General features: G+C 66.8%; 46 protein-coding genes and 1 riboswitch. Of the genes, 23 read left to right on the top strand and 23 right to left on the bottom strand.

Annotation, left to right across the window (positions count from 1 at the left end; translation table 11 throughout):
• Positions 1-176: 176 nt before the first annotated feature.
• Both ahcY and ASD68_RS13120 read right to left on the bottom strand, forming a co-directional pair.
• Positions 177-1,616 (bottom strand): adenosylhomocysteinase, encoded by a 1,440-nt coding sequence (ahcY, locus tag ASD68_RS13125; protein WP_056085048.1) that lies wholly within the window; start codon positions 1,614-1,616, stop codon positions 177-179.
• Positions 1,617-1,689: 73 nt separating this feature from the next.
• Positions 1,690-1,799, bottom strand: a riboswitch (S-adenosyl-L-homocysteine riboswitch).
• Between the two features lie 62 nt (positions 1,800-1,861).
• Positions 1,862-4,195, bottom strand: coding sequence for a cbb3-type cytochrome c oxidase subunit I (locus ASD68_RS13120; protein WP_235578742.1), 2,334 nt, complete (start codon positions 4,193-4,195; stop codon positions 1,862-1,864).
• Positions 4,196-4,506: 311 nt separating this feature from the next.
• On the opposite strand from ASD68_RS13120, the gene ppc reads away from it, so the two are divergent.
• Positions 4,507-7,218: a phosphoenolpyruvate carboxylase gene (gene ppc / locus ASD68_RS13115; protein ID WP_056607644.1), complete on the top strand. Its 2,712-nt coding sequence runs from the start codon at positions 4,507-4,509 to the stop codon at positions 7,216-7,218.
• 48 nt (positions 7,219-7,266) lie between these two features.
• Here ppc and ASD68_RS13110 read toward each other — a convergent pair whose 3' ends face one another.
• From ASD68_RS13110 to ASD68_RS13095, 4 genes are all read right to left on the bottom strand, one after another.
• Positions 7,267-8,028: a TerC family protein gene (locus ASD68_RS13110; protein ID WP_056607642.1), complete on the bottom strand. Its 762-nt coding sequence runs from the start codon at positions 8,026-8,028 to the stop codon at positions 7,267-7,269.
• Between the two features lie 352 nt (positions 8,029-8,380).
• Positions 8,381-8,656, bottom strand: coding sequence for a GIY-YIG nuclease family protein (locus ASD68_RS13105; RefSeq protein ID WP_056607640.1), 276 nt, complete (start codon positions 8,654-8,656; stop codon positions 8,381-8,383).
• A gap of 18 nt (positions 8,657-8,674) precedes the next feature.
• Positions 8,675-9,304, bottom strand: a complete 630-nt coding sequence (locus ASD68_RS13100; RefSeq protein ID WP_056607639.1) for a glutathione S-transferase family protein — start codon at positions 9,302-9,304, stop codon at positions 8,675-8,677.
• 195 nt (positions 9,305-9,499) lie between these two features.
• Positions 9,500-11,362 (bottom strand): ATP-binding cassette domain-containing protein, encoded by a 1,863-nt coding sequence (locus tag ASD68_RS13095; protein WP_056607638.1) that lies wholly within the window; start codon positions 11,360-11,362, stop codon positions 9,500-9,502.
• Positions 11,363-11,556: 194 nt separating this feature from the next.
• Here ASD68_RS13095 and ASD68_RS13090 point away from each other — a divergent pair, with 194 nt between their 5' ends.
• Positions 11,557-14,463: a serine/threonine-protein kinase gene (locus ASD68_RS13090; RefSeq protein WP_056607637.1), complete on the top strand. Its 2,907-nt coding sequence runs from the start codon at positions 11,557-11,559 to the stop codon at positions 14,461-14,463.
• A gap of 159 nt (positions 14,464-14,622) precedes the next feature.
• Here the strand turns inward: ASD68_RS13090 and metK are convergent, their stop codons facing one another.
• Both metK and ASD68_RS13080 read right to left on the bottom strand, forming a co-directional pair.
• Positions 14,623-15,822, bottom strand: coding sequence for a methionine adenosyltransferase (gene metK / locus ASD68_RS13085; RefSeq protein WP_056607636.1), 1,200 nt, complete (start codon positions 15,820-15,822; stop codon positions 14,623-14,625).
• A gap of 181 nt (positions 15,823-16,003) precedes the next feature.
• Positions 16,004-17,896, bottom strand: coding sequence for an LTA synthase family protein (locus ASD68_RS13080; protein ID WP_056607635.1), 1,893 nt, complete (start codon positions 17,894-17,896; stop codon positions 16,004-16,006).
• Between the two features lie 168 nt (positions 17,897-18,064).
• Between ASD68_RS13080 and glnE the strand changes: the two genes are divergently transcribed.
• Both glnE and ASD68_RS13070 read left to right on the top strand, forming a co-directional pair.
• Positions 18,065-20,905: a bifunctional [glutamate--ammonia ligase]-adenylyl-L-tyrosine phosphorylase/[glutamate--ammonia-ligase] adenylyltransferase gene (gene glnE, locus ASD68_RS13075; protein ID WP_056607633.1), complete on the top strand. Its 2,841-nt coding sequence runs from the start codon at positions 18,065-18,067 to the stop codon at positions 20,903-20,905.
• A gap of 60 nt (positions 20,906-20,965) precedes the next feature.
• Complete coding sequence (locus ASD68_RS13070) at positions 20,966-21,673, top strand: MgtC/SapB family protein (protein ID WP_056607630.1); 708 nt, start codon at positions 20,966-20,968, stop codon at positions 21,671-21,673.
• Positions 21,674-21,875: 202 nt separating this feature from the next.
• On the opposite strand, the gene ASD68_RS13065 is transcribed toward ASD68_RS13070, so the two are convergent.
• On the bottom strand, positions 21,876-22,847 hold the full coding sequence (locus ASD68_RS13065) for a mitochondrial fission ELM1 family protein (RefSeq protein WP_056607628.1): 972 nt from the start codon (positions 22,845-22,847) through the stop codon (positions 21,876-21,878).
• A 142-nt stretch (positions 22,848-22,989) separates the two neighbouring features.
• Here ASD68_RS13065 and ASD68_RS13060 point away from each other — a divergent pair, with 142 nt between their 5' ends.
• The 6 genes from ASD68_RS13060 to ASD68_RS13035 all read left to right on the top strand — a co-directional run bounded on the left by ASD68_RS13060 (position 22,990) and on the right by ASD68_RS13035 (position 27,956).
• Positions 22,990-23,583 (top strand): malonic semialdehyde reductase, encoded by a 594-nt coding sequence (locus tag ASD68_RS13060; protein WP_056085073.1) that lies wholly within the window; start codon positions 22,990-22,992, stop codon positions 23,581-23,583.
• Positions 23,584-23,622: 39 nt separating this feature from the next.
• A complete protein-coding gene (locus ASD68_RS13055) occupies positions 23,623-24,207 on the top strand; it encodes a YceI family protein (protein WP_056607627.1) in 585 nt (194 codons plus the stop codon).
• 140 nt (positions 24,208-24,347) lie between these two features.
• Positions 24,348-24,557, top strand: coding sequence for a zinc-finger domain-containing protein (locus ASD68_RS13050; protein ID WP_007081103.1), 210 nt, complete (start codon positions 24,348-24,350; stop codon positions 24,555-24,557).
• A gap of 77 nt (positions 24,558-24,634) precedes the next feature.
• A complete protein-coding gene (locus ASD68_RS13045; RefSeq protein ID WP_056607626.1) occupies positions 24,635-25,759 on the top strand; it encodes a glycosyltransferase in 1,125 nt (374 codons plus the stop codon).
• A gap of 164 nt (positions 25,760-25,923) precedes the next feature.
• Positions 25,924-27,195 carry an O-antigen ligase family protein gene (locus ASD68_RS13040; RefSeq protein ID WP_056607625.1) on the top strand — a complete coding sequence of 424 codons (1,272 nt, stop codon included), beginning with the start codon at positions 25,924-25,926 and terminating at the stop codon, positions 27,193-27,195.
• Positions 27,192-27,956, top strand: a complete 765-nt coding sequence (locus tag ASD68_RS13035; protein WP_056085080.1) for a glycosyltransferase family 2 protein — start codon at positions 27,192-27,194, stop codon at positions 27,954-27,956. The genes ASD68_RS13040 and ASD68_RS13035 overlap by 4 nt, the downstream gene beginning before the upstream one ends.
• Here the strand turns inward: ASD68_RS13035 and lpxL are convergent.
• Positions 27,950-28,876 (bottom strand): LpxL/LpxP family Kdo(2)-lipid IV(A) lauroyl/palmitoleoyl acyltransferase, encoded by a 927-nt coding sequence (gene lpxL, locus ASD68_RS13030; protein WP_056607624.1) that lies wholly within the window; start codon positions 28,874-28,876, stop codon positions 27,950-27,952. The two genes, ASD68_RS13035 and lpxL, sit on opposite strands and share 7 nt — an antisense overlap.
• A gap of 238 nt (positions 28,877-29,114) precedes the next feature.
• Between lpxL and waaA the strand changes: the two genes are divergently transcribed.
• Entirely contained in the window at positions 29,115-30,380 is a 1,266-nt protein-coding gene (gene waaA / locus ASD68_RS13025) for a lipid IV(A) 3-deoxy-D-manno-octulosonic acid transferase (RefSeq protein ID WP_056085083.1), read from the top strand.
• A gap of 65 nt (positions 30,381-30,445) precedes the next feature.
• Here the strand turns inward: waaA and ASD68_RS13020 are convergent, their stop codons facing one another.
• Complete coding sequence (locus ASD68_RS13020; RefSeq protein WP_056085085.1) at positions 30,446-31,798, bottom strand: TolC family outer membrane protein; 1,353 nt, start codon at positions 31,796-31,798, stop codon at positions 30,446-30,448.
• Between the two features lie 34 nt (positions 31,799-31,832).
• Positions 31,833-32,492, bottom strand: a complete 660-nt coding sequence (locus ASD68_RS13015; protein ID WP_056607623.1) for a protein-L-isoaspartate O-methyltransferase — start codon at positions 32,490-32,492, stop codon at positions 31,833-31,835.
• Between the two features lie 282 nt (positions 32,493-32,774).
• Here ASD68_RS13015 and ASD68_RS13010 point away from each other — a divergent pair, with 282 nt between their 5' ends.
• A complete protein-coding gene (locus tag ASD68_RS13010) occupies positions 32,775-33,374 on the top strand; it encodes a TetR/AcrR family transcriptional regulator (RefSeq protein ID WP_200945407.1) in 600 nt (199 codons plus the stop codon).
• A 154-nt stretch (positions 33,375-33,528) separates the two neighbouring features.
• Positions 33,529-34,125 carry a ferritin-like domain-containing protein gene (locus ASD68_RS13005; protein WP_056607621.1) on the top strand — a complete coding sequence of 199 codons (597 nt, stop codon included), beginning with the start codon at positions 33,529-33,531 and terminating at the stop codon, positions 34,123-34,125.
• A 36-nt stretch (positions 34,126-34,161) separates the two neighbouring features.
• On the opposite strand, the gene ASD68_RS13000 is transcribed toward ASD68_RS13005, so the two are convergent.
• From ASD68_RS13000 to ASD68_RS12990, 3 genes are read right to left on the bottom strand one after another with little or no spacing between them, the layout of a single operon-like run.
• Positions 34,162-35,178, bottom strand: coding sequence for a zinc-binding alcohol dehydrogenase family protein (locus ASD68_RS13000; protein ID WP_056608053.1), 1,017 nt, complete (start codon positions 35,176-35,178; stop codon positions 34,162-34,164).
• A 47-nt stretch (positions 35,179-35,225) separates the two neighbouring features.
• A complete protein-coding gene (locus ASD68_RS12995; protein WP_056607619.1) occupies positions 35,226-36,257 on the bottom strand; it encodes an aldo/keto reductase in 1,032 nt (343 codons plus the stop codon).
• Between the two features lie 19 nt (positions 36,258-36,276).
• A complete protein-coding gene (locus ASD68_RS12990) occupies positions 36,277-37,494 on the bottom strand; it encodes an MFS transporter (protein ID WP_056607617.1) in 1,218 nt (405 codons plus the stop codon).
• A gap of 99 nt (positions 37,495-37,593) precedes the next feature.
• Between ASD68_RS12990 and ASD68_RS12985 the strand changes: the two genes are divergently transcribed.
• Both ASD68_RS12985 and ASD68_RS12980 read left to right on the top strand, forming a co-directional pair.
• The gene (locus ASD68_RS12985; RefSeq protein ID WP_056607615.1) at positions 37,594-38,502 is read left to right on the top strand and encodes a LysR family transcriptional regulator; all 909 of its coding nucleotides are present in this window, start codon (positions 37,594-37,596) and stop codon (positions 38,500-38,502) included.
• A 46-nt stretch (positions 38,503-38,548) separates the two neighbouring features.
• Positions 38,549-39,574, top strand: coding sequence for a DUF2333 family protein (locus ASD68_RS12980; RefSeq protein WP_056085097.1), 1,026 nt, complete (start codon positions 38,549-38,551; stop codon positions 39,572-39,574).
• Between the two features lie 424 nt (positions 39,575-39,998).
• Here ASD68_RS12980 and ppa read toward each other — a convergent pair whose 3' ends face one another.
• The 6 genes from ppa to ASD68_RS12950 form a co-directional block, all read right to left on the bottom strand.
• Positions 39,999-40,544: an inorganic diphosphatase gene (gene ppa / locus ASD68_RS12975; RefSeq protein WP_056085099.1), complete on the bottom strand. Its 546-nt coding sequence runs from the start codon at positions 40,542-40,544 to the stop codon at positions 39,999-40,001.
• A gap of 106 nt (positions 40,545-40,650) precedes the next feature.
• Positions 40,651-41,499 carry a 2OG-Fe(II) oxygenase gene (locus ASD68_RS12970; RefSeq protein ID WP_056607611.1) on the bottom strand — a complete coding sequence of 283 codons (849 nt, stop codon included), beginning with the start codon at positions 41,497-41,499 and terminating at the stop codon, positions 40,651-40,653.
• Positions 41,500-41,585: 86 nt separating this feature from the next.
• Positions 41,586-43,658: a prolyl oligopeptidase family serine peptidase gene (locus tag ASD68_RS12965; RefSeq protein WP_235578756.1), complete on the bottom strand. Its 2,073-nt coding sequence runs from the start codon at positions 43,656-43,658 to the stop codon at positions 41,586-41,588.
• 316 nt (positions 43,659-43,974) lie between these two features.
• Positions 43,975-46,026 (bottom strand): sodium-translocating pyrophosphatase, encoded by a 2,052-nt coding sequence (locus ASD68_RS12960; RefSeq protein ID WP_056607607.1) that lies wholly within the window; start codon positions 46,024-46,026, stop codon positions 43,975-43,977.
• Between the two features lie 165 nt (positions 46,027-46,191).
• Entirely contained in the window at positions 46,192-46,620 is a 429-nt protein-coding gene (locus tag ASD68_RS12955) for an RcnB family protein (protein ID WP_056607605.1), read from the bottom strand.
• Between the two features lie 139 nt (positions 46,621-46,759).
• Positions 46,760-48,037, bottom strand: coding sequence for a 6-phosphofructokinase (locus tag ASD68_RS12950; RefSeq protein WP_056085108.1), 1,278 nt, complete (start codon positions 48,035-48,037; stop codon positions 46,760-46,762).
• A 205-nt stretch (positions 48,038-48,242) separates the two neighbouring features.
• Here ASD68_RS12950 and ASD68_RS12945 point away from each other — a divergent pair, with 205 nt between their 5' ends.
• From ASD68_RS12945 to ASD68_RS12915, 7 genes are all read left to right on the top strand, one after another.
• Complete coding sequence (locus ASD68_RS12945; protein ID WP_056085110.1) at positions 48,243-48,827, top strand: adenylate kinase; 585 nt, start codon at positions 48,243-48,245, stop codon at positions 48,825-48,827.
• Between the two features lie 42 nt (positions 48,828-48,869).
• Positions 48,870-50,318, top strand: coding sequence for a UDP-N-acetylmuramate:L-alanyl-gamma-D-glutamyl-meso-diaminopimelate ligase (gene mpl / locus ASD68_RS12940; RefSeq protein ID WP_056607601.1), 1,449 nt, complete (start codon positions 48,870-48,872; stop codon positions 50,316-50,318).
• Positions 50,319-50,386: 68 nt separating this feature from the next.
• Positions 50,387-50,989, top strand: a complete 603-nt coding sequence (locus ASD68_RS12935; protein WP_056607600.1) for an LON peptidase substrate-binding domain-containing protein — start codon at positions 50,387-50,389, stop codon at positions 50,987-50,989.
• A gap of 236 nt (positions 50,990-51,225) precedes the next feature.
• Positions 51,226-52,557: a sigma-54 dependent transcriptional regulator gene (locus ASD68_RS12930; RefSeq protein WP_056607599.1), complete on the top strand. Its 1,332-nt coding sequence runs from the start codon at positions 51,226-51,228 to the stop codon at positions 52,555-52,557.
• Positions 52,558-52,730: 173 nt separating this feature from the next.
• Complete coding sequence (locus ASD68_RS12925; RefSeq protein ID WP_056607598.1) at positions 52,731-53,963, top strand: acetylornithine/succinylornithine family transaminase; 1,233 nt, start codon at positions 52,731-52,733, stop codon at positions 53,961-53,963.
• Entirely contained in the window at positions 53,963-54,391 is a 429-nt protein-coding gene (locus tag ASD68_RS12920) for an HIT family protein (RefSeq protein ID WP_056607597.1), read from the top strand. Before ASD68_RS12925 ends, ASD68_RS12920 begins: the two co-directional genes overlap by 1 nt.
• Before the next feature lie 69 nt (positions 54,392-54,460).
• Positions 54,461-54,880 (top strand): VOC family protein, encoded by a 420-nt coding sequence (locus ASD68_RS12915; protein ID WP_056607596.1) that lies wholly within the window; start codon positions 54,461-54,463, stop codon positions 54,878-54,880.
• Between the two features lie 23 nt (positions 54,881-54,903).
• On the opposite strand, the gene hemL is transcribed toward ASD68_RS12915, so the two are convergent.
• A complete protein-coding gene (gene hemL / locus ASD68_RS12910; RefSeq protein WP_056607595.1) occupies positions 54,904-56,187 on the bottom strand; it encodes a glutamate-1-semialdehyde 2,1-aminomutase in 1,284 nt (427 codons plus the stop codon).
• 242 nt (positions 56,188-56,429) lie between these two features.
• Between hemL and ASD68_RS12905 the strand changes: the two genes are divergently transcribed.
• Entirely contained in the window at positions 56,430-56,627 is a 198-nt protein-coding gene (locus ASD68_RS12905; RefSeq protein ID WP_040670504.1) for a rubredoxin, read from the top strand.
• A gap of 217 nt (positions 56,628-56,844) precedes the next feature.
• On the opposite strand, the gene ASD68_RS12900 is transcribed toward ASD68_RS12905, so the two are convergent.
• Positions 56,845-57,297 (bottom strand): DUF192 domain-containing protein, encoded by a 453-nt coding sequence (locus tag ASD68_RS12900; protein ID WP_056607594.1) that lies wholly within the window; start codon positions 57,295-57,297, stop codon positions 56,845-56,847.
• Positions 57,298-57,671 lie beyond the last annotated feature (374 nt).

The following is a 57,671-nucleotide window of genomic DNA, read 5'->3' as shown; positions in this document are numbered from 1 at the left end:
CGCTGCGCTACGCTCAGGGTGAACGGACTTTTGCGCGTCGACCTTCTCCCCTCACCGTTCACCCTGAGCGTAGGCCCGCAGGGCCGAAGTCGAAGGGCCGCCGCTGGCACAAAAAAACGGAGCGCATTGCTGCGCCCCGTCCTGCTTTTCCGAATCCCGAATCCCGAATCCCGTCCTCAGTACCGGTAATGATCCGGCTTGTACGGGCCTTCCACCGGTACGCCAAGGTATTTGGCCTGCTCGTTGCTGAGCGTGGTCAGCTTCACGCCGATCTTTTCCAGATGCAGGCGGGCGACTTCCTCGTCCAGCTTCTTGGGCAGGATGTAGACCTTGTTCTCGTAGCTGTCCTTGTGTTCCCACAGGTCGATCTGCGCCAGGGTCTGGTTGGCGAACGAGTTGGACATCACGAAGCTCGGGTGGCCGGTGGCGCAGCCCAGGTTGACCAGGCGGCCTTCGGCCAGCAGGAACAGCGCGTGGCCGTCGGCGAACACGTACTTGTCGACCTGCGGCTTGATGTTGATCTTCTCCACGCCGGCCAGCGCGTTCAGCGCGTCGACCTGGATCTCGTTGTCGAAGTGGCCGATGTTGCAGACGATGGCCTGGTCCTTCATGGCCTTCAGGTGATCGATCGTCAGCACGTCCTTGTTGCCGGTGGTGGTGACGTAGATGTCGCCACGGCCCAGGGTCGATTCGACGGTGTTGACCTCGAAACCTTCCATCGCCGCCTGCAGTGCGTTGATCGGGTCGATCTCGGTCACCACCACGCGCGAGCCATACGCACGCAAGCTGTGCGCGCAGCCCTTGCCCACGTCGCCGTAGCCGCAGACCACGGCCACCTTGCCGGCCAGCATCACGTCCATCGCGCGCTTCAGGCCATCGGCCAGCGACTCGCGGCAGCCGTACAGGTTGTCGAACTTGCTCTTGGTCACCGAGTCGTTGACGTTGATCGCGGGGATCAGCAGCGACTTGGCCTCGGCCAGCTGGTACAGGCGGTGCACGCCGGTGGTGGTCTCCTCGGAGACGCCCTTCCAGTCCTTGACCACGGTGTGCCAGTAACCCGGGCGCTCGCTGTGCACGCGCTTGAGCAGGTTCTTGATGACCTGCTCCTCGTGCGAGGAAGCCTTTTCATCGACCCACTTGGAGCCGTTCTCCAGCTCGTAACCCTTGTGGATCAGCAGCGTCACGTCGCCGCCGTCGTCGACCACCAGTTGGGGCCCAAGGAAACCGCCCTTGCCGTCGGGGAAGGAGAGCGCTTCCAGCGTGCAGTCCCAATACTCTTCCAGGGTCTCGCCCTTCCAGGCGAACACCGGCGTGCCGGTGGCGGCAATCGCGGCGGCCGCGTGGTCCTGCGTGCTGAAGATGTTGCACGAGGCCCAGCGGACGTCGGCGCCGATGTCCTTCAGCGTCTCGATCAGCACGGCGGTCTGGATCGTCATGTGCAGCGAGCCGGTCACGCGCACGCCCTTCAGCGGCTGCGCGGTGGCGTGCTTCTTGCGGATCGACATCAGGCCCGGCATCTCGTGCTCGGCGATGTCCAGCTCCTTGCGGCCCCAGTCGGCCAGCGACAGGTCGCGGATCTTGTAGTCCTGGGTGTTTTCTTTGAGTGCGGCGTTCATCGGTATCTCCGGTCAGGGCGAGGCTCTTGTGGGACCGGCCACGGAGGGGCGGTCTGTCGAAGGGCTCGCATGAAACAACCGGGCGCCGTTGTGGAACGTGCCGCGCCGAGCCTGGCCGTTTTCCGTGAGACGCGGAGGCATCCGCATTCGCGCTCACAAACGGTCGCAGCGCCCCTCGGCGGGCAAGCGAAGTCCCCATTGTAACCGGAAGCCCCGCCGGCATGAATCCGTCGGGGTGGGCGTGCCTACTTGGCGCTATCCAGCGCATTGCCCCCGTCGGCCCGCATGAGCAGCCAGCCTTTCACCGCGGCGATGAACAGCGGCACCGAGCCGAACAGGATGAACACCATGTCCCCGGGCATGCGCATCCATTCCAGCGTCTTGGCCACCGTGCCGCCGGTGAACGCCGGTGCACGGGCATGCCAGTAGCCGTTCTCGATCACGTCCCACATCTGCCAGACGCCGCCGGGGAACAGGCTCAGCAGCAGCATCAGCACCAGGCCGCCGTTGGTGCCGAAGAAGGCCACCTTGATGTACTTCTCCACCGCCGGCCAGCGCTTGTCGTCGATGGTCTGGCGCAGCACGAACACCATCAGCGCGATCGCCAGCATGCCGAACACGCCCATCAACGCGGCATGGCCATGGTTGGGCGTGAGGATGGTGCCGGTTTCGTAGTAGCTGACGATCGGCAGGTTGATCAGGAAGCCGAACACGCCGGCGCCCACGAAATTCCAGAAGCCCACCGCCATCAGGAAGTAGAACGTCCACTTGTGCGGGATGTTGATGGCCTTGCCGCATTCGTCGCATTCGCCACGGGTGGTGCGTACGAACGCCCAGGCGTCCAGCGTCAGCAAGGTCAGCGGCACCACTTCCAGCACCGAGAACAGGCCGGCCAGCGCCATGTTGATATGCGTCTGCCCGCTGAAGTACCAGTGGTGCCCGGTGCCGACCAGGCCACCCAGGAAATACAGGATGGCGTCCAGGTAGATCACCCGCAGCGCGGTGTTCCGGCGGGCCAGGCCCAGCTGGTAGAAGGTCAGCGCCACCACCGTGGTGGCGAACAGCTCGAAGAAGCCTTCCAGCCACAGGTGGATGATCCAGAAGCGCCAGGTGTCGACCACGGTGAAGTTGTCGTGCGAGCCGATGAACAGCGCCGGCACGTAGAACACCGGCACTGCCAGCGCGGCAATCAGGAACATCACCGCCAGCGGCCGCGCCTGCGCCGTCACCACGCGCGGGCGCACCAGCGTCCACAGCATCGCGAACCATGCGAACAGGCCGATCACCAGCAGCACCTGCCAGAGCCGCCCCAGTTCCAGGTACTCCCAGCCCTGGTTGCCCAGCCAGTACCACCAGTCGCCAAGCAACTGCGATATGCCCGCCCATTCGCCCAGCAGGCTGCCCACGATCACTACCGCGAACGCGCCGAACAGCAGGTGCACCCACATGGCGAACGAGCGCGGTTCATCGCGTCGCAGGGTGCGCCCCAGGAACAGCGCGGCCGCCACGTAGGCGGTGGCGATCCACAGGATCGCGGTCTGCAGATGCCAGGTGCGCAGCAGGTTGCTGGGGAAGATGTTGTCCAGCGGGAAGCCGTAGAAATCGCCCGGCTCCGCGCGCGAGTGGGCGATGGCGCCGCCCACCAGCGTCTGCATCAGGAACAAGGCGGCCACCACCACGTAGAACTTCACCAGCGCCCGCTGGCCCGGGCTGGCGGCACCGGGCAGGACCTGCGGGTGCACGTGGTGGCCATGGCTGATCCAGCCCAGGTTCTCGAAGCGCCCGAAAATGAGCAGCACCGTGGCGATGCCCGCCAGCAGGATCACCAGGCTCAGCGCGCTCCACAGCACCGCGCCGCCGGTGGGCACGTTGCCCACGCTGGGGTCGTACGGAAAATTGTTGGTGTAGGAGAAGTTCTTGCCCGGCCGGTTGGCCACCGATGCCCACGCTGCCCAGGTCACGAACGCGCTGAACTGGCGGATCTCGGTCGGGTCGGTGATCAGGTTCGGTTTCAGGCCGCCATTCCCGGTGGACAGCTTGAAATAGTCGGCCCAGTGGGGAATCTGCTTGCGGTACGCATCCGCTTCCGCCGCGGTCAGCTGCAAGGTGTCGGTGCCGGCGTCGTAGCGGTTGGTCTTCAGGATCACCGCCGTCTCGGCCTGCAACGCGGCCCGCGAGCCCGCGTCGAGCTGGTCGGCGGGCTTGCCGAAACGCTGAAGCGCCAGCGCCTCGGAAACGTCGACGCCGATCATGTGCAGCGCCAGCGCCGAGTAGTCCGGCCCCAGATACGCGCCATGACCCCAGATGCTGCCGTTGTCCATCAAGCCGTAGCGCAGCATCACCGCCTGGCCGTCGCTGACGTCCGCACCGGTGAACAGCGTGGTGCCCTGCGCGTCGACCACCTTGCCGGGGATCGGCGGCGCATGGCGATAGGCCAGCGTGGTGATCATGACCAGCAGCGCAAAGCCCCCGACCATCACGATCACCAGGGTGCGCACCCACCACGGAGAGACCGGGCCGTCATCGCCCAGCAGTGGTTCCGACACGGTGTGCGCGGCGGCGTCGATGGGCATATTCATGGTGGGTCCCCTGGCTGCTGCAAGAAGAATACGGCGAGCAGATGAGCACGGCCGCCCATGCGGCGGCAGGTGCCGCAGATCGGCGGATGACATGGTTCGATCCCGGTACAACGGATAACGCGCCGGGCGTGAACATCATGTGCCCGGCGCCGTCAGGGAGGCAAGCGTGAGGCGAAGCAATCGTGATCGTGGACTACCCGACGCGTGACGAGCACGCGATGAAAGGGCGGTAAAGACGTCCAAAACGAAAATTTTCCGCTGCGCTGCACAATTCGCTAAACTGGCCCACTGATTCGGCTGGAGCGTACCCAATGCAAGACAACCGCGAACTCGAGTTTTTGCCGCATGACGGCCCCCTGCGCGAGGACGTCAGCCGCTTGGGTGCGATGGTGGGTTTGATGTTGGCCGAGCAGGAAGGCCCGGCCTTTTTCGAGCGCGTCGAACAGGTGCGCACCGCGGCGATCCGTCGCCGGCGCGAAGGCGCGTCGGTGGACGAGCTGGCCGACTCGCTGGCGGGTCTGGACGCGGCCGATGCCGAGACGCTGGCCCGTGCCTTCGCCACCTACTTCCAGGCGGTGAACACCGCCGAGCGCGTCCATCGCATCCGCCGCCGGCGCGATTACCAGCGCGAGGGCGGCACCCCGCAGCCGGAATCCCTGCTCGACGTGCTGGGCCAGTTGAAGGCCGATGGCGTGCAGGCCGAGGAGTTGCTGGGCTGGATGGAGCGGCTGTGGATCGAGCCGGTGTTCACCGCCCATCCCACCGAGGCGGTGCGCCGTTCGCTGCTGGAAAAAGAGCAGGCGATCGTGCGTTCGCTGGTGGACAACTTCAATCACAACCGCACGCCGCAAGAGCGCATCGAGGACGACGACCGCATCTACATGGCGCTCTCCGCCGGCTGGCAAACCGCCGAGGCCTCGCCGGTGCGGCCCAGCGTGCAGGACGAATACGAGCACGTCGGTTATTACCTGGCCAACCCGCTCTACCGCATCGTGCCGGCGCTGTACGAGTCGCTGGCCCGCTCGCTGCAGGACGTCTATGGCGTGGCGGTGAAGCTGCCGCGGCTGCTGAGCTTCGCCAGCTGGGTGGGCGGTGACATGGACGGCAACCCCAACGTGGGCTCCGACACCATCGCCTCCAGCCTGGCCTCGCAGCGCGCCCAGGTGCTGGAGCGCTATCTCGAAGACATCAACGCGTTGGCCCATCAGCTCAGCCAGACCGAAGGCCGGGTGGGCGTTGCGCGCGGCCTGCGTACCCGGCTCGCTGATTACCGCGAGCGCTTTCCGGCCGCGGCGGCAAAGATCCGGCCGCGCCACCTGGACATGCCGTACCGCTGTTTCCTGGTGCTGATCGGCGCGCGACTGGAAGCCACGCGCGACGACCAGAAAGACGGCTATACGTCCGCGGCCGAACTGACCGATGACCTGCAACTGATCGCCGACAGCCTGTTCGACAACCTGGGCCTGCACGCTGGCGCCTATGCGGTGGAGCGGTTGATCTGCCGCGTGCGCAGCTTCGGCTTCCACCTGGCCCGGCTGGATCTGCGCCAGGATTCGCGGGTGCACGACGACGCGCTCGGCGCCCTGCTGAACGACCCTGACTGGGCCAGCCGGCCGAAGCTGGAGCGTGCCGATCGGCTGCGCCCGTATGCCAGCGGCGCACAGGCGTTCGGTGACTGCGACGACGATTCGGCGAAAAACCTGCAATCGGTTTTCATCACCCTGCGCGAGAGCCGCCAGCGCTACGGCCTCGATGCCACCGGGCTGTACATCATCAGCATGGCGCGCTCGGCCGCCGACGTGCTGGCCGTGCTGGCGCTGGCGCGGCGCGGCGGACTTGTCTCGCCCGAGAAGCCGCACGACGTGCCGCTGGACATCGCGCCGCTGTTCGAGACGGTGGATGACCTGCAGAACGCACCGGCCTCGCTGCGGGCGCTGCTGGATGACCCTGTGTATCGCCAGCACCTGGCGGCGCGCGGCGATCAGCAGTGGGTGATGCTGGGTTACTCCGACAGCGGCAAGGACGCCGGCACGCTGGCCTCGAAATGGGCGCTGCAACGGGCACAGGGCGAGTTGCTGGAAGTGGCGCGCGAAGCCGACATCCAGCTGGCGTTCTTCCACGGCCGCGGTGGTTCGGCCAGCCGCGGTGGCGCACGTATCACGCCGGCGCTGATGTCCTCGCCGCGCGGCGCGGTGGCCGGCGTGCTGCGCGTCACCGAGCAGGGCGAGGTGATCCACCGCAAGTACGGCATCCGCGCGCTGGCGCTGCGCGGGCTGGAGCAGACCGTGGGCGCGGTGCTGCGCGCCTCGCTGCGCCCACGCCAGACCGATCCCCGTGAAGTGCGCTGGTCGGAGGTGATGACCGCTCTGTCGGCCGCCAGCCGCAAGACCTATCGCGAATTCGTCGACCGCGAGCATTTCGTGGAATATTTCCGCACCGCCACGCCGGTCGACGTGATCGAGAAGATGACCCTGGGCTCGCGCCCGGCCAGCCGCCGAAGCATGCGCGGCGTGCAGGATCTGCGCGCCATCCCGTGGGTGTTCGCCTGGACCCAGTGCCGCTCGATCCTGCCCGGCTGGTACGGCCTGGGCAGCGCGCTGGAGCAGGGCGTCGAGCAGTTCGGCGAGGACACCCTGGCGGAAATGGCGCGGCACTGGCCGTTTTTCAGCAACATGCTCGACGACGTCGAAATGGTGCTGGCCAAATGCGACCTCGGCATTGCCGAGGCGTTTTCCACCTTGTCCGGGCCGCTGCACGACGACTTCTTCGGCCTGATCCGCGACGAATTCGAACGGACCCGGCGTTGGCTGTTGCGCCTGAAGAGCACCGGCACGCTGTTGAACGACTCGCCGCGGCTGGCCGTCTCGATCCGCCTGCGCAACCCGTACATCGATCCGATGAGCCTGCTGCAGGTCGACCTGCTGCGCCGCTGGCGTGCGGGCAACGGCACCGACGATGCCTTGCTGCAGGCGCTGGTCGCCTGCGTCAACGGCGTGTCGCAGGGTTTGCAGAACACGGGCTGATTGCCGGGACGGCGGCGCGCACATGCGGCGCGCCGCCGCTGCACCGGGTCAGCCCGGCTCGCCGCGGTATTTCTCGTGCAGCGCCACCGGCGCGGTCTGGTTGGCGGCGCGTCGGCGGATCCACAGGTTGATCAGCTCCACGAATACCGAGAAGGCCATCGCGGCATAGATGTAGCCCTTGGGAATGTGCTGGCCGAAGCCGTCGGCCATCAGCACCAGGCCGATCATGATCAGGAAGCTCAGCGCCAGCACCTTGACGGTGGGGTGGCGCTCCACGAACTCGCCCAGCGGCCGCGCGAACGCCAGCATGAAACCGATCGAGGCCAGGATGGCGGTGACCATCACCCAGCGCTGATCGACCATGCCCACGGCGGTGATGATGGAGTCCAGCGAGAACACCACGTCCAGCAGCATGATCTGCACGATCACCCCGCCGAACGTCGCGGCCGCCGTACCCGCCGTCACCTGCTCGGTGGCGCCTTCCAGTTTCTGGTGGATTTCGTGGGTGGCCTTGGCGATCAGGAACAGGCCGCCGCCGATCAGGATCAGGTCGCGCCACGAGAAGGCGTGGTCGAACAGCGAGAACAGCGGTGCGGTCAGCCCCACGATCCAGGCGATCGCCAGCAGCAGTCCAAGCCGCGTGATCGCCGCCAGCATGATGCCGAGGCGGCGGGCTTTGTCGCGCTGCTCGATCGGCAATTTGCCGGCCAGGATCGAGATGAAAATGATGTTGTCGATGCCAAGGACCAGCTCCAGGGCGGTCAGCGTGGCGAGGGCGATCCAGATTTCGGGATTGGCCAGTGCTTCCATGGGAATCTCTCGGGTGGATGAAGGCGGCGAAGGTTTTCGCCATTGAGGTGAAGCATGCCGCCGGCAGCGAATGGCGGCGGTGAAGACGTTGACAGCGGTTCGACCGCCGCCGGCAAATGCGGCGCGGTGCTACGGGGAAGGAAGTTTCATGGGCGTACAGCTGCTCCGGCAAGCTCATGGGCCACGGCCGCGGGGCATCTGTGATGGACGCACCTTCGCCGTGGATCGGCGAAGGTCTTGCTCGCAAACCGTTTGCCGGCTTGCTGCTGCACCGGGGCAAAGCCCGTAATGACGGCGACAGCGACTGGGAGCTACTCCCCTTCGCCGGCGATGCTAGCACGTGCGCCGCCGTTTACCGCGACATGCTTTCGTGCAGCGCCGCGATGCGCTGCGCCCGCGGCAGGCGCTTCCAGGCGATCTCCAGCCGCAACGCCTCGCCGTGGCTGGCGACCCAGACCCAACCCAGCATCTGCTTCGGCGGGTTGGAGCGGGTAAAACGCGCGCCCTTGCCGGCGAGGTGCTTTGCGTAGCGTTGTTCGGGGTCGCGGGCGATGCCGGTGTAGACGCGGCCGTCGGCGCATTCCAGCAGGTAGACAGCCCAGGCGGTGGCGCCGGGGTCGTCGTTCACCGGTTCAATCCCACCCGATCAGGCCCATTCGACTAGGCCCTCGGCATCGCAGACCTGCTTCCATGACGGGCGTGCCTTGAGACGCGTGGCCAGGGCGGCCAGTTGCGGCCATTCCGTCGCCGGCTTCGGCATGTTGCGCGACCAACGCATCAGCATCAGCGCATACAGGTCGACCAAGCCGAAGGTGTCGCCGAGCATGTACGGGCCGTGTGCGGCGAGGTGGGCATCGATCTTCGTCCAGCACTTTTCGATGCCGGCGCGCGCAGCCTGCCCGATCGTGTCGGCGCCTTCGGGCAGGTGGTCGCCGGGATAGAACCACTGGCGGAACAGCGGCTGCAGATTGTTGGCGAGGTACAGCATCCATTGCAGGTAATCCGCGCGCCCGGCGCTGCCAGCCGCCGGGGCCAGCGCGGCTTCGGGATGGCGTTCGGTCAGCAGCATCGCCAGCGCCGCCGCTTCGCTGTGCGGCACGCCGTCGATCACCAGCGTCGGCACCACGCCATTCGGGTTGATCGCCAGATACGCCGCACTGCGCTGCTCGCCCTTGTCGAGATCAATGCGCTTGAGCTCGTGCGGCGCGCCGATTTCCAGCAGCGCCAGGTGCACCAGCAGGTTGGCCGAGCCGGGGGCGTAGTAGAGCGTGTACATGGGGTGTGTCCGTGGATGGGGTCAGTGGATGATACGGCCAAGAGCAGCCCCCATCCGCCCTGTCGGGCACCTTCCCCCGTTGCACGGGGAAAGGAAGCGACCGGACTCCTCGAATCAGCAAGCTCCCTTCCCCCGCTCGCGGGGGAAGGTGCCCGACAGGGCGGATGAGGGCCGCTTTTGCGCCGTCCCCGCGAATCAGCCATCCAGCTCCGCCCACCGCGCATACGCCGCATCAAGCTCAGCCTGTACCGCCACCAGCTCCTCATTCGCCTTGACGATCGCCGCACTGTCCTGCTGGAAAAACGCCGGCTCGTTCATCGCGGCGCTGCGCGTGGCGATGTCGCGTTCCAATTGCTCGATGCGCTTGGGCAGCTGATCCAGCTCATGCTGCTCCTTGAAGCTGCGCTTGCGCTTCGCTGCAACCGGTGCGGCTGGCGCGGGAGTTGCGGCGGCCGGCTTTGGGGCGTGGCCGGCCGTGCGCGGGCCGGGCTTCTGCCGCAGCCAGTCGCTGTAGCCGCCCACGTATTCGCCGATTTGCCCATCGCCCTCCAGCACCAGGGTGCTGGAGACCACGTTGTCGAGGAAGGCGCGGTCATGCGAGACCAGCAGAAGGGTGCCCTGGTAGTCGGTCAGCAATTCTTCGAGCAGTTCGAGTGTTTCCACGTCGAGGTCGTTGGTCGGTTCATCCATCACCAGCAGGTTGGACGGCTGTGCGAACAGCTTGGCCAGCAGCAGGCGGTTGCGCTCGCCGCCGGAGAGGCGGGTGATCGGCGCGCGGGCGCGCTCGGGCGAGAACAGGAAATCCTGCAGGTAGCCGATGATGTGCTTGCGCTGGCCGTTGAGCTCGATGTATTCGCGGCCTTCGGCCACGTTGTCCAGCGCGTTGAGCTTGTCGTTGAGCTGCAGGCGGTGCTGGTCGAAATAGGCGATCTCGATGGAGGTGCCCAGTTCCGCCGTTCCCCGCTGCGGAATGAGCTCGCCCAGCATGATCTTCAGCAGCGTGCTCTTGCCGGCGCCGTTGGGGCCGATGATGCCGATGCGGTCGCCACGCAGGATGGTGGTGCTGAGGTCGTCGATCAGCACTCGGCCGTCGTAGGCCTGGTGCACGTGCTTGAGGTCGATCACCTTCTTGCCGGACGACTGCGCGTTGGCCGCCGTCATCTTCACGTTGCCGCTGAGGTTGCGCCGTTCGGCGCGCTCGTTGCGCAATGCTTTCAGCGCGCGCACGCGGCCTTCGTTGCGGGTGCGCCGGGCCTTGATGCCCTGGCGAATCCACACTTCCTCCTGCGCCAGCTTCTTGTCGAACAGCGCGTTCGCCTGTGCTTCGGCGTGCAGGCGTTCCTCGCGGCGGCGCAGGTAGTTGTCGTAGTCGCCAGGCCAGTCGGTCAGCGCGCCGCGGTCGATCTCGACGATGCGGGTGGCCAGCGCGCGCAGGAAGCTGCGGTCATGGGTGACGAAGATGATGCTGCCGGCGAACTGCTTGAGGAAGGTTTCCAGCCAGCCGATGGCTTCGATATCCAGATGGTTGGTCGGCTCGTCCAGCAGCAGCACGTCGGGCTTGCGCACCAGCGCCTGGGCCAGCAGCACGCGGCGCTTCATGCCGCCGGACAGCGCGGCGAAATCGGTTTCGCCCGGCAGTTCCAGCTGGGTGATCACGTCGCTGACGCGGCGGTCCAGGTCCCAGCCGTGCTGCGCCTCGATCTGGTGCTGCACATCGCCCAGCGCGTCGAAGTCGCCGGTGTCGAGCAGGTGGTGGTAGCGCGCCAGCAGCCGGCCCAGGTCGCCCAGGCCCTCGGCGACCACGTCGAACACGCTGCCCTCGGTGCCGTGCGGCACCTCCTGCGCCATCCGGGCCACCACGATGCCGTTCTGGATGCGCACCTCGCCGTCGTCGGCCTGCAGCTCGCCGGCGATCAGTTTCATCAGGGTGGATTTGCCTTCGCCGTTGCGGCCGACGATGCAGACACGCTCGTTCGCCTCGATCGACAGATCGACATGTTCAAGCAGGAGGGGGCCGCCGATGCTGAAGTCGACGCGTTGCAATTGGATAAGAGACATCCGCCCATTGTAGCGGTTACGGCTCTGAACGCCGTCGCGCGACGGTTCGCGATGGTGAAAGAAATTGGCGGTATTCCCTGAAGGGCGCATCGGGCCGGCGCCCCCGGGAGCGGCCGCGGACACGGGTCGAAAAGGCGGGCCATACGGCCCCGGCTTCAGGCGTCTATACTGATTGGCCAACACGGGGGTGGGGGATGACCAGGCAACTGACGGATCGCTATCGCGAGGCGAAGCTTATCGCCATGGCGGCGATCGAGCTTGGCATGGATGCGCGCGAGGAAATGATCGCGTCGGCGGTGGCCGGCGACGAGGAGCTCGGCCGCGAAGTGCGCTGGATGATCGGCGCGATCGAGAGCAGCCACACCGCGCCGATGCCCGGCGACCAGATGCAGACGGCCGACCTCAGCGGCCACGATGCGCAGGCCTCGGCGCCCCGGCATTACCGCTTGCTGCGCCGCCTGGGTGAAGGCGGCATGGGCACGGTCTACCTGGCCGAGCGCACCGACGGTGATTTCGTGCAGCAGGTGGCGCTGAAATTCCTGCAGGCGTCGGCGGAAGGCTCGCCGGTGCTGCTGGAGCGCTTCACCCGCGAGCGGCAGGTGCTGGCGCGGCTGGAGCATCCGGGCATTGCGCATCTGCTCGATGGCGGCGTGCTGACCGACGGCAAACCGTTCCTGGCGATGGAGTACGTCGAGGGCGAGCGCATCGATGCCTGGTGCGAACACCATGGGGCCGACCTGCGCGAGCGCGTGTTGCTGTTCCTTAAGGTGTGCGCGGCGGTGGAGTACGCCCATCGCAACCTCATCATCCATCGCGACATCAAGCCGGCGAATATCCTGGTAACGGAATATGGCGAGCCGAAGCTGCTGGATTTCGGCATTGCGCGAATCATCGACGAACACGTTGACGTTGCCGCCACCGCCACCGGCGCCCAGGCGCTGACCCTGGCCTATGCCAGCCCGGAACAGATCGAACGCCAGCCGCTGACCACCGCCGCGGACGTCTATTCGCTGGGCGTGGTGCTTTACCAGCTGGTGTCCGGGCGGCGGCCGTTCCAGCATCTGGTGACGCCGCACCTGTTGACCAACGCCATCATCGGCGGCGTCGTGGTGGCGCCAAGCCGCGTCGCGAAGGCGGCGGCAAGAGAGATCGGCGGCGAGAAAACCCCCGGGTTTTCGGTGCCTGCCGATATCGATGCGATCGTGCTGAAATCGCTGCGTCGGCACGCGGCCGAACGCTACGCCACCGTCGGCGAACTGGTGGCGGACCTGCGGCGTTTCCTGGCGCGCCACCCGGTGCACGCGCGGCGCGGCGTGCGGCTGTATCGCGTACGCCGCTTCGTGCAGCGCAACCGCTGGCCGCTGGCGGCCGCGTCGGTGCTGCTGATCGCGGTGCTGTCCGGCCTGGGTTCATCGCTGTACGCGCTAGGCCAGGCGCGCACCCAGCAACAGCTGGCCGAACACCGGCAGCAGCAACTGGAGCGCATCGTGCACTTCCAGCAGTCGATGTTCGACAGCGTGGATATCGACGCGATGGGTCATGCGATCAAGCGTGATCAGGAGCGGCAGTTGACCGCCATGCTCTCGACCGGCAAGGACGGGCCGGTGCCGGACAAGGGCGCGGTCGAGGAATTGCAGCGCGCCTTCGCCGGCATCTCGGCCACCGACACCGCCCGCAACGTGCTCGATACCTACGTGGTGACGCACGCGCTGGACAGCCTGGACGCGGCGTTTGCCGATGCACCGACCCTCGCCGCCGACATGCGTCAATCCCTGGCCCGCGTGCTGGTGAACATTGGCAGTTACCCGCATGCCGTCACCGAGTTGCGCAAGGTGCTGTCGACCCGCGATCAAGGCGCCCCCGCCGAAGACCAAGCGCGGCTTTCGACGCAGATCGACCTGGCGCAGGCCCTGTATCGCAAGGGTGACCTGGATGCCGCGGCGGAACTGTTCGGGCAATCGGGCAGGGAATCGTCCTCGCTGCCGGTGGCCGCGTCGTTGCGCGTTGCCGCTGAAGCCGGGCGCGGTAGGGTGCTGGCGGCGCAAGGCCACCTGCAGCAGGCGCTGGTGCTGCAGCAGAAGCTGTATGAGCAACTGCAGCCGCTGTTGCCGGCCACCGACACCGGCGTGATGGAACTGCGGCAGGACCTGGTGACCACCCTGATCGGCCTGGGCATGCGCGACGAAGCGCGCAAGCAGGCCGAGGCGCTGGTGGCGCTGGACCGCGGCAAGCTGGGCGCGGAGCACCCCGAAACACTCAAGGCCATGGTGGTGCTGGCCAAGCTGCTGCACTACCGCCACGAGTACGAGAAGTCACTGGCGCTGGCACGCGAAGTGGCGAACATCCGCGAACGCAAGCTGGGCGCGGATCACCCCGAGACGTTGCGCGCGCAGAACATGGTGGCCACCGACGAGGTCTACCTGGCGCAGGACCCGGTCGCGTTCAAGCAGGCGCATGTGCTGCTTGACCGGGTGTTGGCCACGCGCGAACGATTGCTTGGCCCGGACCATCCAGACACGATGTCGTCGCGTACCGTGATGGTGCGACTGCTGTCCAAGCAGGGCCATTTTTCAGACGACCCCGCCGTCGCGCAGGCGTATTTCGCGCAGGCCATCAAGCAGGAACGCGGGATTCTGGCGTCGCACGAACGCGTCTTGGGACCGGATCATCCCCATACGCTGATGGCTCACGGAAGTCTCGCCAGCCTCCTGAGTGCCGCCGGACAGTACCGGGAGGCGTTGGCCGAGGCCGAGCTCACACTGGCGGGGCAACGCCGCGTGCTGGGTGAAAAGCATCCGATTGTCTTCAGCACGCTGACCCTGATCGGCGACATCAACAGCGACGCCGGCAACTGGAAGGCGGCGCGCGTGGCCTATCAGCAGGCGCTGAACGGTCGCGAAAAGCTTCTTGGCCTGCTTGATGCGCACACGATCGAAAGTGCCACGCGGCTGCATGACGCCCTCGACGAGTTGCGTGACGGCCGCGCCGCCAACGATATCCGTCGCCGTTACCTGGACCCCGTCATCGCCTTGAACCCGGCCGACCTCAACGCCAGCATGCGTGGCGTGCGCGAACAGGCCATTCGCACGCTGACGCCTTGAGGTTTGAAGGGCGGCGGCTGGCGGAAAGATCAAAAGCTGACCCCTCCCCGGCCATTCCGTGCGAGCGGGGGGAGGCGATGGGCAGCTTCCGCCGTCGTGAAACGCGAAAGGCCCCGCATGTGCGGGGCCTTTTGTCGAAGCGGCAAATCTGCGGGGCGCTTACTTCAGCTTCGCGTCCTTGCGCAGCGCCTCGGCGCGGTCGGTCTTTTCCCACGAGAACGAGGTGAACTTGTTGCCATTGGCGTCGTTCAGCTCCTGCGGCGTGCGGCCGAAGTGGCCGTAGCTGGCGGTCTGCTGGTACATCGGGTGGATCAGGTCGAGCATCTTCAGGATGCCGAACGGGCGCAGGTCGAAGTGCTTGCGGATCAGCTTTTCGATCTGCTCGTCGCTGATCTTGCCGGTGCCGAAGGTGGTGACCGAGATCGAGGTGGGATGCGCCACGCCGATCGCGTAGCTCACCTGCACTTCGCAGCGGTCGGCGATGCCGGCGGCCACGATGTTCTTGGCCACGTAGCGCGCGGCGTAGGCGGCCGAACGATCGACCTTGGACGGGTCCTTGCCCGAGAACGCGCCACCACCATGACGGGCCCAGCCGCCGTAGGTGTCCACGATGATCTTGCGGCCGGTGAGGCCGCAGTCACCCACCGGCCCGCCAATGACGAACTTGCCGGTCGGGTTGATGTGGAACTTGGTGCCCTTGTGCAGCCACTTCTCCGGCAGCACGGGCTTCAGGATCAGCTCGCGCACGCCTTCGATCAGGTCTTTCTGCTTGACGCCCGGATCGTGCTGGGTGGACAGCACCACCGCGTCGATCGCCACCGCCACGCCGTTCTCGTAGCGCAGCGTGACCTGGCTCTTGGCGTCCGGGCGCAGCCACGGCAGCGGCGAGTTCTTCTTCTTGCGCACCTTGGCCTGCTGCTCGACCAGGCGGTGCGAGAAGTGGATGGCGGCGGGCATGAAGGTCTTGGTTTCGTTGGTGGCGTAGCCGAACATCAGGCCCTGGTCGCCGGCGCCCTGGTCTTCCGGGTTCTTGCGGTCCACGCCCTGGTTGATGTCGGGCGACTGCTTGCCGATCAGGTTCAGCACGCCGCAGGTGGCGCCGTCGAAACCGACGTCGGACGAGTCGTAGCCGATGTCCAGGATCACCTTGCGGGTCAGCGCCTCCAGGTCGATCCAGGCGTTGGTGGTGACTTCGCCGGCGACGATCGCCACGCCGGTCTTGACCATGGTTTCGCAGGCGACGCGGGCGCGCGGGTCCTGCGCGATGATGGCGTCGAGCACGGCATCGGAGATCTGGTCGGCGACCTTGTCCGGATGGCCTTCGGAGACCGATTCGGAGGTGAACAGGTAGTTGGACATCGCGGCTATATCCCTTTGTACGGATAGAAAGATAAAGAAAGGCGCGATGATACAACGCCATCCCCGGTTTTGCAGCCTCGCGCAAGCACGTCGTGGGCGTAATTCCAGCCGCGTTCAGCCGCCCGCCGCGTCGCCAGCCAGCGGCGCGGTGCGGCAAGTCGGCCCACCGCGGGCCGGACCCTCACAACCCGACGGCGGCGGCCTGCGGCGGCGCCGGTGCGACATCGTGGGCAACGCCGCCGATCGGCGCGAGGACTTTCGGCAGCAGGCTGTCGAGCGTGCCGTTCATGCGCAGCTGGTCGATGCTGGACATGGCCTGGTCCAGCTTGCGCTGCTCGGTGCCCTCCGTCGGCGGTGGTGCGCCGGGCGCCTCGGTGAGCGCCGCCAGTTCCGGGCCTACCAATTGGGTCAGTGCGAAGTACGCGTCGTCGTGGATGCCCACCTGTTCCAGCAGCACGCCGGGCAGCAGCCAGGAGGCGGTGTCCAGGTGCACGGGCTTGATCGGATGCTTCGGCTCGACCAGCAGCCAGGTGCCGGCCTGGCTCAGCATGTCCTTGCCGTCGACGAAGCCGGCGATCTGGTAACTGTTGCTGAGCGCCGGCAGGTGGTCGCCGTAGAACAACACCAGACTCGGGCGGCGGCGCGTGGCCAGCTCTTTCACCAGCCGGCCCAGCTCAGCGTCGGCGTGGCCGATGTGATAGAGGTAGGTTTGCAGCTCCAGCTTGTCGCGCCCTTCGATGCCTTCCGGCACGGCGATGGCGTCGCGCTCGGCGGTGTGGGCCGGCTCGATGTCGTAGGGCCCATGCGCCTCGATGCTGATGGCGAAGATGAACTGCGGCGGCCCGCTGTCCTTCAGCTGGCGCAGGATCTCGTCGGTCATGGCGCTGTCGGCCATGTACTTGCCATCCATCGGCGCATCGGCGGGGAACGATGCCTGCGACACGAAGCTGTCGAAGCCCAGCGCCTTGAATGCCGCGCTGCGGTTCCAGAACGCAGGGTCGTTGCCGTGCAGCGCGATGGTGTCGTAGCCATGCTGGTTCAGCACGCGAACCAGGCTGGGCACGGTGGCGTGGCTCAGCTGCAGGTAGGGAAACTGCAGGTTGTCGAAATAGCGCAATGACAGACCGGTCAGCATCTCGAACTCGGTGCGGATGGTGCCGCCACCGAAGGTCGGCACATGCAGCTGGCCGCTGGTCCCCCGACGCGCCAGCCGGCGCAGGTTGGGGGTGAAGTGGCTGTGCTCGTAGCCCTTCATGATGGTCGGGTCGAAGAACGATTCGCTCTGCACCACCACGATGTCGGGCAGCTCCGCGCTGCCCGCCGAGGGCAGCAGCAGGCGCTGGCGCAGCGGGTGGTCGTAATCGGCGATCAGTTGCCTGGCCAGGGCGAGGTCGGGCTTCTTCTTGCCGTGGCCGTAATGCAGGTCGAACATGATCAGCCCGCTGATCAACCCCGAGTGATTGGCGGTGGACATCGCCGACCACGGCTCCAGCCACAGCACGCGTCCGTTGTAGAGCCGCTCCCAGGTGGTGACGCCCAGCAGCAGGCTCAGCAGCGCTGCCGCCAGCACACTGCCGGTGACAAGGCGCTTGCCGCCCGTGCGTTGCGGCAGCAGCGGCGGCTCGTAGCGCCACATCGCGACCACCAGCGCCAGCCCGGCCAGCAAGCCCAGGTACGGCCACGGGCTGTGCGGCAGGTAGCCGGACAGCAGGTGCATGCCGCCCTTGCGCAACTGGCCCACCATCTGGAAATCGGCCGGCAGCAGCGGCGTGCCCAGGTTCGCCACCTTCAGCGTGTTGACCCCGTAGACCACGCCTTCGAACAGCAGCACCAGGCCGAACGACAGCAGCAGCCGGCGGGTGAGCAGCAACAGCACGCCCGCCAGCAGCAGGCCGGGCAGGGCATTGGCGAACGGGAAGCGGGCCTGGTCCAGCAGGCGCTTCGGCACCACGCCGACGCCGCCGTCGATCAGCCCGGTCAGCAGCACGAAACCGAACACCACGGCCAGCAGCGCAAGCGTGCGCCAAACCGGGGCATGCCAGCGGTGCGGGAGGCGGGTGGGTTTCAACGACATGGCAGTCCTGTTGCTGTCATCGCGGGGCAGCGAATGTAATCAAGCCAACATGAACCGCACGTTGGTCGGATCGCGCAGTTTCGGGCCTGCACGGGCGCGCTTCAATGGATGGGCCACGTTCGCCCGGAACGGTGTCGGCTGCACGCCGCACTGCGGCACAATGCGGGCATGCCTGTCCAACCTTCCCCCGCGCTGCGCGCGCTGATCGACGACCGCTACGGCGACCTGGCGGCTCGCTGCCGCGCCGCCGGCATCCCGCTGCACGACGACGCCGGCGTGGCCGAGCGCATCCGGAACACCTTGCTGGCCAGCGATTTCGCCTTCGACGTGTGGTGCCACCAGCCGGAACTGCTGGCGCCGGGCCTGCAACGGCTGCGTGCGGGCGGTGATGCGTCCACGCGTGTCGGGGCATTGAAGTTGTCCGACGACGAGGCGGCCTGCATGGAAACGCTGCGGCGCTTCCGTCACGCCGAGGCCTTGCGGCTGGTGTTCCGCGACGTCAACGACCTGGACGAACTTCCCGAAACCCTGTCGGCCACCAGCGTGCTGTACGAGGCTTTGCTGAGTGCCGCGCTGGGCTGGTCGGAACGGTGGATGGCCGCACGCTACGGCCAGGCGCGCGACAGCGATGGCGCCGTGCAGCGACTGGTGGTGGTGGGCTTCGGAAAGCTCGGTGGCAGCGAGCTGAATTTCTCGTCCGACATCGACCTGGTGCTGGCCTACCCGCACGGCGGCGAGAGCGACGGCGCGCGCACGCTCGACAACAGCGAGTACTTCGTGCGGCTGGGACGCCAACTGGTGCGGCTGCTGCACGAGCCCACGATGGACGGCATCTGCGCCCGCGTCGACCTGCGCCTGCGCCCGTTCGGCAATGCTGGCCGGTTGGCGTTGTCGTTCGCGGCGATGGAGCAGTACTACCAAAATGAGGGCCGCGACTGGGAGCGCTACGCCTGGATCAAGGCCCGGCCGGTGGCCGGCGATCGCCAGGCCGGCAAGCAGCTGCAGGAGCTGCTGCGGCCGTTCATCTACCGCAAGTATCTCGACTACACCGCCTTTGCCGGCCTGCGCGAGATGAAGGCGCTGATCGATGCCGAGGTGGCGCGCAAGGACCTGGCCGACAACCTGAAGCTCGGCCCCGGCGGTATCCGCGAGATCGAATTCATCGTGCAGCTGACCCAGCTGATCCGCGGCGGTCGCGAACCCTCGATGCGCGTGCGCGGCCTGCTGCCGGCGCTGACTGCCTGCGAGGCGCGCGGGCATATCGGTGCGGCGCGGGCACGCATGCTGCGCGAGGCTTACGTGTTCCTGCGGCGACTGGAAAACCGCGTGCAGATGCTGCGCGACGCGCAAACCCACGACATCCCCGACGACGAGCTGAGCCGCGAGCGCATCGCGCTGGGGCTGGGCCATCCGGATTGGGAAACACTGAATGCCACGCTGGCGCACCACCGCGCCCACGTCAGCGAGGAATTTGCCGCCGTATTGATGCCGCAGGGCGGGCGCGCCGCCAAGGTGCCCGCGGCCGACAACGTGCTGTGGCAGCACGCCTGCGACGAGTCGCTGGAAGCGGGCACGCTGGAAGCCTCCGGTTTCGTGCCCGGCGCCGAGCTGGCCGACGCGCTGTTGAAACTGCCGCAGGCCTCGCCGGTGCGGGCGATGTCGGCGCGCTCGCGCGAACGGCTGGATCGGCTGATGCCGCAGTTGTTCGGCGTGGCGCGCGAGAGCGCCGTGCCGGTGGCCTGCATGTTGCGGTTGTGTCGCCTGGTGCAGGCGGTGGCGCGTCGCTCCGCTTATCTGGCCCTGCTGGAGGAACAGCCGCTGGCGCGCAAGCGACTGGCCCGGCTGTTCGGCGACAGCGCGTTCCTGGCCGAGCGGGTCATCATGCAGCCGCTGTTGCTGGATGACGTGCTTGACCCGCGCATCGATCAATTGCCGCTGAAGCGCGCCGACATCAGCGCCGAGATCACCCGCGTGCTGGGCACGCTGGACGAGCGCGAGGCCGAAGCGGAGCTGGAGCGCATCAACGAGTTCAAGGCCAGCACCGCGTTCCGATTGGGGCTGGCATTCAACGATGGCCGCGCCGACGCCGTGGCCACCGCGCGCCGACTGGCCGCGCTGGCCGAATCGGTGGTCGCCACGGTGACCTCGCTGGCCGAACGCGAACTGGCCGTGCAGCACGGCCGGCTGCCGGGCGAGGGTTCCGGCTTTGCCGTGCTGGGCTATGGCAGCCTGGGCGGCGAGGAACTGGGCTTCGCCTCGGATCTGGATCTGGTCTTCGTCTATGACGGCCGCCGCGCGCAGGCGATGAGCGACGGCGCGCGCCCGCTGGAAGGCGCGCGCTGGTACCAGCGCCTGGCGCAGCGGGTGATGAACTGGCTGACCGTGCTGACCCGCGGCGGGCGCATGTACGAGGTCGACACGCGCCTGCGGCCGGACGGTTCCAAGGGATTGCTGGTCAGCAGCCTGGACGGCTTTGTGGCCTACCAGCGCGGCCGCGCCTGGACGTGGGAACACCAGGCGTTGCTGCGGGCGCGGCCGGTGGCCGGCGACCGCGCACTCACTGCGCAACTGGCCGAGGTGCGCCGCGAGATCCTGGCCGTGCCGCGCGATCCGGCCGCCGTGCTGGCCGAGGTCAGCAGCATGCGCCAGCGCTGGCGCGCCGAACGCGACCGCTCCGACGCCACCCAATTCGACTTGAAGCAGGGCCACGGCGGCTTGCTGGATATCGAGTTCGCGCTGCAGGGCCTGGTGCTGGCGCACGCCCAGCGGCCGGGCCTGCTTGAGGTCACCGCCAACGCGTCGGTGATCGGCGCCTGCCACGACGCCGGCCTGTTGAATGCCAACCAGGCCGCCGTGCTCGGCGCCGCCCACGCCGAACTGCTGCATCGCGCACTGCGCTGCACGATGGACCTGCGTTCGCGGATCGCGCCGCGCGACGAGGCGCTGGCGACGCTTTGCGCCAGCGTGCGCGAGGTCACCGCGGCGCTGGGTTTCACCTTCGACGAATGACCGCGGCTGTGCGTGGGATCGGCACGGATCGCGAAGTCCGATGGATCACGGGAGGCAGGCATGCTTGATACGTGGGAAATACTGCAGCGGCTGGTGCTGGCGGCGGTGCTCGGTGCGGTCATCGGCGCCGACCGCGAGCGGCGTGAGTGGGCCGCCGGGCTGCGTACGCACATGCTGGTGTGCGTGGGCGCGGCGCTGGCGATCATCGTGTCGGCCTACGGTTTCAGCGACGCACTGAAAAACCCGCGCGTGATGCTGGACCCGTCGCGCGTGGCGGCGCAGGTGGTCAGCGGCATCGGCTTCCTCGGCGCCGGCACCATCTTGTTCATGCAGCGCGAGCAGGTGGTGCGTGGCCTGACCACCGCCGCCGGGCTATGGGCGGTGGCGTCGATCGGCCTGGCGGCGGGCGCCGGCCTGTATGCGGCGGCAGCGATGACCACGGCGTTGATCTGGGTGATCCTGGTACTGCTCAAGCCGTTGCAGCGACGCTTGTTCGCGCGTCACAACCTGCGCCCGCGGGTGCTGCTCAGCCTGGCTGACGATGGCGCCGTGGCCGGCGTGGAAGCCGTGGTGACGGCGCAACAACTGCCGCTGTTCAAGCTGATCCTGAATTGCCGCAAGGATGCCGACGACCAGCTCATCCTGATCTTCGAGCGCGGCGTGGACAGCGCCCGGATGACCGCGTTGACCGACGCGCTGCGAGGGGTGGCAGGCGTCACCGCGATCCAGCTGGGCAGCGCCATTCGCGACGCCAGCCGCCCGAAGTAGGGCTCCGAGCCTGTGAGGAAAACCACTCCTTGTGGTTTTCCTCTATCGCGTTTCCGGCACAGGCCCGGAAGCGCTCACGCGGATCAATCAATTGCGTGAGCGATCCGCGCCCGGCCATCGGGCAACCGCTCCTGCGTTGCCTCAACTCGGGCATCCATGCCCTCACGTGGCCGGGCTTCGAGGTTGAAAAAATCACAACCTCTCAGTCGCCCTGGCGTTGCGCCATGCGCGCCAGCAGTTGCCCGGCGAGTGCCGCCGTTTCGCGTAGTGGCGGTTGCGGTGATGCGGTGGTGTCGTCGATGTCGTGCAGCAGGTTCGCCGCGCGCAAGGCCTGATGGAAGCGGTCGATCCTGGCCGGCAAGGGCGCCGTGGTGAAGGTGTGCACCGGACAGCCGACGGCGCAGGCCTCGGACAGCATGTTCACCGAATCGGGCGTCACCACCAGCCGGTCGGCCCAGCCGAGCACGCCGGGGAACGGGTTGCGGCCATCGTCGGGGCCGGCCCAGACGATGCCGGGGACGTCGCGCAGCGCCTCGCGGAAAAGCTCGATGAGTTCCGTGGGCGTGCGGCGCGAGGCCAGCACCAGCAGGCTGCCGCCCTCGCTTCGGTGGTGGGCCAGCAGGTGGCCCAGCAAGCGGTCGGCGTAGTCATCATCCAGATCGATGGCGCGACGCGGCCCGCCCAGCAGCACGCCGACCCGCGGCTGCGGCAGCTCGCCCAGCAAGGGGCAGGCGTCGCGGCCGTCGGCCAGCCAGCGCTCGTCCACCGTATTGAGCGAACCCAACGGGCGCAGCACATTGGCGCCGTCGAGGCCGTCGTGGCGTGGCGCGATCACCGCATCCCAATGGCGCGGGTCGATGCGCGGGTCCAGGATCTGCACCGTGTAGCAGCGCCCTGCGGAAAGCGGCCGCAACATCCGCGTGAGCAGCGCCGCGGAGCGACCGCAGCCGATCGCCAGCTCGGGCCACGGCGGCGCGAACAGCGGGCGCTGTGACGCCGGCAAGGCCCGCGTGTTTCCCATCGTGAAGCGCGGCGACAGCCACGACCACGGCGCCCGCAGCTGCAGTCGCAGGTGGCGCACCGGCCGCTGCATGTGCTCGGCCAGCGCAAGCGCCTGACGCTGGTTGCCGGCGGCGTTGTCCGTGATCACCCAGCACTCGCCTGGCGTCAGCATGGCGGCGCTTTGCGGGTAATTGTTTCGCTGGCGTACACAGTGCGTTCCCCTCGGCCGTGGTTCGATCGCGCCAGGCCACCATTACACTCTCTAGTTCGCGATAGCGCCGCCCGTTGGCGTGCGCATGCCTTGGAGGATACCCATGAGTGATTCGCTTTCGGAGATGGCGCTGGATCAATTGTTTCGCGAGGCGCGCACGTTCAACGCCTGGTTGCCGCAGGACGTGACCGACGAGCAGTTGCATCAGCTCTACGCGCTGGCCAAGTTCGGGCCCACCAGCGCCAACGCCTCGCCGATGCGGGTGATCTTCGTGAAATCCGAGGAAGCCAAGGCCAGACTGGCGCCGCACCTGTCCGACGGCAATCGCGCCAAGACGATGGAGGCGCCGGTCACGGCCATCATCGGTACCGATCACGAATTCTATGAGCGCCTGCCGCAACTCTTCCCGCACGCCGACGCGCGCAGCTGGTTCGTCGGCAACCAGCCGCTGATCGACACCACCGCCTTTCGCAATGCCAGCCTGCAGGGCGCCTACGTGCTGATGGCGGCGCGGGCGTTGGGGCTGGATTGCGGCCCGATGTCGGGATTTGACCAGGCCGGCGTGGATGCGGCATTTTTTGCCGGCACCGCGGTCAAATCCAACTTCCTGATCGCCATCGGCCATGGCGATCGCAGCCGCAATTTCTTCCCGCGCAGCCCGCGGCTGTCGTTCGACGAAGCCTGCCGGATCGCCTGATCCTTTCCCTTGCACCTGTTACCCACCTGGAGATTCACCATGCGCGCATTTCGTTATCTCGTTGTGGCCAGCCTGCTCGGCGCCGCCGTCTCGGTGCAGGCTGCCCCGGTGACCTACAAGCTCGACCCCGACCACACGATGGTGCTGTTCAGCTGGAACCACTTCGGCTACTCCAACCCCACCGCCGACCTGGGCCTGGGCGAGGGCACGCTGGTGTACGACGAGCAGCACCCGGCGCAGTCGAGCGTGCAGGTGACCTTGCCGCTGGACCGCCTCGACACGCACGTGGCGGCGCTGGACGAGCACCTGAAGAAGCCGGACTTCCTCGACGCCGGGAAGTACCCGACGGTGACCTTCAAGAGCACGGCGGTGCAGCCGCTGGGCGGCAACAAGTTCAAGGTCACCGGCAACCTCACCGTGCATGGCGTGACCCGGCCGGTCGTGCTGGATGCCACCTTGAACAAGATCGGCCCGCACCCGATGAGCAAGGCGCAGTCGATCGGCTTCGACGCCACCGCCAGCCTGAAGCGCTCCGATTTCGGCGTGGGCGCCTACGTGCCCAACGTCAGTGATGAGATCACCATCCGCATCACCACCGAAGGCTCGGTGCCGAAGGCGAAGTAAGCCGGTCGAGATCGGCCAAGGCAGGGCGGCTTCGGCCGCCCTTGTCGTTTGGCCTGCCAAAAACACAGCGTACCGGTCAGCCAGCGGCCAGCCGTGCCTGCTACCATTTGCGGCTTGATGGTCTGTCTGGAGTTTCGTCCATGTCGCGCCCCCTTTCCGCGGCCGTCCCGCTGATACCGGCAAATGCCGAAAATCGTTACGAAGTGACGCGCGCGGACCTGCCGTTGTCCTGCCCGATGCCCGGCATGGCGTTGTGGAATTCGCATCCCAAGGTGTACCTGCCGATCGTCGATGACGGCGGCGAGTCAACCTGCGCCTACTGCGCGGCCCATTACGTGTTGCGCGACTGACCACGGGCGCGGCGTGATGCGACCGGCGGCATGGTTTCTGCTTGTCCCCTGCGATCAATGCCCCGAAACGTGAGCCCATGTCCAGCACCATCGCGCCCGACAAGCTGCTGACCGTTGTCCAGCTGATTCCCGCCATGCACGCGGGTGGTGCGGAGCGGTCGGCGTTGGAGATCAGTCGTGCCCTGGTACAGGCCGGGCACCGCTCGGTGGTGATTTCCGCCGGTGGCCGGCTGGTGGCGCAGTTGCAGGCCGAGGGCGGCGAGCACATCACCCTGGATATCGGCCGCAAATCGCTGCTCACCCTGTTGCGGCTGGGCAAATTGCGGCGCGTGCTGCGCCAGCTTCGCCCCGACATCGTGCACGCGCGCTCGCGCCTGCCCGCGTGGCTGGGCTGGTGGGCGATGAAGGGGCTGTCGTCGCGACCGCATTTCATCACCACCGTGCATGGGCTCAACTCGCCCTCGCGCTACAGCGCCATCCTGCTGCGCGGCGAACGCGTGGTGGCGGTATCGCAGACGCTGCGCGATTACGTGCTCAGCCACTACCGCTGGCTGGAACCGGGCCGGGTGCGGGTGATCCCGCGCGGTATCGACCCGGAGGCGTTCCCCTACGGCCATCGTGCCGACGATGGCTGGAAGACCTCGTTCTTCTCCGAATACCCGTCGTTGATGGGCGCACCGCTGCTGACGCTGCCCGCTCGCGGCACGCGCCTGAAGGGCCATCACGACGCGATCGAACTGGTCGCCGACCTGAAGGGCCGCGGCATCGATACCCGCTTGCTGCTGCTGGGCGTGATCGAGCCGGGCCGCGAAGCCTATGTGGCGGAGTTGAACGAGCTGATCCGCGCGCGCGGCGTCGGCGCCCAGGTGGTGCTGACCCCGCAGCGTGACGATGTGCGCGACATCTACGCGGTGTCCACCCTGATCCTGCAGTTGTCGAACCAGCCTGAATCGTTCGGCCGCACCGTGGTCGAGGCCTTGTCGCTGTGCCGGCCGGTGCTCGGCTATGCGCACGGTGGCGTGGGCGAGCTGCTGGCCGAGCTGTACCCCGCCGGCCGCGTGCCGCCAGGCGACCGCGAACGCCTGGCCGAACGCGCCGCCGAACTGCTGCGGGTGGCCCCGCCGATTCCCTTGCTGCACAGCTACCGCCTGGCGGACATGCAGCAGAACACGCTGGCGCTGTATCGCGAGGTGGCCGGCTAAGCGGACGGCGCTTTTGTGGGAGCGGCTTCAGCCGCGATGCTTTTCCCCCGAAGCACCTCGAAGCCAGGAGCATCACGGCTGAAGCCGCTCCCACAGGGGGCGCGCACGCCACCACCGCGACGCGCTCGCCTACAATGCGCTTTTCCTCCCGCACAGGCTGGCGCATGACCTCCCTTGGAACCACGCTGGGTGCCGCGCTGCGCTCGCCCCTGCTGCCGTTCTGGCTGGTGATCGCGCTGCTGCCGTTTGGCCGCAGCGCGGAACTGGGGACCTTCCTGTGCCTGCTCGGTGTGGTGCTGCTGTTCGCGCGCCAGCGTGATGCGTTGCGCGAGCACGCGGGTGCCCGGATGTCGCTGTGGCTGCTGGGGGCGTTCATCATTGCGGCGCTGTTGTCGGCTTTCGATTCGTATGCGCCGGGAAAAAGCTGGGGCACGGTGGCGGGCCAACTGCGCTATGTGCCGCTGGTCTTGTACGCCTGTTTCGCGATACGGCGGGACAGCAAGCTGCAGGCGCTGTTTGTCGCCGTGGCGCTGGTGCTGGCGTTGTGGGTGCTGGATGCCTGGGTGCAGGCACTTACCGGCTGGAGCCTGGGCGGCCATGCAGAGGCCGAGCGGGTGTCAGGCATCTTCGGCGCGGACAATCTCAAGCTGGGCCCGACCCTGGCGGTGCTGTCGCCGTTCGCGCTGTGGGCGGCGCGGCGGCGCTGGGGCTTGCGCGGGCTGCTGCTCGCCTTCGCGCTGGTGCTCGGCCCGGTGCTGCTGGCTGGTTCGCGCGCCGCGTGGTTGAGCTATGCGCTGGTGGCGCTGGGCTTCGCCTGGCATGAGGCGCGCTCGCTGCGGCGGTTTGCGCTGTTCTGCGTATTGGGCGCGGCATTGTTGGCGCTGGCCGGTGGCGTGGCGTGGAAAACCTCAGCGCGATTCCAGGTGCGGATGGATCGCACCTTGCTGGCCCTGCACGGCACCGACAGCTCGCTCGATGCCGCGCTCAGCGGCCGGCTGGATATCTGGAAAACCAGCGCGCGCATGATTGCGGATCACCCGCTCAATGGCGTGGGCGTGCGCGCGTTTCGCTACGCCTACCCGCATTACGCGCCGCCCGATGACCACTTCCTGGTAGCCGAACCCTGCGGCACCGGCCTGGGCGCCTGCCATGCGCATCAGGTCGTGCTGGAGGTTCTCACCGAAACTGGCGCGCTGGGTTTGCTGCTGTGGTTGGCGGCGGTGGCGCTGGCGTGGCGTGCGTGGCGCAGCGTGGGTGCGGCGGCGCGTTCGCGCGCTTTCCCCGTCACGCTGGCGCTGGGCGTGATGCTGTTTCCGCTGAACACCAGTCTGGCCTTCTATTCGGCCTGGTGGGGCCTGCTGTTTGCCTGGTTGCTGGGGCTTTGGTGTGCGGCGCTGTACGTGGTGGCGGATGTCGACGGGGCGAGCCGCCGATGACGGCCGCGCGCGAACCGCTGTCGGTGGTGGTGACCAGCTTCAACAGCGCCGCCACGCTGGATGCCTGCCTGCGCGGCGTGCGCTGGGCGGACGAGATCGTGGTGCTGGATTCCGGCTCCACCGACGCTACGGCGGCGATCGCCGCGCATTACGGCGCGCGTGTCCACGTGCAGCCGTTTGCCGGCTACAGCGCGCAGAAGCAGGCGGCGATCGATCTGGCCAGCCACCGCTGGGTGTTGCTGCTCGATTCGGACGAGTCGCTGGCCGAAACCGCCGCCGTGCCCCTGCAGCAGGCGCTGCACGCGCCGACGCACGTGGCGTACCAGTTGTGGCGGCGGGAGTGGCAGTTCTGGCGCTGGCAGTCAGGCCGGGCGCGGCTCAACCACTACGTGCGGCTGTTCGATCGGCAGCACGCGCGCATGAGCGGCCACGCGGTGCACGAGGAAGTGTGCGTCGACGGCTCCGTCGGCGTGCTCGACGTCACCATCGATCACCATGGTGAGCGCGATATTGCCGGGCGCGTGGCCAAGGCGGATCGCTATTCAAGCCTGCAACTGGGCGACCTCGCCCGGCGGCGGGTGCGCTGGTTGCGCCTGCGCATGGTGGCGTACCCCACGGTGGCCTTTCTGCGCTTCTACCTTTTGCGCGGACACTGGCGCTCGGGCTGGGCCGGCTTCATTGCCGCGCGCATCCACGCGTTCTACGCGTTCCTGAAATACGCGAAGTTGTACGAGTCGCGACGCCAGCGGCGCGATCAGTAGATCGGCGGCTGGCCCGGCGGGCGGGTCTTGAAGCGCTTGTGCGCCCACAGGTATTGCGTCGGCGCCTCGCGCACCATCTGTTCGATGCAGCCGTTGATGCGGGCGGTGTCGTGGTGCACGTCGGTGCCGGGGAAATCCTGCAGCGGCGCACCCAGCCGCAATACATAACCCTCGCTGCCCGGCAGGCGGCGGTGGAAAAAGGGAATCACCAGTGCGCCGGACATCCGCGCCAGATGATGGGTGGCGGTGATGGTGGCCGCCGGCACGCCGAAGAACGGCACGAACACGCTGTCCTTGCTGCGCATGTCCTGGTCGGGCGCATACCACAGCGTGCCGCCGTTGCGCAGGTATTTCACCGTGCCGCGGAGGTCCTCCTTCTCGAACATCGCGTCGGCATAATCCAGCCGCGCGCGCAGCACGTTCCACTCGAACACGTCCGAATCCATGCGCCGGTACATGCCGGCAATGCGGATACGCTGCGATACCAGCCGCGCGCACAGTTCCAGATGCGAGAAGTGGCCGCCCACCAGCAGCACGCCCTTGCCCTGGGCGCGTGCCGCCGCGAGGTGCTCCAGCCCTTCGACCTGCAGCGGAATGCGTGCGATCTGGCGGTCGCTGCCCATCCAGCCCAGCGCAAACTCCACCAGCATCAGGCCCACGTCGCGCAGGTTGGCGTCGATCAACGCCGCCTGCTCGGTGGCACTCAGCTCGGGGAAGCACAACCCGATGTTGACCTGCACGATGTGCCGCCGCGGCGAAGGCAGCCACTGCACCAACGCACCCAGGCGCCGGCCCAGCCACAGCAACGCGGGATACGGCAGCCGCGCGATCAGCCGGATCACACCCACGCCCAGCCATGCCGGCCAGTGACGCGGCGACAACAGGGAGCGGGTAAAGGGAGGTCGGGAAGCACCAGGCATTGGCGCTAGTGTAATTGGCCGGGAATGGGGAAAGGGGAATCGGGATTCGGGATGACCAGCCGTTCGGCTGTTGAGAGCCGGGATTCGGGGGGAGGCATCGCACACTTCCACCGATCGCCCTGAGCGTAGCCGCGCAGCGGCGGAGTCGAAGGGCGGGCGCGATGAAGCTTCGACTTCGTCGCGATCGGGTCGCTCCTTCCCCGCTCTCGTATACTGCGGCGCTACCACGGAGCTACGCGTGCGTTATCTCTACACCTTCGCGATGTACCTGGCGATGCCGTTGATCGTGCTGCGCCTGTTGCTGCGCGGGGTGCGCTCGCCGCCCTACCATCGACGCTGGTCGGAGCGGTTCGGCTTTTTCGATGCGCCGGGTTTCAACGGCAGCCTGTGGGTGCACGCCGTATCGGTGGGCGAGGTCAATGCGGCCGAGCCCCTGATCAAGGCGCTGCGCAAGGACTATCCCAACGCGCCCCTGGTCATCAGCACCGTCACCCCGACGGGCATGGCGCGCGTGCACCAGTTGTTTGGCGACGCGGTGTTTCACGTCTATCTGCCGTACGACCTGCCGTTCGCGGTGAACCGCTTCCTGCAACGGATCCGCCCGCAGTTGGCGTTGATCGTGGAAACCGAGATCTGGCCGAACCTGTATCACGCCTGCCACAAGCGCGGGGTGCCGATGATGATCGTCAACGCGCGCCTGTCCGATCGCTCGCTGCGCGGTTACCGATTCCTGCGCGGCACCGTGCGCTCGGCGTTGCGCTGCGTGCAGGTGATCGCGGCGCAGTCGGTGGCCGATGCGGCGCGTTACCGCCTGCTGGGCGCCGAGCCGCAGCAAATCGTGGTCAGCGGCAACATGAAGTTCGACATGCGCATACCGCCCGATGCCGCCGCTGCCGGCGCCAGCATGCGCCGGCAATGGGGCGGCGAACGCCCGGTCTGGATGGCTGCGAGCACGCACGAGGGCGAGGAGCTGGCGGTACTGGAAGCGCATCTGCAGGTGCTCAAGCAGTTTCCCGACGCGCTGCTGCTGATTGCGCCACGCCATCCGGAACGGTTCAAGCTGGTGGAGCACGCCGTGCACACGCTGGGTTTTCCGATGGCCACGCACAGTGCCGATGGGCTGCCGGCGGCGTCGCACCAGGTGTTCCTGATCGACGCGATGGGCTTGCTGATGCCGTTCTACGCGGCGGCCGACCTGGCTTTCGTGGGTGGCAGCCTGGTGCCTATCGGCGGCCACAACGTGCTGGAGCCGGCCGCGCTGGCCCGGCCGGTGCTGGTCGGGCCGCACACGTTCAATTTTGCCGAGATCACGCTCACCCTGATTCGCGAGGGTGGTGCCGAATGCGTGGGCAGCAGCGACCAGCTTGGCGGCGACGTGTTGCGGCTCTTGCTCGACGACGAGAAGCGCGCCCGGATGGGGCGCGTCGCGCACAAGGTATTCGATCGCGAGCGTGGCGCCGTGCGGCGCGTCATGCAGATGGTGGACGCCTTGCTGCAGGAATGAGCGGCGGTGGTTGATACACGAAAAAGGCCGGGCATGCCCGGCCTTTTTCGTGCGCTTGCCGCGGCTTACTGCAGCAACGTGTTGATCGCTTCCATGTCCTTGATGTCCGCCGTACCCGAGGACTGCTTCAGCATCAGCTTGTTCAGCACGAACTGGTGGCGCGCCTGCGAGTACTCGCTTTCGGCCTGGGTCAGGTTCTGGATCTGGATCAGCACGTTGGTCATCGTCTGCGTGCCCACGTCGAAACCCGCGCGGGTCGCTTCCAGCGCCTTCTTGCCCGAATCCACCGCCGCCCGGGTCGACTCGACCTGCGAGATGCCGGCGATCACCGAGCGGTAGTTGTTGAGCGTGGTGCGCACCACCTGGCGGCGCTGCGACTCGAGCGCGTCCTGGGCCGAGTCGCGCTGGTAGATGGACTGCCGCACCCGTGACTGGGTGGCGCCGCCGGAGAAGATCGGCACGTTCAGGGTCAGCCCGATGGTGGTGGCGCCGCGGTTGTCCTGACGACCACTGCCGATGTTCTGGTACCAGCTGGTGTTCTTGCCGTAGCTGACGTTGGCGGTGATGGTGGGCAGGTGGCCGGCACGCGCCGCGCTGATGTTGTGCTCGGTGGTTTCCACGTTGCTGCGCTGGGCCAGCAGGTCGGGGTTGGTTTCCAGTGCCTGCTTGACCCAGGTATCCGGGTCGTTCGGGGTGGGCGGCTGCATCGGCAGGTCTTCACGCAGCTTCTTCAGCTCGCCGGTGGGCTTGCCGGTGATCTCGGTCAGCGCTTCGCGGGCATCGTTGAGCGCGTTTTCCGTGGCGATCGTGTTGGCCTTGGCCGCCTCGTAATACGACTTGGCCTGGTACACGTCGGTGATCGCCGAAAGGCCGACCTTGAAGCGCTGGTTGGATTGTTCGTACTGCTGGCGGTAGGCGTCTTCGTTGGCCTTGGCGTAGGCCAGCTGATCCTCGCCGGTGAGCACGCCGAAATAGGCCTGGGTGACGCGCACGTACAGCTGCTGCAGCGCGGACTGGTACAGCTCGTCCTGCGCCTGGGCGGCGGAGTGCGCGGCCTTGAGGTTGGCGTATTCGCTGAAGTCCAGCACTGTCTGGCTGAGCTGGGCGTTCACGCTGCGCGTGCGGGTGTGACCGAACTCGCTGGTGTTGATGGTCTGGGTGGGATCGGTGGGATCGCGCACCAGCTCATGGTTGCCGCCGTTGGTCTGCTGCAGCGACAGCCCTGCGGAGATCTGCGGCAACAACAGTGCGCGCGCCTGGTCGACGTTTTCGCCAATGGACAGTCGCGTGGCGTCCGCCTGCATCAGCACGGGGTCGTTGGCGCGGGCTTCACGATAAGCATCCAGCAGGTCTTCGCCATGACTGGGCAGTGAAACGGCGGCCATCGCCAGGGCCAGTGTGAGCAGCTTCAAACGCATGGGTTGCCTCGTAGGGGAAGTCGGGGGCGGAAATTCAGAGAACGAAAGGTTGAAGTGGCTCGGCGTGCTGCAGGTAGGGCAGGTCGGTCTCGAACAGGATTTCCTCGCGGAAACGACCTTCGCCTTCGAGCGTCAGCAACACAACTTGTTGCACTGGCGACTTGCCGCGCACGATCACCGCGCGGCCACCGGGCTTGAGCCAGCCCAGCCAGCGCGGCGGGATGGTGGCGACCGCACCGGTGACGACCAGTGCGTCGAACTGCTCATCGGGCTGCCAGTCGACAACGGCCTCGCCCGTGGCCAGGTTGACGTTGGTCACGTTTGCCGCCTGCAGCCGCTGGGTGGCGGCGGCGGTGAAATCGGCATGGATGTCCACGCTGGTGACATGCGCCGAAAGCCCGGCCAGGCAGGCGGCGAGAAAACCCGAGCCGGTGCCGATTTCCAGCACGCGGTCGGTGGGCAGCAATTCCAGCGCCTGCAGTACGCGGCCTTCGACCACGGGTTTCATCATCACTTCGCCATGGCCCAGCGGCAGGCACAGGTCGGCAAACGCCAGCCGGCGGTGTTCGGCAGCCACGAAATCCTCGCGCCGCACGCGGCCGATGACGTCCAGCACGCGGCCGTCCAGCACCTCCCACGGGCGGACCTGGTTCTCGACCATGTTCAGTCGTGCCTGCTCGAAGTTCATTGCCATTTCAACTGGTGTCCCGTGAGTCGGAAAAGGTGAAGAAGAATAAGCGTCTGGCCACATTCCGACAATCACAGCGTGACGGCCCCGCCCGCCGCCACGTAGTGCCGGAAGTCATCGCGAATGGTTGACGCACGTCATTGAGCGCATATGACATACGCGGGAGAATGGCGTCTGGAAAATAATTGTACCGCCGCGTATAATAAAGGGCAGACTCTCATTTGTGAAGGTGCGGGCATGATTAGCGGCGCGCAAATAAAGCCACAGGGACCGGGCCGCCCCAAAGACATGGAAAAACGGGCGGCGATCCTCGCTGCGGCGAAGGCATTGTTCATACGCAATGCGTTTGCCGGTACCAGTATGGATGCCATCGCCGCCGAGGCGAAGGTTTCCAAGCTGACCGTGTACAGCCATTTCGGCGACAAGGACAACCTCTTTCGCGAGGTGATCCGTTCCCGCATCGAGGACCTGCTGCCCGAGGACATCTACCAGTTCGACCCCAATGTGGGCATCGAGCAAACCCTGCACGCCATCGCCCAGGCGCACATGCATATCGATTGCCAGGCCGAGCATGTGGGTACCTTCCGGGCGATCCTCAGTGACTGCCGCCAGGGCAATCCGCGCTACGGCAAGCTGCTGTGGGAAGAGGGCCCGGCGCGCATGCACCGCTTGATGGAAAACCTGCTGCAGCAGGCGGTCGACCACGGCGCGCTGGACATTCCCGTGGTGAAGACGGCCAGCGTGCAGTTCTTCTCGCTGATCAAGGGCGACATGCTGCTGCGCCGGCTGTTCGGTTGCGACGAATGCCCGGAGACCGCTGCCGCCGAAATCGAGGCGATGGCGCGTACCGGCGTCAACACCTTCCTGCGGGCGTACGTTCCGCGCTGAGTGCGCTGCCCCTCGCGCGCCCTGTTTTGAACCGGGCGCGCCGGGCCATTGGTTGGGCGCATCGCGGCATGCGCCCGGCCGCGTTTACACGATCACCACGCAGGCGGGGCGTAAGCTTCCCGGATACGCGTTTCGGCGTAACGAGGAAACCTGCATGGCCGCCAAGAACCAACCCTTCCTTTCCGATATCCAGACCATCCGCAGGCGTGCGCGCGAGCACATGCAGCGGGGCGCGGTCACCGACAGCTACACGCTTGATCGCGATGTCGTGCTGAAGCTGCTGAACGAGGCGCTGGCGACCGAACTTGTCTGCGTGCTGCGCTACAAGGCGCACTTTTACCTGGCGTCGGGCATCAATGCCAAAAGCGTGGCGGCCGAGTTCCTCGAACATGCCAACGAGGAGCAGGGCCATGCCGACCAGATTGCCGAGCGCATCACCCAGCTCGACGGCACGCCCAACTTCGAACCCGATGGCCTGTCCACGCGCAGCCATGCCGAGTTCGTGGTGCCGGACGACCTTGCCGGCATGATCGAGGAGAACCTCGTCGCCGAGCGCATCGCGATCGACAGCTACCGCGAAATCATCAACTACGTGGGCGACCGGGACACCACCACCAAGCGCATGCTCGAAGGCATCCTCGCCGTGGAAGAGGAGCACGCCGAAGACATGAAGACGCTGATGGAGGATTTCGGCAAGAAGGGCGAGCCGGCCAAGCCGTCGCCCGGGAAAGCCGCCGGCAAACGCGGCTGAACTTTCGAGGGGTGGCGCTTGCCACCCCTCATTCGTTCACCAGCCGGCCAGCACCAGCTTCCCGACCGTGGTGCCCGATTCGAGGCGGCGGTGTGCCTCGCGCAGGTTGGTTGCATGGATGGGCGTGAGCGTTTCGGCGCGGGTGCCGCGCAATTCCCCGGCATCGATCAGGGCGGCCACGCGGTCGAGGATGCGCCCCTGCTCGGCCTGGTCGGCGGTTCTGAAACGTGGGCGGGTGAACATCATTTCCCAGTGGATGCCGACCGCCTTGGCTTTGTACGGATCGCCGATCCGCAGCGCGCCCGCAGGCTCCACGATCAGGCCGACATGACCCTGCGGGGCGATGAGTTCGCCCACGGTTTCCCAGTAGCGATCCGTATCGGCAAGATTCAACACCGCGTCGACCTGGCTCATCCCCAGCGTCTTCAACTGCGGCGCCAGCGCCTCGCGATGGTTGATCACATGCTGCGCGCCCATCGTCTGGCACCACGCCACCGTTTCGTCGCGCGACGCGGTGGCGATCACGGAGAAGCCCGCGCGCCGCGCCAGCTGGATCGCGATCGAACCCACGCCACCGGCCCCTCCGATGATCAGCAGGGTCTTGCCCTCGCCGCCGTGCTCGCTGTCGAACGGCATGCGCTGGAACAGCAGTTCCCACGCGGTGAGTGTGGTCAGCGGCAACGCTGCCGCGTCCGCCAGTTCGATCGATTTCGGGACGTGCCCGACCAGCCGTGCGTCCACCGCCTGGTATTGCGCATTGCTGCCGGCGCAGGTGATGTCGCCGGCGTAGTAGACGCGGTCGCCGGGGCGGAACCCTTCCACGCTGGCGCCCACCGACTCGACCACGCCGGCCGCGTCGTAGCCCAATACCTTCGGTTGCGCCTCCACCTGCGGCTTGGGTGAGCGCACCTTGGTGTCGACCGGATTCACCGACACCGCCTCCACCTGCACCAGCAGGTCGTGTGCGCCCGGTTCGGGCATGGGCAACTCCACGTCGACCAGGGAGGCGGGGTCGTCGATGGGCAGGTAGCGGGTGAGGGCAACGGCTTTCATGTGGGGCTCCAGTGATTCGGGTGGGGATTCGGCATGCGCCGTGCGGTTCATACCGGCGGCGGATTGCGTTCGGCGAACGGGCCATTCCAATAGGGGTAATAAGGGTAAGGTGGCGTGACGGCGCTGGCCGCGTCGAGCGCGGCGATCTGCCCGGGCGCAAGTTGCCAGCTGGCCGCTTCAAGGTTCTGCCGCAGCTGGGTTTCGTTGCGGGCGCCGATCAGCACACTGGACACCGTGGGCCGCTGCAGCAGCCAGTTCAATGCGATCTGCGGCACGCTGCGGCCGGTCTCCGCGGCCACGGCGTCGAGCGCGTCGACGACGCGGTACAACCGCTCCTCTTCCACCGGTGGCGCAAAACCCGCGGTGTCGTGCAGGCGGCTGCCTTCGGGCCAGGGCTGGCCGCGGCGGATCCTGCCGGTGAGGCGTCCCCAACCCAGCGGGCTCCACACCACGGCGCCGACGCCCTGGTCGAGCCCCAAGGGCATCAATTCCCACTCGTAGTCGCGGCCGATCAGCGAGTAGTAGGCCTGGTTCGCCACGAAGCGCGCATAGCCATGGCGGTCGGCGATTGCCTGCGATTTCATGAGCTGCCAGCCGGAGAAATTCGACGCGCCCAGGTAGCGCACCTTGCCCGCGCGCACCAGATCGTCCAGCGTCGACATCACCTGTTCTACCGGCGTCATCGCATCGAAATGGTGCAGTTGCAGCAGATCGATGTAGTCGGTGTCCAGCCGCTTCAGTGCGCGCTCGACGCCGCCGATCAGGTGATGGCGCGAGGCGCCGACATCATTGGCGCCGTCGCCGGCGCGCAGGCTGATTTTGGTCGAGATGATGGCGCGATCGCGCCGGCCTTTCAGCGCCGCGCCCAGGATCGATTCCGAAGCGCCGTCGGAATAGACGTCCGCGCTGTCGAACAGGTTGACGCCGGCGTCGAGACAGATGTCGACCAGCCGGCTCGCCTCGGCCACGTCGGTTCGGCCCCAGGCGCTGAACAGCGGGCCCGTGCCGCCGAATGTGCCGGTGCCGAAACCGAGTGCGGGCACCTTGAAGCCGGAGCTGCCCAGATAGCGGTATTCCATGGTGATGTCCTCCCGAAAGTCAGGGCGCGGCTTCCACGCACGCCGTGGTGGCCATCCGCCGCGATGGCCTTGCATCCAGCCGCACGCTGTACAGCGCCACGGCCAGTCCGAGCAACGGCAGCAACGCGGCGGCCCAGGTCACGGCACCCAGGCCGGGACCGTGGCTGATCACCACGCCACCCAGCCAGGCGCCGATCGCGTTGCCGAGATTGAACGCGGCGATGTTGAAGCTGGACGCCAGCACCTGGCCGCCGGTGGCTTTCTGCAGCACGCGCAACTGCAGCGGCGCCACGGTGGCGAACCCCACGATGCCGAACAACGCACTGAACGCGATCATCGCCGGCTTGCTGTGCAGCGCGAATGTCATCGCGCCCAGCACGATCGCCAACGCGACCAGCGAGCCCAGCAGCGTCATCACCAGATGCTTGTCCGCCAGCCGGCCGCCGAGCAGGTTGCCCACCACCATGCCGCCGCCGAACACCAGCAGGATCGGCGACACCGCACTGTCGGCGAAGCCGGTGACGCGGGTGAGGATGGGCTGGATGTAGGTGAACATCGCAAACACCCCGGCGAAGCCCAGCACGGTGATCAGCAGGCCGAGCAGGACTTGCGGATGCGCGATGCCCTTCAGTTCCTCGACGAAGTTCATCGGCGCCTGCTCGCCGCGGTCGGCGGGCACCAGGGTGGCGATGATGACCGTGGCCAGCACGCCGATCGCGCTGACCGCCCAGAACGTGCTGCGCCAGCCGAAGTGCAGCCCCAGCCACGCGCCGGCCGGCACGCCGAGCAGGGTCGCCACGGTCAAGCCGGTGAACATGATCGAGATGGCCGACGCCTTGCGATCCTCCGCCACCAGCCCGGTCGCCACCACCGCGCCCACGCCGAAGAAGGTGCCGTGGGCCAGCGAGGTAATCACCCGCGCGATCATCAGCACCGCGTAGCCGGGCGCCAGTGCGCTGGCCAGGTTGCCGATGGTGAAGATGATCATCAAGGCGATCAGCGCGGTCTTGTGCGGTAGCCGGCTGGTTGCCGCCGTGAGCAGCGGCGCGCCCACGAACACGCCCAGCGCATAACCGGAGATCAGCAGGCCGGCCGTGGCGATGCTCACATGCAGGTCGGCGGATACCTGCAACAGCAGGCCCATGATCACGAACTCGGTGGTGCCGATGCCGAACGCGCCGGCGGTCAACGCGTACAGCGCCAGCGGCGTGCGTGGCCGGGTGGAAAGGGAGCGCATGGCGGCAGTCCTGAAGAAACGATGCGGCAGCTTAGGCAGTTGCGTTTTATTCCGTAACCATCAAGATGGCTAATCATTTTCAACGAAACATTGATAGCCATGGATCGCATCGGCGACCTCAGCCTGTTTCTGCGAGTGCTCGACCTGGGTTCGATCAGCGCCGCCGCGCGCAGCCTGGATCTTTCGGTGGCGGTGGCCAGCCAGCGCCTGAAGCGGCTGGAGCGCGAGCTGGGCGTGCGCCTTTTGCACCGGACCACGCGCCAGCTGCATGCCACGCCCGAGGGCATACAGCTGGCCGAGCAGGGTCGCGCGCTGGTGGAGGACCTGGAATCGCTCACCGGTGGACTGCGCCAGAGTGCCACCGAGGTCAGCGGCACGCTGCGGGTCACCATGTCCGCTGCGTTCGGCAGCCAATACGTTTCGCCGCTGCTGCCGGAGTTTCTCGGCCTGCATCCGCGGGTGAAGCTGAGCGTGAATCTCGATGACCAGGTCGTGGACCTGGTCGGCTCCGGCTTCGACCTGGGCATCCGCATCGGCGACATGGGCGACTCGGCGCTGGTGGCGCGCCGGCTGGCCAGCAACCGGCGCGTGCTGTGCGCGTCGCCGGCGTATCTGCAAAAGCACGGGTTGCCACGCACGCCGGCGGATCTGGCCACGCACGACTGCCTGCTGCTGGTCGGCAGCCAGGGCAGGCAGGATGTGTGGCACTTCACGGACCGCGAGGGGCGCGACATCGCGCAACGGGTACAGGGCCGTTTCGAGAGCAACCAGGGCGCGCTGTTGCGCGATGCGGTGGTAGCCGGGCTTGGCATCGCGATGCATTCGCTGTGGCATGTGCACGAGCCATTGCGCAGTGGCCAGTTGCAATTGTTGCTGCCGGACTACCCGATCCACACCACCGGCATCTACGCGGTGATGCCGCAGCGCCGATTGGTGCCGCCGCGGGTACGTGCCTTCATCGATTTCCTGGCCGGACGGTTCGGCGACCATCCGCCGTGGGAGTGTTGAGCGGCGTTGTAAGCTTGCTGCATCCCCGCCAGCCACAGGAATCCCGATGCCCACTCCGGACACAACGAATCCGCCGCGCCGCGGCCTGTTGCGCGGTATCGCCGCCGCCATCGCGCTGGTGTTGCTGCTGGTGCTGGCGCTGATGTGGTGGTGGGATGCCGAGCCGCCGCTGTTCGATCCGCCCACCGTCGCGCAGGCCCAGTTGCAGGACCTGAAGCGACCCGCCAGCGTGGGCGCCACCACCACCGCCACCCTGATCGAATCGGTGCGCACGCTGCTGGACAAGCGCGGCGGCTACCTCAGCAACGACAAGCTGCCGCCGGGCGCGTGGATGGACAACGTGCCGAACTGGGAGTTCGGCTCGCTCACCGCCTCGCGTGACCTGGTGCGCGCACTGCGCAACGACTTCAGCCGCTCGCAGGCGCAATCCACCGAAGACAAGGACCTGGCCGAAGCCGACCCGCTGCTCAACAGCCCGAACGACCGCTGGCTGCTGCCCAGCTCGGAGAGCCAGTACAGCAAGGCGATTGGCCATCTGGACGGCTATCTGTCGCGCCTGGGCGACGACGAGGGGGCGTCGGCGCATTTCTACGCCCGCGCCGACAACCTGGCCGATTACCTGCAACTGGTGTCGTCGCGACTGGGCTCGTTGTCGCAACGGTTGTCGGCCAGCGTGGGCCAGATGCGCATCGGCGATGCCGGCACCGACCAGCCGGCCTCTGCCAGCACCAGTGCCCTGGCCGCGCCCGCCCGTAGCCAGCTGGTGAAAACGCCCTGGACAAAGATCGACGACAACTTCTACGAGGCGCGCGGCTACACCTGGGCGCTGCTGGAACAGCTCAAGGCCATGCAGCATGATTTCGGTCCCATCCTGCGCAGCAAGCACGCCGACGTGAGCCTGCAGCAGGTGATCCGCGAGCTGGAGGAAGCCCAGCGCCCACTGCACAGCCCGATGGTGTTGAACGGCTCGCCGTTCGGCTTCTTCGCCAACCATTCGCTGGTGATGGCGAACTACGTGTCGCGCGCGAATGCGGCGATCATCGATTTGCGGGAGTTGCTCAAGCGGGGTTGAGCGGGGGCGAAGAGCGAAGAGCCGAGGCGGTCGGATGAGGCAGGATGAGGCCGTAACTGCCGAACCTCAGCGCCAGGGAGCACCGTAATACCCTCTCCCCTGCGGGGAGAGGGTAGGGGAGAGGGGGCGGGTGCTTGCGGGAGAGCTGATGAGGCAGCTTCCGTGCGCCGTGAAAAGCTGCGTTGGAGCTTCCCCGCAGCGTGTCCCCCTCTCCCAACCCTCTCCCCGCAGGGGAGAGGGGATTACGGCATGTGCCGGCTTTGAGGTGGGTCGGGTGTGGGTTTGGGCGCCGGGAAGAAGCTTCTTGGAGCTTCCCCGCGGCGTGTGCCCTCTCCCAACCCTCTCCCCGCGGGGGAGAGGAGATTACGGCATTTACCGGCTTTGAGGCGTGCCGTTACGGCAGCGTCCGGTTTGCCGGTTCGCCTCAGGCTTTCGCCTTCTTTTCCGCCTGGTAGCGGGCGATGCCGGCGGTGATTTCGGTTTTGGCTTCTTCGGCGCCGACCCAGCCGGCGACCTTGACCCACTTGCCCTTCTCCAGGTCCTTGTAGTGCTCGAAGAAGTGGCCGATGCGCTCCAGCCAGTGCGGCGAGACGCCTTTCATGTCGTTGATGTGTGCGTAGCCGGGGAACACCTTGGGCGAGGGGATCACCACCAGTTTCTCGTCTTCGCCGGCCTCGTCGGTCATCTTCAGCATGCCGACCGGGTGGCAGCGGATCACCGAGCCCACGGTCAGCGGCAGGGGCAGGATCACCAGCGCGTCCAGCGGGTCGCCGTCGCCGCCCAGGGTACCGGGCACATAACCGTAGTTGCACGGGTAGCGCATCGGCGTGGACAGGATGCGGTCGACGAAGATCGCGCCGCTTTCCTTGTCCACCTCGTACTTCACCGGCTCCGCGTCCTTGGGGATTTCGATGATGACGTTGATTTCTTCCGGCACGTTGCGACCGGCGGGGACGAGATGCAGACCCATGGGGTGTCCTAGGCAAGAGAGGGGGAAAGTCAGCCGCCTAGGATACGCCAAACCTTGCTGCATCGCAGCGGCCGGGGCTGCCGCGCGGGTCGTGGCGGGCGACGGATCAGCGCTTGGAACCCTGCCCGAAGGGCCGTTCGCGGAGCCAGTGGGTGGCGATCCATTTCTCGCCCTGGAGCACCGGCAAGCCGGCGTGCAGTGAGCTCTGATCGCCGCCCTCGTAGGCGAAATAGACCGCCGACCCGCGTCGCGCCGCCACGGTGAGCCCGATTTCGGGGAACGCCGTGCCGCCGCCGCGTTCGGGCGTGTTGAGGTACATCACCACGCTGGCGATGCGCTGCCCCGCGCGGGCGGTGAGTTTGTCGTACCCGGGCAGGGCCGGGTCGAACCAGTCGTAATGCGGCTCGTACTCCTGCCCGGGACCGTAATGCAGGATCTGCAGGCCCTCGCCGTGGCTGGCCGGTACGCCAAGCAGCTGCGCCAGGCGCTGCTCGATGGTGGCGACCAGCGGCGTCTCGCCCGCGCGAAAGAACATGCCCTCGCTGGTGCGGCGGTGATCGACCTGCTGTTTGCCCTCGCTGTCCACGGTCAGCGCGCGCTGCAGGCGCGGCCGTGCCAGTTCGATCAGGTCGGCGCATTCCCGTTCCGACAGCAGGCCGTCGAGCACACGCAAGGCCGGCGCGTCGGTGCTGACCGGAATGCCGATGGTGCGCCCGTCGATGACGACTTCCGGTGCCTCCGGGTGCCTCGTGCGCAAACCGCCCGGTTTGCCGGTGCTGGCGTGCAGGGCGGCCAGCGGCAGTTTCATCACCTCGGCCACGATGCTGCGGCTCTGCCGTGGGTCGTAGCCGTTTTCCTTCATCAGGCGCAGGACGTCATCGACGCCATGGCCGGCCCGTGTGGTTGCGAGAATCCATTCGCGCAGTTCAGGACTGATGGTGACGCGTGGGTACATGTGGGGGCAGTCGGGCTGATCGAGGAAGCGCAAAGCTTACCTGCCGAACCGCCGGCAGGTTGCGATACCCCGGCGCTGGCTTTCCGCTACTTCAACTGATCCCACAGGAAGTCGTACGCCATGGCGTGCATGTGCGCGGATTGCCGGTTGTCGGCACCGGCGCCGTGGCCGCCTTCGAGGTTCTCGTAGAACCACACATCCGGATGACCTTGCGCCTGCATGCGCGCGGCCATCTTGCGCGCCTGCACCGGGCCCACGCGATCGTCGCTGGTGGCCGTGTAGAACAGCACCGGCGGGTAATCCACGCCCTTTTTCACGTTCTGGTACGGCGAGAACGTCTTGATGAAGTTCCAGTCGGCGCTGTCGGGGTTGCCGTACTCGGCCATCCACGAGGCGCCGGCGGAAAGGTGGATGTAGCGCTTCATGTCCAGCAGCGGCACCTCGCAGGCGATGGCGCCGAACAGTTGCGGATACATGGTGAGCATGTTGCCCATCAGCAGGCCGCCGTTGCTGCCGCCCTCGGCGCCGAGATGGTCGGGCGAGGTGACGCCGCGCTTGATCAGGTCTTCGGCCACCGCCGCGAAATCCTCGTAGGCACGCGGGCGGTTGGCTTTCAAGGCGGCCTGGTGCCACTGCGGACCATATTCGCCGCCGCCGCGGATGTTGGCGATCACGTAGACGCCGCCGCGTTCCAGCCAGGCACGGCCGATGCTGCCGCTGTAGTGCGGCTGCAGCGAGACTTCGAAACCGCCGTAGCCATACAGCAGCGTGCGGTTGCTGCCGTCGAGCTTGATGTTTTTCGGGGCGATCTCAAAATACGGCACGCGGGTGCCGTCCTTCGAGCTCACGAAATTCTGGCTCACGGTAAAGGCCGAGGCGTCGAAGAACGCCGGGTCCGCCTTGATCGTGGTGGCCGGCTCGCTGCCCAGCACACCGCGTTGCAGCGCGGTGGGCGCCAGGAAACCGGTGACGTCGAGCCAGTATTCGTCGCTGTGGTCGGGGTCGGTACTGACCACGCTGATCGTGCTCATGCCCGGCGCGCCGGGCAGGCTTTCACGCTTCCAGTCGCCCGCCTGCGGCGTCAGCACCTCGAGCCGGCTCTTCACGTCGTCCAGGATGTCCAGGATCAGGTGGTGCCGGGTCCAGTCGTACGAGGCCAGCGAGGTGTGCGCATCGGGCTTGAACAGCACCGTGAAGTGCGGTTTGCCAGCCATGAACGCATCGAAATTCGCCGCCAGCAGCGCACCGGACGGGTAGGTGGTGCCGCCGACCGTCCATGGCGAACGCGTCTGCACCAGCAGCCATTCGCGATGCGCATCGGCGCTGGCGTCGGTGGGTACGTCCACGCGTACTAGCTTGCCGTCGATGCGCTGGTACAGCTCGCTGTGGAAGAAGTCCTTCGCCACGGAGACGAAATCGCGCTCGAAGCCCGGCGTGCGGTCGTGGTAGGCGCCGACGGCCAGGTCCTTGGATTTGCCCTCGTACACGATGGTGGCCGATGACAGCGGCGTGCCGCGTTTCCACTCCTTGACGATGCGCGGATAGCTCGACTCGGTCATCGTGCCGGGGCCGAAATCCGTGCCGACGTAAAGCGTGTCGTCGTCGATCCAGCCGGCTTCGGTCTTCGCCACCGGCAGGTCGAAGCCGCCTTTCACGAACGATTTGCTGGGGATGTCGAATTCGCGCACGGCCACCGCGTCACCGCCATCGGGCGACAGCGAGATCAGGCAGCGGTTGAAATCCGGCTTCAGGCATTGCGTGCCCTTGAACACCCAGCGCTTGTCTTCGGCCTTGTTCAGCGCGTCCACGTCCAGCAGCACTTCCCAGTCGGGGTTCGCCTTGCGGTATTCGGCCAGCGTGGTGCGGCGCCATACGCCGCGCGGATGCGCCTTGTCGCGCCAGAAGTTGTACAGGTAATCGCCGCGCCGGTTGACGTCGGGGATGCGCGCGTCGGAGTCGAGCACTTCGAGGATGCCGTCGCGGGTTTTCTCGAAACCCGCGCCAGCGGCGAACCGCGCTGCCGTCTTCGCATTCTCCTTTTCCACCCAGGCCAGCGGGCGGGCGCCGTGGATGTCTTCCAGCCACAGGAAGGGATCGTCGGTGGCTGCCGTAGTGGCGGGTTGGGCGGTGGTCTTGTCGCGGGCATGGGCGTCGTTCATGCCCGTCAGTGTGACGCCCAGCGCCAGCATCAGCCAGACCGATCGATTCATTGTCATGGGAGGTCCTGCGATAAGTGATCTGTCGCCAGTGTGCCATTGCGTAACGGTGGGCACGCGTGACTAAAGTCAGTGCGGAGGGTGGGGCATGGGGCAGAAAAGGCGAACCCCGCGTGGGCGGGGTTCGTTTGGAGATTCGGCGTGGTGTCGGCCAGGAGCGCGAGGTAGGTGAGTTGGTCTGCGCTTGAGCTCCCTCTCCCCAACCCCTCTCTCCCGCTTGCGGGAGAGAGGAGATGGTGCCGTGCGGGTGTCGCTTCGATTACAGCAAGGGAATCAGAAGCAGTGCCACGATGTTGATGATTTTGATCAAGGGGTTCACTGCGGGGCCCGCGGTGTCCTTGTACGGGTCGCCCACGGTGTCGCCGGTGACGGCGGCCTTGTGCGCTTCCGAGCCTTTGCCGCCGTGGTTGCCGTCCTCGATGTACTTCTTGGCGTTGTCCCAGGCACCGCCGCCGGTGGTCATCGAGATGGCCACGAACAGGCCGGTGACGATGGTGCCGATCAGCACGCCGCCCAGCGCCTGCGCGCCGGCTTCGGGGCCGCCAAGCCATTTGAAGCCGAAGATCACCAGCACCGGCACCAGCACCGGCAGCAGCGACGGCAGGATCATTTCGCGGATGGCCGAACGGGTCAGCATGTCCACCGCGCGCGAATATTCCGGCTTGGCGGTGCCGGCCATGATGCCCGGGATATCACGGAACTGACGGCGCACTTCCACCACCACCGCACCGGCCGCGCGGCCGACGGCTTCCATCGCCATCGCGCCGAACAGGTACGGGATCAGGCCGCCGATCAGCAGGCCGATGATCACGTAATGGTTCGACAGGTCGAAACTCACGATGGCGCCATTGAAGTGCTGGCTGAGGTTGTGGGTGTAATCGGCGAACAGCACCAGCGCCGCCAGTGCCGCCGAGCCGATCGCGTAGCCCTTGGTCACCGCCTTGGTGGTGTTGCCCACGGCGTCCAGCGGGTCGGTGACGCCGCGCACTTCCGGCGGCAGGTCGGCCATCTCGGCGATGCCGCCGGCGTTGTCGGTGATCGGGCCGTAGGCGTCCAGCGCCACGATCATGCCGGCCATCGACAGCATGGCCGTCGCCGCGATGGCGATGCCGTACAGACCGCCCAGCGCGTAGGCGCCCCAGATCGCGGCGCATACCGCGATCACCGGCCACGCGGTGGATTTCATCGACACGCCCAGGCCCGCGATGATGTTGGTGCCGTGGCCGGTGGTGGAGGCGGCCGCGATGTGCTGCACCGGCTTGTACTGCGTGCCGGTGTAGTACTCGGTGATCCACACGATCGCGCCGGTCAGCGCCAGGCCGATCAGCGTGCAACCCCACAGGTTCATCGCGCCGTGGCTGAAATCGGGCATCAGGCGCGTGGTGATGGGATAGAACGCCACCGCCGCCAGCACCGCCGACACCACCACGCCCTTGTACAGCGCGCCCATGATCGAGCCGCCCGGTTTCACCTTCACGAACAGCGTGCCGATGATCGAGGCGATGATCGACACCGCGCCCAGCAGCAGCGGATACAGCACCGCGTTGGCGCCAACTTCGCTCACCATCAGGCTGCCCAGCAGCATGGTGGCAATGACAGTGACCGCGTAGGTTTCGAACAGGTCGGCGGCCATGCCGGCGCAGTCGCCCACGTTGTCGCCCACGTTGTCGGCGATTACCGCGGGGTTGCGCGGGTCATCCTCGGGAATGCCGGCCTCGACCTTGCCGACCAGGTCCGCGCCCACGTCCGCACCCTTGGTGAAGATGCCGCCACCCAGCCGCGCGAAGATGGAGATCAGCGAGCTGCCGAAGGCGAAGCCCACCAGCGCATGCAGCGCCGGCTCGCCGGTGATGCCCATGCGGTTGAGGATCAGCCAGTAACCGGCCACGCCCAACAACGCCAACCCCACCACCAGCATGCCGGTGATGGCGCCGCCGCGGAACGCCACGTCCATCGCCTTGCCCAGGCCGCCGCGTGCCGCCTCGGCGGTGCGCACATTGGCCTGTACCGAAACGTTCATGCCGATGTAGCCGGCCGCGCCGGACAGCGCGGCGCCCAGCAGAAAGCCGATCGCCGTCGGCCAGCTGAGGAAAAAACCGATCAGCAGAAGCAGCACCACGCCGACCATCGCGATGGTGGTGTATTGGCGGTTGAGGTAGGCGCGGGCGCCTTCCTGGATCGCCGCGGCGATTTCCTGCATTCGTTCATTGCCTGGCGATTTCGCCAGGATCCAGCGTGCCGACAACGCGCCGTACAACACCGCCACTACGGCACACCCCAGAACGATCCACCAGCCATACTGCTGCAGCATCGGAGCCTCCCCTTGAGTTGTCAGTGGCCGTCCGGACGGGCGGTCGCATCGAGTATAGGCAGAGGTTGGCGCGCGGAGCGTTGTGCGGCGCAGCGTCTTTCGGATGGCCGGAAACAACGAGGCCGTGCACGAATGCACGGCCCCGGTTATTGCAACTGCGTGTGATCAGTGCAACGCCACGTCCAGAATGATGCCGGTGGCGATGGCGACCAGCAGGTAGTCGCTGTTGTCGGCCCTCACCCAGTGATAGCCACGCGGCGGCGGACGCAGGCGGTAGTGGCGGTAATCGCGCACCACGTAGATCGGCCCGCCATAGCGATGGCCACGCTGCCAGCGATGGCGGTAGTGCGGACGGTCGTAGCCATAGCGGCGGTGATCCTCGTGGATGACCACGCGGGTGCGGTTGTAGCGGCGGTCGTCGTGGCGGCGGACATCATGGCGATCGTGGCCGCCGCGTCGCCCGTCGTAGCGATGGTCGTTGCGCTCATGATGCTGACCGCGCCGGTCATGGTCACGAGGGCCGTGTTGGGCCAGCGCCAGGTTGCCGGTAGCCAGCAAGGCCACGGCAATAAGCAAACGACTGACAAGTTTCATGGCGTTCTCCCTCGGTAAGCGCTCGACGCACGATGGCTGTCGCAGCGGATGGGTGAATCGTAGAAACGCTTAGCTGAACCCCGCGCGTGCGGAGGTTTGGCTTTTCAGCCGGCACTCAGCAAGCGGTCGGTCACCGGCCTCAGGGCTTGAATGCAGGCAGCCGGGTGGTCACTGCCGTGTTTTTCAGCCGCACGTAGTTGGGCAGGCCGTTCTTGCCATAGGGCAACGGCGCCTCGCCGCGGATCAACGGCGACAGATAACGGCGCGCAGCGGCGGTGATGCCGAAGCCGTCGCGGGTGATGAAGCTTTTCGGCATTTTCTTTTCGCGGTTGGCGATCTTGGCCAGCGGTGCCGGTTCGATCTTCCAGCGGTACGGCGCGTCGGCGCTGCGCACGATCACCGGCATCACCGCGTTCATGCCGGCCAGTGCGTAGTCGACCGCGGCGCGGCCCACGGCGAAAGCCTGGTCGGCGTCCACCTTCGAGGCCGCATGACGGGCCGAGCGCTGCAGGTAATCCGGTACCGCCCAGTGATACTTGTAACCCAGCTTCTCCTTCACCAGCGCCGCCAGTACCGGTGCCACGCCACCCAACTGCGCGTGGCCGAACGCGTCGCGCGTGCCCGCTTCGGCCAGGAACTGGCCGGCCGCGTTGCGCACGCCCTCGGACGCCACCACGGTGCACCAGCCCACGCGTTCCACCGTGGCCTTCACCCGCGCCAGGAACGCCGCCTCGTCGAACGCGTTCTCGGGAAACAGGATGACGTGCGGCGCCGCGTCTGCGTCTTCGCCGGCCAGCCCGGCGGCCGCCGCGATCCAGCCGGCGTGGCGGCCCATCACTTCCAGGATGAACACCTTGGTCGAGGTTTCCGCCATCGAGGCCACGTCCAGGCTGGCTTCCAGGGTGGAGATGGCGGTGTATTTGGCCACCGAACCGAAGCCGGGGCAGCAGTCGGTCACCACCAGATCGTTGTCCACCGTCTTGGGCACGCCGATGCAGCGGATGTCGTAGCCCAAGGTCTTGCCGATCTGCGACAGCTTCAGCGCGGTATCGGCCGAGTCGTTGCCGCCGTTGTAGAGAAACCAGCGGATGTCGTGGGCGCGGAACACCTCGATCAGCCGCTCGTATTCGGCGCGGTTGTCCTCCAGCGATTTCAGCTTGTAGCGGCACGAACCGAACGCGCCCCCCGGCGTATGGCGCAGGGCGGCAATCGCACTGGCGGTCTCCTTTGTGGTGTCGATCAGGTCCTCGCGCAGCGCACCCAGAATGCCGTTGCGCGCGGCGTAGACCTTGACGCCTTTGGCCCGCGCCGCCTCGATGACGCCGGCGGCAGTGGCGTTGATGACGGCGGTGACGCCGCCGGACTGGGCATACAACAGGTTTCCGGTGGTGGCGGAGGAACGACGGGCGGGGCTCATGGCTATCCTCGGAAAACGGCAAAAGCGAAGTGTCGCCGGGCAACTTCAACGCGGCAACCGGCGCGGGCCGCCAGCGCCCGGCGGCGTAACGCGGCAGCATGCACGGTTTGACGGAAACGGGTGCAGACGTTAATTTGACGGTTGGTTTTCGGGATACGTTCGGGCGGCGGCAGTGTGCAGCGGCCCGTCGAACTTGTGGAGCATTATGCGACTCGTCCTACTTGGTGCGCCCGGCTCGGGCAAAGGTACACAAGCCGCCCGGTTGAAGACGGATCTTGCCGTGCCGCATATCTCGACCGGTGACATGCTGCGCGCGGCCGTGGCCGCCGGCACGCCGATGGGGCTGAAGGCCAAGGCGGTGATGGACGCCGGCCAGCTGGTTTCCGACGACATCCTGCTGGGCATGCTGGAAGACCGCCTGTCCCAGGCCGATGCGAAGTCCGGTTTCATCCTGGATGGTTACCCGCGCAATCTGGCCCAGGCCGATGCGCTGGATCAGCTGCTGGCCAAGATCGGCCAGCCGCTGGACGCGGTGATCAAGCTGGAAGTGCCCAACGAAGCCATCATTCGTCGCTGCGAAATCCGTTTCGCCGCCGAGGGCCGCGCCGACGACAACCCCGACACCGTGCGTCGCCGGCTGGGCATCTTTGCCGAGCAGACCGCGCCGGTCGCCGATTTCTACGCCCGCCGCGGCAAGCTGCAGGTGGTCGATGGCGTGGGTGAGTTGGACGAAGTCACCGCGCGCATCAAGCAGGCACTGCAACGCGACCCGGCAGTAGCCAACGGCTGAGTTTTTCCCTTCCCGCCGGGAAGGGTTTTCAGGAAGCCCGGCATGCGTCTGCATATTCTCGGTATCTGCGGCACCTTCATGGGCGGTGTCGCCGCCTTGGCGCGCGAGCTCGGCCTCACGGTCGAGGGTTCCGACGCCAACGTCTACCCGCCGATGAGCGACCAGCTCGAAGCCCTCGGCATCGAGTTGATGCGCGGGTACGACGCGAAACATCTGCAGTCGGCGCCTGATCTGGTGGTGGTCGGCAACGCGATGAGCCGCGGCAACCCGGCGGTGGAATACATGCTCGACCAGCGCCTGCGCTACGTTTCCGGCCCGCAATGGCTGGGCGAGACGGTGCTGGCCGGGCGCGACGTGCTGGCGGTGGCCGGCACGCATGGCAAGACCACCACCACGAGCCTGCTGGCGCATCTGCTGGAAAGCGCGGGGATGGCGCCCGGGTTTCTGGTGGGCGGCGTGCCGGGGAATTTCGGGGTCTCGGCGAGGTTGGGTGGAAAGCAGCCTTGTGGCGCCCAGAGTCCCCCTTCCGGCGCTGCGCGCCTCCTTCCCCCGCGGGCGGGGGACGTTGGGGTGGAGCCGTCTTCGACGGCGCCATTTGTCATTGAAGCGGACGAATACGACACCGCGTTTTTCGACAAGCGCAGCAAGTTCGTGCATTACCGGCCGCGCATCGCGATCCTCAACAACCTGGAATTCGACCACGCGGACATCTTCCCCGACGTGGCCGCGATCCAGCGCCAGTTCCACCACCTGGTGCGCACGGTGCCCGGCAACGGTCGGCTGATCGTCAACGCTTCCGACGAGCGCCTGGCCGAAGTGCTGGCGATGGGCTGCTGGACCCCGGTGGAAACCTTCGGCATCGGCTGCGGCGACTGGCAGGCCAGCCTGATCGAGGCGGATGGCTCGGCATTTGCTGTGCATCGAAACGGCGAACTGATCGGTGAAGTCCGCTGGCCTCTGCTGGGCAACCACAGCGTGATGAACGCGCTGGCCGCGCTGGCCGCCGCCGCCGCGGCGGGCGCCGATCCACGCGCATTGTTGCCGGCGTTTGCCGATTTCCACAGCGTGAAACGGCGGATGGAACTGGTCGGTGAAGCCGGTGGCGTGCACGTCTATGACGATTTCGCCCACCACCCCACGGCCATCGCCACCACGCTGGCGGGGTTGCGCGCAAAGGTTGGGGCAGGGCGCATCCTGGTGGCGTTGGAGCCGCGCTCCAATTCCATGCGCCAGGGCGCGCACGCCGCCGCGCTGGCGCCGTCGCTGGCCGATGCCGACGCGGTGGTTTTCCTGCAGCGCCCCGACCTGCCGTGGAATGCGGCCGAGGTCACCGACGCGCTGAAGGGGCGCGGCACCACCGCGCCCAGCGTCAACGCGTTGCTCGCCGATCTGCAGGCACTGGCGCGGCCCGGCGACCAGGTGGTGTTCATGTCCAACGGCGGCTTCGACAACGCGCCGCACCGCTTTGTCGAGCGGATGGCGAAGCAGTAACTTCCGTCCGCGTCTCGGCGTGCGCCGTGGCTTGCGTTCACGCGACGGCTTGTGACTAACTCGAACACATGGCCGGCCCCGTTCCTCTCCCCGATGTGCCCTTGTTTCCGCTGCGCACCGTGCTGTTTCCCGGTGGGCAAGTGGCCTTGCGCATTTTCGAGCCGCGCTACCTGGACATGGTGCGCGAATGCGCGCGGCAGGACAGCGGTTTCGGCATCTGCCTGATCCTGCAGGGGCGCGAGACGGGCGCGCCGGCGATCCCCGCCGCGGTGGGCACGATCGCCCGCATCACCGATTTCCATACCGGCGGCGACGGCTTGCTGACGATCGTGGTCGAGGGTGGTGCGCGTTTCCGCGTCGACCGCACCCGCGCGCGCTCAGACGGCCTGCTGCGTGGCAGCGTGGCGATGTGGCCGCCCGAACCGCCGCAGGAGGTCCCGGTGGAATTCGCGCTGCTGCAGAGCATCGCCGAGCGACTGGTGGAAACGATGGCGCCGCAGTCCCGCCACGCGCCGCGTTCGATGTACGACGACGCCGGCTGGGTCGGGTTTCGCCTTGCCGAGCTGCTGCCGCTGGACGTGGAGGAGCAACAGCACATGCTGGAGCTGACCGACCCCTTGCAGCGGCTCGCCGAGCTGCGCGACGTGCTGCCCCGGTTCCAGAAATCCTAGGCCGCGTAGGCCGATTGGGGCAGGCCGTAAGGCCAATGCCCAACTGGCTGAAAGCACACTGATTCTTCACGCCACGACGGCGCATCATTAGCGCTCGGTGTGGTGCGTTCTGAATGGCCGGATGGCGTGCAGGGCACATCACGGATGCGACAGGGACATGGAGCAGCTGCGGAAGGGGGCCGGGTTGCCTGAACCGAGGTTTCTGGTGCACGCCAGGGCCTGGGCGGGAGAGGCAAATGGTCAATGGCAGCCGGGGTTGTGTGGTGTGGTTCGGCCACCCCGCCGAACATGAGCGCGACATCCTGATCCGGGCCGGCTGGCAGATTCGCCGGGTCGGCACCGCGGTTGGCGTGGATACGGGGGCACACCAGGGTGACGGTGTGGTCGCGCTGGCCGACATGCGCCACTGCGACGCGCCGGCACTGGCATCGATGGATCGACTGATGGCCGAGCACAGCGGCATCCCCTGGATCGTGTTGCGCGCACCGGAAACCCCCGCGCAGGAGCCGTCGGTGAAACACGTGCTGGAAAGCGGTCGCGAGATCCTCATGGCGCCGATCGACATGCCGCAGTTGCTGGATGCGTTGCGGCGGGCGGGGGACGCGTCGCGGCAGGACGTCACCGGCGGCGATCACTTGGCGGAGATGGTTGGCCGCAGCCCTGCGATGGTCGCCACGGTGGCCAGCGTGCACAAGTTTGCGCCCGTTGAACTGCCCGTATTGATCACCGGCGAGACGGGCACGGGCAAGGAAGTGGCCGCCGCTGCGCTGCATCGCATGTCGGCTCGACGGGCGGGGCCGTTCGTGCCGATCAACTGCGGCGCGCTGGCACCCAACCTGGTGCAGTCGGAGTTGTTCGGCCATGAGCGCGGCGCGTTCACCGGCGCCAACACGCGGCGCATCGGGCACATCGAGAGCGCCGCCGGCGGCACCGTGTTCCTGGACGAGGTGGGCGATCTCCCGCTGGAAGCGCAAACCAACCTGCTGCGTTTCCTGCAGGAAGGCTCGCTGGAGCGCGTGGGCAGCAGCCAGCCGATCAGTATCGACGTGCGCGTGCTGGCCGCCACCCATGTCGACCTGGAAAAGGCGGTGGCGCAAGGCAGCTTCCGCGAGGATCTGTACTACCGCCTCAACGTCCTGCGCCTGCACATGCCGCCGCTGCGCGAACGTGGTGGCGATGTCGAACTGCTGGCGCAGCATTTTCTGGATCACTTCCGCGAGCAGCACTGCAGCTATGCGCGTGGCTTCAGCAGTGCCGCGCGACGTGCGATGCGCGGCTACTCCTGGCCCGGCAACGTGCGCGAACTGCTGAACCGGGTGCAGCGTGCCGCCGTCGTGGCGGAGGATGCGCTGATCGGTCCGGCGGACCTGGATTTGCGCACCAACGTCGGCATGATCCATCGCAGTCTTGGCCTGGCACGCGTGGCGGCCGAGCGCGACGCCATCGTCACCTGCCTGCGCGAAAGCCAGTTCAACATCAGCGAATGCGCGCGCCGGCTGAGCATCTCCCGGGTCACCGTCTATCGGTTGTGCAAGAAGCACCAGCTGCAACTGGAGGACATGCGCTGATCCGCGGGTCGCGAGCGGGTGTGCGGGGCGCTAGGGGTGCCCTGGGGGCCACCGCTTCAGGTTCCGGCGCCGTACGTGGATAATTGACGGGAAGCCACCCGCTTGCGGGTGGACTGACACCATCCCCTTCCGATTCCACGAGGCTTCGCCGATGGCGAAGTCTGGAGCCACTCATGCAATCGCCCAGTCCCAACACGGCATCCCTGATCAACCTCGCCCATTACTGGTTGCCGCTGTATCGACCGCGCGCCATGGTGCTCGACTACGGCAGGGGTTCGCGTCTGTGGGATACCGATGGCAACGATTACGTGGATTTCGGCGCCGGTATCGCGGTGAATTCGCTGGGACACCAGGACCCGGACCTGCTGGCCGCGCTGACCGCGCAGGCGCACAAGCTGTGGCACACCAGCAACGTGTTCTATACCGAGCCGCCGTTGCGTTTGGCGGAGGAACTGGTGGCGGCTGCGGATTTCGCCGAACGCGTATATCTGTGCAACTCCGGCACGGAAGCGAACGAGGCTGCGATCAAGCTGGTGCGCAAGTGGGCGGCCGCGCAAGGCAGGCCACCGGAGCGGCGGGTGATCGTTACCTTCCGCGGCTCCTTCCATGGCCGCACGCTGGGCGCTGTCACCGCCACTGCGCAGCCGAAATACCAGCAGGGTTACGAGCCGTTGCCGGAGGGTTTCCGCTACCTTGATTTCAACGACGCGTCGGCACTGGAGGCGGCGTTCGCCGCCAATGACATCGCCGCGGTGATGGTCGAGCCGGTGCAGGGCGAGGGCGGTGTCATGCCTGCCGCGCCGGGCTTTTTGAAGCGGGTGCGCGAATTGTGCGATGCGCACGACGCCTTGCTGGTGCTGGATGAAATCCAGTGCGGCATGGGTCGCACCGGCACCTTGTTTGCCCATCCGCAGGACGGCGTGACACCCGACATCGTCACCCTGGCCAAGGCGCTGGGTTGCGGCTTCCCGATCGGCGCGATGCTGGCCGGGCCCAAGGTGGCCGAGGTCATGCAATACGGTGCACACGGCACCACCTTCGGCGGCAATCCCATGGCGGCCGCGGTGGCGCGCGTGGCGCTGCGCAAACTGGCGTCGCCGGTGCTGCTGGAGAATGTAGAGAAGCAGGGTGCGGCGCTGCGGGCAGGCCTGGCCGCCATCGGTGAGGAAAGCGGCCTGTTCGCCAGCATCCGTGGCCGCGGACTGATGCTGGGTGCAGTCCTGGCTGACGCCTACAAGGGCCGCGCAGGGGAAATCCTGGAATGCGCGGCGAAACATGGTGTGCTGCTGCTGCAGGCCGGGCCGGATGTGCTGCGGCTGGTGCCGCCGCTGAACATCGGCGGCGCCGACGTGGTCGAAGGGCTGTCGCGCCTGCGCCTGGCCGTGCAGGAGCTGACGTCCGCCTGATGGATGACGCCTGCCCGTTCTGCGCGATCGTCAGTGGCGTGGCGCCGGCCAACGTGATCCTGGATGACGGCAAGGTGCTGGCCTTCATGGATTGGCGCCAGGCGGTACCGGGCCACGTGCTGGTGATACCACGCCGGCATGTGCCCGATATCTACACACTGGCCGACGATGAGGCCGCGGCGGTGATGCAGGCGACCGTGCGGGTGGCCCGCGCGCTGCGTGCCGCGTACGATCCGCCGGGCCTGAACCTGTGGCAGTCGAACGGCGAAGCAGGCGGGCAGGAGGTCTTCCATTTCCACCTGCACGTGCACCCGCGCCGGGTCGACGACGGCCTGCTGCGCGTGTATCCCGATGGCGTCCCGCCGCGGAGCGGCGCCGATCAGCGCGCCGCCATCGCGCGCACGCTCAAGGCGCGACTCGATCATTGATCGACACCTGCACCGGCCGCTCACCGGCCGCGTTGCATCATGGTTTTTTCATCACCCTACGGAGCTGCGATGAAATATCTGCACAGCATGGTTCGCGTACGCGACCTCGACGCCTCCCTGCGCTTCTATTGCGAAGGGCTGGGCCTGCGCGAAGTGCGCCGCATGGAAGTGCCCGCTGGGCGCTACACGCTGGTATTCCTGTCGGCGGCCGAAAGCCCGGACGCGGAAGTGGAGCTGACCTACAACTGGGACGCCGACGAGGATTACGGCTCAGCGCGCAATTTCGGCCATCTGGCATTTCGCATCGACGACATCTACGCCACCTGCGAACGCCTGCAGTCGATGGGTTACACCATCAGCCGGCCACCCCGCGACGGCCACATGGCCTTCGTGCGTTCGCCCGACCTCATCTCGATCGAGTTGCTGCAGGACGGGCATCTGGAGCCGCGCGAACCATGGGCGTCGATGCCGAACACGGGCGTCTGGTGACGCCCGTGCGGTGCGCGTCTTCGTCAGCCGCGCGCCTGGCGTAGCGCGCCGCGCGCGGCATCCAGCGTATCGGCGATGTCCTGGTCGCTGTGCGCGCTGGACATGAAGCCGGCTTCGAACGCCGAAGGCGCCAGATACACGCCGCGCTCCAGCATGCCGTGGAAGAAACGGTTGAACAGGCCGCTGTCCGCCGCCGTCGCCTGCGCGTAGCTTTCGACCTTGGCCGCGCTGAAGAACAAGCCGAACATGCCGCCGACACGATTCGTGCTGAACGGCACGCCTTCGCCATCAGCCACGGATTGGAAGCCGTCGGTAAGTAACCGGGTACGTGCGGCGAGTTGTTCGTGGAAACCCGGTGCCTGGATCAGCTCCAGCATCGCCAGGCCGGCGGCCATCGCCACCGGGTTGCCGCTCAAGGTGCCCGCCTGGTAGATCGGGCCGCTGGGGGCGATCTGTTCCATCAGGTCGCGCCGGCCACCGTACGCACCCACCGGCATGCCGCCACCGATGATCTTGCCGAACGTGGTGAGATCGGGCGTGACGCCGTAGTGCGCCTGCGCGCCGCCCAGCGCCACGCGGAACCCTGTCATCACCTCGTCGAAGATCAGCACTGCGCCGTGGTTCGTGCACAGTTCGCGCAGCGCGGCGAGGTAGCCGTCTTTCGGCGGGATGCAATTCATGTTGCCGGCGACCGGCTCGATGATCAGCGCGGCGACGTCGGCGCCGTGCTCGGCGAACAATACCCGTGCCGCATCGATATCGTTGAACGGCAAGGTCAGCGTGAGATCGGCATTCGCGCTGGGTACGCCGGGCGAGGTGGGTACGCCGAAGGTGAGCGCGCCCGAGCCGGCCTTCACCAGAAAACTGTCGCCGTGGCCGTGATAGCAGCCTTCGAACTTCACGATCTTGCTGCGACCGGTGGCACCGCGCGCCAGCCGGATCGCCGACATCGTGGCCTCGGTGCCGGAGTTGACCATGCGCACCATGTTGATCGAGGGAATCAACCGGGTGATCGTCTCGGCCATCGTCACTTCGGCGGCGCAGGGCGTGCCGAACGACAGGCCATCCTTTACCGCGCGTTCCACCGCTTCGCGCACGGCCGGGTGGTTATGGCCCACGATCATCGGGCCCCAGGAGCCGACGTAATCAATGTAGCGCCGTCCCTCGACATCCCACAGATAGGCGCCGTCAGCCTTTGCGGTGAAAAACGGCTCGCCGCCCACCGACTTGAACGCGCGCACCGGCGAATTCACGCCGCCGGGCATCAGCCGTTGGGCACGCTGGAACAGCTCTTGGTTGGTGGTCATGTGGAATTCCGAAAAAGTGGGAGAGGGGCGATGCGCAGGGGGCGCTACATGCCGCCGGAGCGGCCATCAGGCCGACCATTCTCCGTTGTGCAGCGATCCATCGCCAGCCGCCGTGCCATCGGCGTGACGTTTTGACACGCAATATGGGCGATCCCATGGATGCAATCGCGCGCGGCGCGCTTTCGCATCGTGGGGCGAGTTGCGAGAATGGCGAATCCAGTCACGATCGAAGAATTCCTATCATGAGTGCCAGTTCCAACCAGGCCACGGCCTTGCGCAAATGGATGTGCGTTGTTTGCGGCTATATCTACGACGAAGCGGAAGGCGTGCCGGAAGAGGGAATCGCACCCGGAACGCGTTGGGAAGACGTGCCGGATACCTGGACCTGTCCCGACTGCGGCACCACCAAGGATGACTTCGAGATGATCGAGCTGGACTGAGGTCCGCGTTCTGCCAGCAATCGGCCCGATCCGGACAGCAAAACCGCCGGGCCGCCTGCTCTGATGTTCCTCAAGTACGCGCCGCGTACGACTTTGCCGGGAGCATCCCCATGCAACAGTTCATACCGTTCGAAGATGAATGGGACATGCTGGAAACACTGCGGCCGGAGGATCTGATCCCCTACCGCGTTGGGCTGCTGGACTCACGCCCTTCAGATCAACGCACGGGGCCGATCTCGCCCTCGATCTTCAGTTCATCACCAGGCTGCACTCCGGTCCGCCGCGCCGTTCCACCCGAAAGCTCAAGCACGTAGCGCGCCGGGCCCTCGCTGGGGTAAACCGGGCAGGGATCCGCCCGGCACGGCGGCACGCTCAACTGCATCGACACCAGCTGTCGCGCGGCATCGAAATAGAGCATGTCCAGCGGGATGAGCGTGTTCTTCATCCAGAACGCCTGCGGCTCCGTACGCGGGAACACGAACAGCATGCCGTGATCGGCCGGAAGCGACTGCCGCATCATCAGTCCCCGTTGCCGCTGCGCGTTGTCGGTGGCCAGCTCCACCGAAAAACGTTGTCCGTGCAACACCACCGTGACGGGCGTGTACGTGGGAGACGCCGCATTGGCGCAACCGGCAAGCAGGACAAGTACCGCTAAAAACCATGTTTTCATCGCTTCGCTCGCGCAGGCAGAGCAGGAAGTCTAGCGGTGCACCGCAGCGCTGCCGAACGACGATTCAGAAAAAAAGTTCACCGGCCCCTTCACAGATGTACGGCACGGCGCTATGATTCACGCCCCTTCGACGAGACGCCCTCCGCGAAGGCCTTCCGCAACACAAATCACCTCGAAAGATTTTGTTTCAAGGGTGTTGACGGTAAGGAAAAGCGATGTAGAATGGGCGGCTCACCTAGGACGAAACGTCTTGGGGCGGTACCGGGAAAACCGGTACCAAGCGAACGATCTTTGACAGTGTGCGCAGGTGAATTGTGTGGACGTCTTGTGTTGAATGGGTCACGACCTGTCCAAGCAATGCAAGCGTCCCACCA

The sequence above is a fragment of the Rhodanobacter sp. Root627 genome (genome assembly GCF_001427835.1).
Classification (GTDB): Bacteria; Pseudomonadota; Gammaproteobacteria; order Xanthomonadales; family Rhodanobacteraceae; genus Rhodanobacter; species Rhodanobacter ginsenosidimutans.
The sequence above is the reverse complement of the archived record's forward strand: the minus strand, read 5'-3'. Positions and strand labels throughout refer to the sequence as shown.

Coding starts and splice junctions, on each gene's coding strand:
- hemL (WP_056607595.1), bottom strand. CDS start 56,187: ATGACCACCAACCAAGAGCTGTTCCAGCGTGCCCAACGGCTGATGCCC.
- ASD68_RS13015 (WP_056607623.1), bottom strand. CDS start 32,492: ATGGCAATGAACTTCGAGCAGGCACGACTGAACATGGTCGAGAACCAG.
- mpl (WP_056607601.1), top strand. CDS start 48,870: ATGCGTCTGCATATTCTCGGTATCTGCGGCACCTTCATGGGCGGTGTC.
- ahcY (WP_056085048.1), bottom strand. CDS start 1,616: ATGAACGCCGCACTCAAAGAAAACACCCAGGACTACAAGATCCGCGAC.
- ASD68_RS12980 (WP_056085097.1), top strand. CDS start 38,549: ATGCCCACTCCGGACACAACGAATCCGCCGCGCCGCGGCCTGTTGCGC.
- ppa (WP_056085099.1), bottom strand. CDS start 40,544: ATGGGTCTGCATCTCGTCCCCGCCGGTCGCAACGTGCCGGAAGAAATC.
- ASD68_RS13005 (WP_056607621.1), top strand. CDS start 33,529: ATGGCCGCCAAGAACCAACCCTTCCTTTCCGATATCCAGACCATCCGC.
- ASD68_RS13120 (WP_235578742.1), bottom strand. CDS start 4,195: ATGAATATGCCCATCGACGCCGCCGCGCACACCGTGTCGGAACCACTG.
- lpxL (WP_056607624.1), bottom strand. CDS start 28,876: ATGCCTGGTGCTTCCCGACCTCCCTTTACCCGCTCCCTGTTGTCGCCG.
- ASD68_RS13045 (WP_056607626.1), top strand. CDS start 24,635: ATGTCCAGCACCATCGCGCCCGACAAGCTGCTGACCGTTGTCCAGCTG.
- ASD68_RS13095 (WP_056607638.1), bottom strand. CDS start 11,362: ATGTCTCTTATCCAATTGCAACGCGTCGACTTCAGCATCGGCGGCCCC.
- ASD68_RS13100 (WP_056607639.1), bottom strand. CDS start 9,304: ATGTACACGCTCTACTACGCCCCCGGCTCGGCCAACCTGCTGGTGCAC.
- ASD68_RS12930 (WP_056607599.1), top strand. CDS start 51,226: ATGGTCAATGGCAGCCGGGGTTGTGTGGTGTGGTTCGGCCACCCCGCC.
- ASD68_RS12915 (WP_056607596.1), top strand. CDS start 54,461: ATGAAATATCTGCACAGCATGGTTCGCGTACGCGACCTCGACGCCTCC.
- ASD68_RS13110 (WP_056607642.1), bottom strand. CDS start 8,028: ATGGAAGCACTGGCCAATCCCGAAATCTGGATCGCCCTCGCCACGCTG.
- ASD68_RS13060 (WP_056085073.1), top strand. CDS start 22,990: ATGAGTGATTCGCTTTCGGAGATGGCGCTGGATCAATTGTTTCGCGAG.
- ASD68_RS13050 (WP_007081103.1), top strand. CDS start 24,348: ATGTCGCGCCCCCTTTCCGCGGCCGTCCCGCTGATACCGGCAAATGCC.
- ASD68_RS12955 (WP_056607605.1), bottom strand. CDS start 46,620: ATGAAACTTGTCAGTCGTTTGCTTATTGCCGTGGCCTTGCTGGCTACC.
- ASD68_RS13080 (WP_056607635.1), bottom strand. CDS start 17,896: ATGTCGTTGAAACCCACCCGCCTCCCGCACCGCTGGCATGCCCCGGTT.
- ASD68_RS12950 (WP_056085108.1), bottom strand. CDS start 48,037: ATGAGCCCCGCCCGTCGTTCCTCCGCCACCACCGGAAACCTGTTGTAT.
- ASD68_RS12920 (WP_056607597.1), top strand. CDS start 53,963: ATGGATGACGCCTGCCCGTTCTGCGCGATCGTCAGTGGCGTGGCGCCG.
- ASD68_RS12995 (WP_056607619.1), bottom strand. CDS start 36,257: ATGGAATACCGCTATCTGGGCAGCTCCGGCTTCAAGGTGCCCGCACTC.
- ASD68_RS13035 (WP_056085080.1), top strand. CDS start 27,192: ATGACGGCCGCGCGCGAACCGCTGTCGGTGGTGGTGACCAGCTTCAAC.
- ASD68_RS13020 (WP_056085085.1), bottom strand. CDS start 31,798: ATGCGTTTGAAGCTGCTCACACTGGCCCTGGCGATGGCCGCCGTTTCA.
- ASD68_RS13010 (WP_200945407.1), top strand. CDS start 32,775: ATGGAAAAACGGGCGGCGATCCTCGCTGCGGCGAAGGCATTGTTCATA.
- ASD68_RS12945 (WP_056085110.1), top strand. CDS start 48,243: ATGCGACTCGTCCTACTTGGTGCGCCCGGCTCGGGCAAAGGTACACAA.
- ASD68_RS12935 (WP_056607600.1), top strand. CDS start 50,387: ATGGCCGGCCCCGTTCCTCTCCCCGATGTGCCCTTGTTTCCGCTGCGC.
- ASD68_RS13070 (WP_056607630.1), top strand. CDS start 20,966: ATGCTTGATACGTGGGAAATACTGCAGCGGCTGGTGCTGGCGGCGGTG.
- ASD68_RS12990 (WP_056607617.1), bottom strand. CDS start 37,494: ATGCGCTCCCTTTCCACCCGGCCACGCACGCCGCTGGCGCTGTACGCG.
- ASD68_RS13055 (WP_056607627.1), top strand. CDS start 23,623: ATGCGCGCATTTCGTTATCTCGTTGTGGCCAGCCTGCTCGGCGCCGCC.
- ASD68_RS12970 (WP_056607611.1), bottom strand. CDS start 41,499: ATGTACCCACGCGTCACCATCAGTCCTGAACTGCGCGAATGGATTCTC.
- ASD68_RS13040 (WP_056607625.1), top strand. CDS start 25,924: ATGACCTCCCTTGGAACCACGCTGGGTGCCGCGCTGCGCTCGCCCCTG.
- ASD68_RS12905 (WP_040670504.1), top strand. CDS start 56,430: ATGAGTGCCAGTTCCAACCAGGCCACGGCCTTGCGCAAATGGATGTGC.
- ppc (WP_056607644.1), top strand. CDS start 4,507: ATGCAAGACAACCGCGAACTCGAGTTTTTGCCGCATGACGGCCCCCTG.
- ASD68_RS12985 (WP_056607615.1), top strand. CDS start 37,594: ATGGATCGCATCGGCGACCTCAGCCTGTTTCTGCGAGTGCTCGACCTG.
- ASD68_RS13000 (WP_056608053.1), bottom strand. CDS start 35,178: ATGAAAGCCGTTGCCCTCACCCGCTACCTGCCCATCGACGACCCCGCC.
- ASD68_RS13065 (WP_056607628.1), bottom strand. CDS start 22,847: ATGCTGACGCCAGGCGAGTGCTGGGTGATCACGGACAACGCCGCCGGC.
- glnE (WP_056607633.1), top strand. CDS start 18,065: ATGCCTGTCCAACCTTCCCCCGCGCTGCGCGCGCTGATCGACGACCGC.
- metK (WP_056607636.1), bottom strand. CDS start 15,822: ATGTCCAACTACCTGTTCACCTCCGAATCGGTCTCCGAAGGCCATCCG.
- ASD68_RS12900 (WP_056607594.1), bottom strand. CDS start 57,297: ATGAAAACATGGTTTTTAGCGGTACTTGTCCTGCTTGCCGGTTGCGCC.
- ASD68_RS12965 (WP_235578756.1), bottom strand. CDS start 43,658: ATGAACGACGCCCATGCCCGCGACAAGACCACCGCCCAACCCGCCACT.
- ASD68_RS12960 (WP_056607607.1), bottom strand. CDS start 46,026: ATGCTGCAGCAGTATGGCTGGTGGATCGTTCTGGGGTGTGCCGTAGTG.
- ASD68_RS13090 (WP_056607637.1), top strand. CDS start 11,557: ATGACCAGGCAACTGACGGATCGCTATCGCGAGGCGAAGCTTATCGCC.
- ASD68_RS12925 (WP_056607598.1), top strand. CDS start 52,731: ATGCAATCGCCCAGTCCCAACACGGCATCCCTGATCAACCTCGCCCAT.